This window comes from Vibrio sp. 10N.222.47.A9 (genome assembly GCF_963872585.1).
Classification (GTDB): domain Bacteria; phylum Pseudomonadota; class Gammaproteobacteria; order Enterobacterales; family Vibrionaceae; genus Vibrio; species Vibrio splendidus.
Genome location: NZ_CAWNBB010000022.1, coordinates 182,657 through 240,327, shown reverse-complemented (window position 1 = coordinate 240,327; position 57,671 = coordinate 182,657). Strand labels below are relative to the sequence as shown.

Annotated in this window: 46 protein-coding genes and 1 other annotated feature (2 of these 47 running past the window's edge); of the genes, 20 read left to right on the top strand and 26 right to left on the bottom strand. The window is 45.0% G+C overall.

The genetic code is table 11. The annotated features are described in order from the left end of the window. The 3 genes in view from AACT19_RS06125 to rppH are tightly spaced (at most 8 nt apart) and all read right to left on the bottom strand, a layout consistent with a single transcriptional unit that may run on beyond the window. Window positions 1-274, bottom strand: the beginning of a protein-coding gene (locus AACT19_RS06125; protein WP_076645719.1) for a sulfite exporter TauE/SafE family protein. Its footprint begins 518 nt before the window's first position; the window shows 274 of its 792 coding nt (coding positions 1-274); it begins with the start codon at window positions 272-274; its stop codon lies off the left edge, out of view. 8 nt (window positions 275-282) lie between these two features. Beyond that, complete coding sequence (ptsP, locus tag AACT19_RS06120; RefSeq protein ID WP_004735019.1) at window positions 283-2,532, bottom strand: phosphoenolpyruvate--protein phosphotransferase; 2,250 nt, start codon at window positions 2,530-2,532, stop codon at window positions 283-285. A 2-nt stretch (window positions 2,533-2,534) separates the two neighbouring features. Beyond that, window positions 2,535-3,053: an RNA pyrophosphohydrolase gene (gene rppH / locus AACT19_RS06115; RefSeq protein WP_004735018.1), complete on the bottom strand. Its 519-nt coding sequence runs from the start codon at window positions 3,051-3,053 to the stop codon at window positions 2,535-2,537. A gap of 616 nt (window positions 3,054-3,669) precedes the next feature. Between rppH and mutH the strand changes: the two genes are divergently transcribed. Beyond that, window positions 3,670-4,335, top strand: a complete 666-nt coding sequence (gene mutH / locus AACT19_RS06110; RefSeq protein WP_086027492.1) for a DNA mismatch repair endonuclease MutH — start codon at window positions 3,670-3,672, stop codon at window positions 4,333-4,335. An 86-nt stretch (window positions 4,336-4,421) separates the two neighbouring features. Here the strand turns inward: mutH and AACT19_RS06105 are convergent, their stop codons facing one another. From AACT19_RS06105 to xerD, 8 genes are all read right to left on the bottom strand, one after another. Next, a complete protein-coding gene (locus tag AACT19_RS06105; protein ID WP_004735016.1) occupies window positions 4,422-4,733 on the bottom strand; it encodes a DUF6482 family protein in 312 nt (103 codons plus the stop codon). Between the two features lie 214 nt (window positions 4,734-4,947). Beyond that, the gene (locus tag AACT19_RS06100) at window positions 4,948-5,199 is read right to left on the bottom strand and encodes a hypothetical protein (protein ID WP_004735015.1); all 252 of its coding nucleotides are present in this window, start codon (window positions 5,197-5,199) and stop codon (window positions 4,948-4,950) included. A 610-nt stretch (window positions 5,200-5,809) separates the two neighbouring features. Then, a complete protein-coding gene (vpsR, locus tag AACT19_RS06095) occupies window positions 5,810-7,144 on the bottom strand; it encodes a cyclic-di-GMP-binding transcriptional regulator VpsR (RefSeq protein ID WP_004735014.1) in 1,335 nt (444 codons plus the stop codon). Between the two features lie 271 nt (window positions 7,145-7,415). Next, window positions 7,416-8,948: a lysine--tRNA ligase gene (lysS, locus tag AACT19_RS06090; protein ID WP_004735013.1), complete on the bottom strand. Its 1,533-nt coding sequence runs from the start codon at window positions 8,946-8,948 to the stop codon at window positions 7,416-7,418. Between the two features lie 98 nt (window positions 8,949-9,046). Next, a protein-coding gene (prfB, locus tag AACT19_RS06085) for a peptide chain release factor 2 (protein WP_099426155.1) occupies window positions 9,047-10,145 on the bottom strand; the annotation gives its coding sequence in 2 pieces (ribosomal slippage) (window positions 9,047-10,069 and window positions 10,071-10,145; 1,098 coding nt in all). A gap of 251 nt (window positions 10,146-10,396) precedes the next feature. After that, window positions 10,397-12,133 carry a single-stranded-DNA-specific exonuclease RecJ gene (recJ, locus tag AACT19_RS06080; protein WP_017087527.1) on the bottom strand — a complete coding sequence of 579 codons (1,737 nt, stop codon included), beginning with the start codon at window positions 12,131-12,133 and terminating at the stop codon, window positions 10,397-10,399. Between the two features lie 79 nt (window positions 12,134-12,212). Next, window positions 12,213-12,992: a thioredoxin fold domain-containing protein gene (locus AACT19_RS06075; RefSeq protein WP_017077716.1), complete on the bottom strand. Its 780-nt coding sequence runs from the start codon at window positions 12,990-12,992 to the stop codon at window positions 12,213-12,215. 26 nt (window positions 12,993-13,018) lie between these two features. Further along, on the bottom strand, window positions 13,019-13,933 hold the full coding sequence (gene xerD / locus AACT19_RS06070) for a site-specific tyrosine recombinase XerD (protein ID WP_004735009.1): 915 nt from the start codon (window positions 13,931-13,933) through the stop codon (window positions 13,019-13,021). Between the two features lie 150 nt (window positions 13,934-14,083). Between xerD and fldB the strand changes: the two genes are divergently transcribed. Next, window positions 14,084-14,605, top strand: coding sequence for a flavodoxin FldB (fldB, locus tag AACT19_RS06065; RefSeq protein WP_076645715.1), 522 nt, complete (start codon window positions 14,084-14,086; stop codon window positions 14,603-14,605). A gap of 182 nt (window positions 14,606-14,787) precedes the next feature. Here the strand turns inward: fldB and brnQ are convergent, their stop codons facing one another. Further along, entirely contained in the window at window positions 14,788-16,101 is a 1,314-nt protein-coding gene (gene brnQ / locus AACT19_RS06060; protein WP_017077715.1) for a branched-chain amino acid transport system II carrier protein, read from the bottom strand. A gap of 314 nt (window positions 16,102-16,415) precedes the next feature. On the opposite strand from brnQ, the gene AACT19_RS06055 reads away from it, so the two are divergent. Beyond that, window positions 16,416-17,144, top strand: a complete 729-nt coding sequence (locus AACT19_RS06055; protein ID WP_017084791.1) for a tRNA1(Val) (adenine(37)-N6)-methyltransferase — start codon at window positions 16,416-16,418, stop codon at window positions 17,142-17,144. A gap of 107 nt (window positions 17,145-17,251) precedes the next feature. Then, a complete protein-coding gene (srmB, locus tag AACT19_RS06050; RefSeq protein WP_065605376.1) occupies window positions 17,252-18,517 on the top strand; it encodes an ATP-dependent RNA helicase SrmB in 1,266 nt (421 codons plus the stop codon). A gap of 181 nt (window positions 18,518-18,698) precedes the next feature. Here the strand turns inward: srmB and yaaA are convergent, their stop codons facing one another. Both yaaA and AACT19_RS06040 read right to left on the bottom strand, forming a co-directional pair. Further along, window positions 18,699-19,475 (bottom strand): peroxide stress protein YaaA, encoded by a 777-nt coding sequence (yaaA, locus tag AACT19_RS06045; RefSeq protein ID WP_017084789.1) that lies wholly within the window; start codon window positions 19,473-19,475, stop codon window positions 18,699-18,701. 313 nt (window positions 19,476-19,788) lie between these two features. Continuing rightward, entirely contained in the window at window positions 19,789-21,219 is a 1,431-nt protein-coding gene (locus tag AACT19_RS06040) for an alanine/glycine:cation symporter family protein (protein ID WP_017084788.1), read from the bottom strand. 712 nt (window positions 21,220-21,931) lie between these two features. Here AACT19_RS06040 and AACT19_RS06035 point away from each other — a divergent pair. Then, the gene (locus tag AACT19_RS06035; RefSeq protein ID WP_004735002.1) at window positions 21,932-22,120 is read left to right on the top strand and encodes a DUF3545 family protein; all 189 of its coding nucleotides are present in this window, start codon (window positions 21,932-21,934) and stop codon (window positions 22,118-22,120) included. Between the two features lie 150 nt (window positions 22,121-22,270). On the opposite strand, the gene AACT19_RS06030 is transcribed toward AACT19_RS06035, so the two are convergent. The 4 genes from AACT19_RS06030 to nfo all read right to left on the bottom strand — a co-directional run bounded on the left by AACT19_RS06030 (window position 22,271) and on the right by nfo (window position 24,913). Next, window positions 22,271-22,822 carry a hemerythrin domain-containing protein gene (locus AACT19_RS06030; protein WP_004735001.1) on the bottom strand — a complete coding sequence of 184 codons (552 nt, stop codon included), beginning with the start codon at window positions 22,820-22,822 and terminating at the stop codon, window positions 22,271-22,273. Between the two features lie 86 nt (window positions 22,823-22,908). Next, window positions 22,909-23,589 (bottom strand): uracil-DNA glycosylase, encoded by a 681-nt coding sequence (gene ung, locus AACT19_RS06025; protein ID WP_076645713.1) that lies wholly within the window; start codon window positions 23,587-23,589, stop codon window positions 22,909-22,911. A 180-nt stretch (window positions 23,590-23,769) separates the two neighbouring features. Next, on the bottom strand, window positions 23,770-23,898 hold the full coding sequence (locus AACT19_RS06020; RefSeq protein WP_258183705.1) for a hypothetical protein: 129 nt from the start codon (window positions 23,896-23,898) through the stop codon (window positions 23,770-23,772). A 106-nt stretch (window positions 23,899-24,004) separates the two neighbouring features. Then, window positions 24,005-24,913 (bottom strand): deoxyribonuclease IV, encoded by a 909-nt coding sequence (nfo, locus tag AACT19_RS06015; RefSeq protein WP_065605367.1) that lies wholly within the window; start codon window positions 24,911-24,913, stop codon window positions 24,005-24,007. A 326-nt stretch (window positions 24,914-25,239) separates the two neighbouring features. Here nfo and grcA point away from each other — a divergent pair, with 326 nt between their 5' ends. Continuing rightward, window positions 25,240-25,617 carry an autonomous glycyl radical cofactor GrcA gene (gene grcA / locus AACT19_RS06010; RefSeq protein ID WP_004734998.1) on the top strand — a complete coding sequence of 126 codons (378 nt, stop codon included), beginning with the start codon at window positions 25,240-25,242 and terminating at the stop codon, window positions 25,615-25,617. Between the two features lie 78 nt (window positions 25,618-25,695). On the opposite strand, the gene thrC is transcribed toward grcA, so the two are convergent. Genes thrC through thrA form a run of 3 tightly spaced genes read right to left on the bottom strand, consistent with a single transcriptional unit; the run spans window position 25,696 to window position 30,409 of the window. After that, complete coding sequence (thrC, locus tag AACT19_RS06005) at window positions 25,696-26,979, bottom strand: threonine synthase (RefSeq protein ID WP_004734997.1); 1,284 nt, start codon at window positions 26,977-26,979, stop codon at window positions 25,696-25,698. Continuing rightward, window positions 26,976-27,932, bottom strand: coding sequence for a homoserine kinase (thrB, locus tag AACT19_RS06000; RefSeq protein ID WP_004734996.1), 957 nt, complete (start codon window positions 27,930-27,932; stop codon window positions 26,976-26,978). Before thrB ends, thrC begins: the two co-directional genes overlap by 4 nt. Before the next feature lie 17 nt (window positions 27,933-27,949). Further along, on the bottom strand, window positions 27,950-30,409 hold the full coding sequence (gene thrA, locus AACT19_RS05995) for a bifunctional aspartate kinase/homoserine dehydrogenase I (RefSeq protein WP_017077707.1): 2,460 nt from the start codon (window positions 30,407-30,409) through the stop codon (window positions 27,950-27,952). Window positions 30,410-30,438: 29 nt separating this feature from the next. Next, window positions 30,439-30,557: a sequence feature (Thr leader region), on the bottom strand. 316 nt (window positions 30,558-30,873) lie between these two features. Here thrA and AACT19_RS05990 point away from each other — a divergent pair. Then, the gene (locus tag AACT19_RS05990) at window positions 30,874-31,350 is read left to right on the top strand and encodes a DUF7840 domain-containing protein (protein WP_017077706.1); all 477 of its coding nucleotides are present in this window, start codon (window positions 30,874-30,876) and stop codon (window positions 31,348-31,350) included. 29 nt (window positions 31,351-31,379) lie between these two features. Here AACT19_RS05990 and AACT19_RS05985 read toward each other — a convergent pair whose 3' ends face one another. Beyond that, a complete protein-coding gene (locus tag AACT19_RS05985; RefSeq protein ID WP_017080256.1) occupies window positions 31,380-31,865 on the bottom strand; it encodes a putative 4-hydroxy-4-methyl-2-oxoglutarate aldolase in 486 nt (161 codons plus the stop codon). Window positions 31,866-31,912: 47 nt separating this feature from the next. On the opposite strand from AACT19_RS05985, the gene AACT19_RS05980 reads away from it, so the two are divergent. Further along, on the top strand, window positions 31,913-32,071 hold the full coding sequence (locus tag AACT19_RS05980) for a hypothetical protein (protein WP_004734992.1): 159 nt from the start codon (window positions 31,913-31,915) through the stop codon (window positions 32,069-32,071). A gap of 372 nt (window positions 32,072-32,443) precedes the next feature. Then, window positions 32,444-33,160 carry a two-component system response regulator ArcA gene (arcA, locus tag AACT19_RS05975; protein ID WP_004741534.1) on the top strand — a complete coding sequence of 239 codons (717 nt, stop codon included), beginning with the start codon at window positions 32,444-32,446 and terminating at the stop codon, window positions 33,158-33,160. Window positions 33,161-33,364: 204 nt separating this feature from the next. Here the strand turns inward: arcA and AACT19_RS05970 are convergent, their stop codons facing one another. The 4 genes from AACT19_RS05970 to AACT19_RS05955 all read right to left on the bottom strand — a co-directional run bounded on the left by AACT19_RS05970 (window position 33,365) and on the right by AACT19_RS05955 (window position 39,205). Further along, on the bottom strand, window positions 33,365-33,808 hold the full coding sequence (locus AACT19_RS05970) for a hypothetical protein (protein ID WP_004734990.1): 444 nt from the start codon (window positions 33,806-33,808) through the stop codon (window positions 33,365-33,367). Window positions 33,809-33,815: 7 nt separating this feature from the next. Then, on the bottom strand, window positions 33,816-36,257 hold the full coding sequence (gene arcB / locus AACT19_RS05965) for an aerobic respiration two-component sensor histidine kinase ArcB (protein ID WP_076645711.1): 2,442 nt from the start codon (window positions 36,255-36,257) through the stop codon (window positions 33,816-33,818). Between the two features lie 151 nt (window positions 36,258-36,408). Beyond that, entirely contained in the window at window positions 36,409-38,160 is a 1,752-nt protein-coding gene (locus AACT19_RS05960; protein ID WP_017077703.1) for a sensor domain-containing diguanylate cyclase, read from the bottom strand. A gap of 91 nt (window positions 38,161-38,251) precedes the next feature. Further along, a complete protein-coding gene (locus AACT19_RS05955) occupies window positions 38,252-39,205 on the bottom strand; it encodes a TIGR01212 family radical SAM protein (RefSeq protein WP_017080253.1) in 954 nt (317 codons plus the stop codon). Window positions 39,206-39,735: 530 nt separating this feature from the next. Here AACT19_RS05955 and gltB (AACT19_RS05950) point away from each other — a divergent pair. The 11 genes from gltB (AACT19_RS05950) to AACT19_RS05900 form a co-directional block, all read left to right on the top strand. Then, entirely contained in the window at window positions 39,736-44,283 is a 4,548-nt protein-coding gene (gene gltB / locus AACT19_RS05950) for a glutamate synthase large subunit (protein WP_017087515.1), read from the top strand. Then, window positions 44,283-45,752, top strand: coding sequence for a glutamate synthase subunit beta (locus AACT19_RS05945; RefSeq protein WP_076645709.1), 1,470 nt, complete (start codon window positions 44,283-44,285; stop codon window positions 45,750-45,752). The genes gltB (AACT19_RS05950) and AACT19_RS05945 overlap by 1 nt, the downstream gene beginning before the upstream one ends. Window positions 45,753-46,182: 430 nt before the next feature. After that, the gene (gene gltB, locus AACT19_RS05940; protein WP_029406054.1) at window positions 46,183-50,646 is read left to right on the top strand and encodes a glutamate synthase large subunit; all 4,464 of its coding nucleotides are present in this window, start codon (window positions 46,183-46,185) and stop codon (window positions 50,644-50,646) included. Between the two features lie 16 nt (window positions 50,647-50,662). Then, window positions 50,663-52,075, top strand: a complete 1,413-nt coding sequence (locus AACT19_RS05935) for an FAD-dependent oxidoreductase (protein ID WP_004734983.1) — start codon at window positions 50,663-50,665, stop codon at window positions 52,073-52,075. 179 nt (window positions 52,076-52,254) lie between these two features. Continuing rightward, the gene (locus tag AACT19_RS05930) at window positions 52,255-52,683 is read left to right on the top strand and encodes a DUF1499 domain-containing protein (protein WP_065207238.1); all 429 of its coding nucleotides are present in this window, start codon (window positions 52,255-52,257) and stop codon (window positions 52,681-52,683) included. A gap of 127 nt (window positions 52,684-52,810) precedes the next feature. Then, a complete protein-coding gene (gene mtnN, locus AACT19_RS05925; protein WP_076645707.1) occupies window positions 52,811-53,506 on the top strand; it encodes a 5'-methylthioadenosine/S-adenosylhomocysteine nucleosidase in 696 nt (231 codons plus the stop codon). A gap of 10 nt (window positions 53,507-53,516) precedes the next feature. Further along, entirely contained in the window at window positions 53,517-54,470 is a 954-nt protein-coding gene (locus AACT19_RS05920) for a cobalamin biosynthesis family protein (protein WP_061024531.1), read from the top strand. A gap of 1 nt (window position 54,471) precedes the next feature. Next, a complete protein-coding gene (gene btuF / locus AACT19_RS05915; protein ID WP_017090518.1) occupies window positions 54,472-55,341 on the top strand; it encodes a vitamin B12 ABC transporter substrate-binding protein BtuF in 870 nt (289 codons plus the stop codon). 74 nt (window positions 55,342-55,415) lie between these two features. Next, window positions 55,416-56,033 carry a TRIC cation channel family protein gene (locus AACT19_RS05910; protein ID WP_004734978.1) on the top strand — a complete coding sequence of 206 codons (618 nt, stop codon included), beginning with the start codon at window positions 55,416-55,418 and terminating at the stop codon, window positions 56,031-56,033. A gap of 244 nt (window positions 56,034-56,277) precedes the next feature. Then, window positions 56,278-56,859 carry a flavodoxin family protein gene (locus tag AACT19_RS05905; protein WP_076645705.1) on the top strand — a complete coding sequence of 194 codons (582 nt, stop codon included), beginning with the start codon at window positions 56,278-56,280 and terminating at the stop codon, window positions 56,857-56,859. Between the two features lie 126 nt (window positions 56,860-56,985). Continuing rightward, window positions 56,986-57,671: the 5' portion of a LysR family transcriptional regulator gene (locus AACT19_RS05900; protein ID WP_017080246.1), read on the top strand. It continues 160 nt past the right edge of the window; the window shows 686 of its 846 coding nt (coding positions 1-686); its start codon is at window positions 56,986-56,988; its stop codon lies beyond the right edge, outside the window.

Sequence of the window (57,671 nt, the reverse complement as noted above, 5' to 3'; positions counted from 1 at the left end):
TCACCACACCAGGCATCAACCACTTAACGACAAAAAGTTCCACATTACCCAATTTTAAATGGTTAATTGCAGACGATCCCGAGGTAACAATAATGGTTGATAACGAGGTAGCCAATGCCATTTGCATCGCAAACTCTTGAGGAATACCCGCTTTAGGAAGCAAAAATAGCAAGGCAGGAACGACTAGCAAACCACCGCCAATGCCTAGCAAACCCGCTAAAACACCAACAATAGCACCAAGGCCTGCTAACAAGCCTATCAGTTCATATGACACGTTAAATCCTATTTTTTACCTGCTCGAATGAAGCCTGTAAATTCACGCTCTTCGAAATAGTTCAGCATCATACTATAGATGTCACTACCATATGGTTTTGAAAGCGCTCTATTTGCCAAATCCTGTAATTCACTCAAGTTAGATTGGCGAATCAAATATTTAGTCCTCGCGACATTCGAGGTATTCATACTTAACGTCTCATACCCCAACCCAATCAGTAACAACGCGCCCATAGGATCACCGGCTAGCTCGCCACAAATACACACAGGTAATTGATGTTGCTTACAAGTATCATGAATTTGTTTTAATGCCATGATCACCGCAGGGTGCATTGATTCATAGACATCGGATACTCGTGAATTGTTCCGATCAACTGCTAATAAATATTGAGTTAAGTCGTTGGTACCGACGGAAACAAAGTCGACCTTATCAGCAATCAGCGGCAGTATGTAAAGCATTGATGGCACTTCAATCATGATACCAACGCGAGGCATGCGCACTCGGTTATCAAGCTCATGCACTTCGTCATACGCTTGTTCAATAAGTTGTAGCGCGTCATCCAGTTCCTGCGCACCAGAGATCATCGGCAACAAAATACTCAAGTTATGGCTTTCACAGCTCGCACGTAGCATGGCACGTAACTGAATAATAAAGATGTCAGGATGATCGAGCGTAAAACGAATACCACGCCAGCCAAGGAATGGGTTGTCCTCTTCGATTGGAAAATAAGGTAAAGCCTTATCGCCACCGATATCGAGTGTACGCATCACCACTTGCTTCTCAGGGTAGCTCGCGAGTACAGAACGGTATTGCTTGAATTGTTCGTCCTCTGACGGAAACCTCTGCTGCAACAAGAAAGAAATTTCGGTTCGATACAGCCCTACCCCATCAACGCCTTGGTTGATAGCGATATTGGTGTCGGCACTCAAGCCCGCATTAAGCAGGATCTCGACTTGCTGATTGTCTTGCGTTTTTGCCGGTAAATATAGTTCTCGATTGACCATCGAAGAGAGCTCACTCTCTTCTAGAATCAGCCCTTGATATTCTTTGAGCAGGTTTTGAGTCGGCTCAATAAAGATCTCGCCACTATACCCGTCAACAATCGCTTGCTTACCATTAGCTTGAGCAAGATTTAGGTTAACCCCCATAACAGAAGGAATACCCAACGCTCGAGATAAAATCGCGGCATGTGAGTTCGCCGCCCCTTCCAAAGAAATAACAGCTAAAAGTTTTTCTTTGGGAATAGAGGCCAATACCGAAGCCGTTAACTCTCGAACCACCAAAATAATTGGCTTATCTAGCGTGCGAAGTTCATGTTCAGAATTGTGAAGGAAATAGAGCAATCTTTGACCAAGCTCTCGGATGTCTTGTGCCCTCTCACGAAGGTACACGTCTGACATACGAGCAAAGCGATTCGAGTAGCTCTCAACAACCTGCCTTAATGCCCAATCGGCCTTATCGCCTTTCTGGATTTGGCTCTTAAGATCCTTACGTAACATTGGATCGTTGAGTAAGTGAGTAAACAGGTCAAAGATCGCCAACGCGTCTTTATTGATTTCACTGTCTAGGCGCTTTCGCATTCGCTTAAAGTCATTGAGAGCATTTTCGACGGCGACCGCCAGCATTTCATGCTCTCTTTCAACATTAAGCGTCGATGCTGGATAAACATCGGTAAGTTCAGGCTGAGTGTTGTCCCACCATAAATCACCAATCGCAACGCCCGATGAAGCTGCAATACCTTTAATCTTAGGTAGCTTCTGTTGCTCTAAAAGCCAATGGCCTTGAGTTTGAGCGTGCGCCACAATAACCGCAAGTTGTGCTGAGAGTGTGACAAGGAAGGATTCTTCCATCTCACTGAATAAACGAGGAGACTTCTGTTGAATGACCAATACGCCAAGCACTTGCTTGCGATGGATAATCGGAGTGCCGAGAAAAGAGTGATAAACCTTTTCTCCAAGCTCTGGAAAAAACTTATAAGCAGGGTGAGCAGACGCTTGTGCAAGGTTGATAGGTTCAGCACTTCTTTTGACAAGGCCAACCAGACCTTCGTCAAAACCAATGTGAATACTATTACCTTTGAAGATCAGGCCTTGAGTTGCCATCAACTCAAGACGCTGCATATCATTATTTGCCAAATACACGGTGCAACATTCCGTCTGCATCGCACTGCATGTCTCTTTAACCAAAATATCAAGAGCCGTCGACACATCTTCAACTCTTGATACGTGTTCAACTATTTCCCTTAGTTGACTGAGCATGCTTAACCTCTACGCAATTTGCGTTTTCCTTTTGTTTTTCGCTCTTTAAACGGCATTGCTAAAGATGCGAATTCTTTCATCGCTCGACGGTAAACATCTCGCTTGAAAGAAACAACTTGTCGAACTGGGTACCAGTAACTCACCCAACGCCAACCATCAAACTCAGGTGTACTTCCACGCTGCATATTGATCTGCGATTCATCGCAATCTAAGCGTAAAAGGAACCACTTCTGTTTTTGTCCAATACAGACAGGTTTAGAATCCCACCGAACCAGTCGTTTGGGCAGCTTATAGCGTAACCAATGACGACTTGTCGCGACGATCTTTACATCCTTTTTAGTAAGGCCAACCTCTTCATACAACTCGCGGTACATCGCCTGTTCCGGAGTTTCACCTTCATCTATTCCCCCTTGAGGGAATTGCCATGAATGTTGCCCGTATCGTTTAGCCCAGAAGACCTGACCATGGTTGTTACAGATTACAATACCAACATTTAATCGGTAACCATCGCCATCTATCACTGGCCAACCTCTATCTAAATTTTTAATTACTCTGATTTTTCCACATATCCCCAATCGGAGCAAACTTAGTGACGTGACAAGCGCTATATTTATGAATATTAACTAAGAATATGGATAAGTTTTGCTCAAATTCTAGTTACCCACACAAAAGTGAGACATAGACCACATTTATTCACCTTTTCTGTGAATAACTATGTGAAGAATTACCCGCAATCGTTTTTTTTAATCCATAGATTCATCAACACCAAAAACACCAAGCCGAATGAATATAATTTATTTCATTAAAAATCAATTAATTAAGATTATATTTTCATTTTTAAAAACATTAGAAAAATAAAAGATCTTTCAAAAACAGAACATGGTTAAAGATCAACCACTCCGATGTTTATCCACACTAGTAAGCGAAAGATTCATTTTGAACCCCATTTGGCAAGCATTTAATCCACCATAAACCCCTGTTTATTTATCCACTAAATTAATATTTCAATTAATTACCTTTATGTCCTGTGGATAACCATGAGTTTGATCCCTTTCCTAACCAGGAGATCATTTCTTAACCAGTCGTCATATGGTGATAACTTCTGGTAAAATCATTTTTTTGATCATGCCTTTTATTATGAAACCAGAACCACAAACACAACAAGAGCTACTAGACAGAGCGTATGCTATCGCCGGAATGACCTTTAAAGAGCTCGCCGATGAAGCTGAGATGGTGATGCCAAACGACCTCAAGCGTGATAAAGGCTGGGTTGGACAGCTATTGGAATGGCACTTGGGTGCGCCCGCTGGCAGCAAACCAGAACAAGATTTTGCCAAACTCGGTATCGAGCTTAAAAGCATCCCGATTGGCTACTCTGGAAAGCCACTCGAAACCACCTTTGTTTGTGTCGCTCCATTGATGGGCGTGCAAGGCATAACTTGGGAAACCAGTCACGTTCGAAACAAACTGTCTAAAGTGTTGTGGATCCCTGTTGAGGGAGAAAGAGAGATTCCGCTGGCAGAAAGGCATGTTGGCTCCCCATTACTCTGGACACCAAGCCTAGCTGAAAACGAACTCCTGAAAAGAGATTGGGAAGAGCTGATGGAGTTGATCGTGTTGGGTAACGTTGAGCAGATAACAGCAAGACACGGTGAAGCACTGCATTTAAGACCAAAAGCGGCCAACAGTCGCGTGTTAACAGAAGCTTACGGTGCAAGTGGAAAACCTATCAAGACTAAGCCACGTGGTTTCTATCTACGGACTCAATTCACCCATAAATTGCTGACAACCCATTACGCATAGAGCTCTTATCTAGCATAGATGGACCAAACTATCAGTATGTTACAAACCGCCTGTAACTAGAATCAATCTCTAGCTACGAACGCTCTCTAATGAGGTTTGAGCGCCAGTTCAATATCGCAGTAGCTTTGGCTTGGCTCATTACCAAACTCGTCATAGGCGTTGTGTAAGCGAAGATACGCCTTTTCAAAACCGAGCCGGAGCAACTCTTCTTTCACTTGATCCAAGGATCCAAAGTGAAGCGGCTCACCGTCTTGCTTTACCGGTTCTAGCTTGTGTTTATATTCCACTGCTAATAGATATTCCGAGATATCGGAACAGCCAATAACGTATACCTTTGGTGTTTGATAAGAGTCTTTGTGCTCTCCATGTAACCACATGTCTAATTGATGCTTTTGCATAGCCAGCCTCCCTTGCTCTATAAAGAGTAGTAGAACTCTTTTTCTTTACTAGATAACGACTTAAAAAAGCACACATAACGGCTTAAAAAAGCAAAAAAGAGAAGCAAGTGCTTCTCTTTTTTGGCCAGTTCTAGTTCAAAAGCTTGCACTTCCGACGCCACAACTATCGCTGATATTTATCTTAAGGGGTGAAAGGCGCTATCACCCCACAAGATTACGTCGGTATTCGCGCGCTTAAGACTCGACGAAGGTGACGAACTCGACGTTCAATCGTAACGACTTCAGGTTCAGAAAAACCAATTGGTCGACCATCGGCTTCAAGGCCAATATCTCTCAATAAATGAGTATTGTTCCATGGTAGATCGTATGAACTACGACGAACTTTTCGTTGCCATTCACGTTCTTCACGACGAAGGTCTGCACGGATAAGGACTGTTGCTAGTTTTAAGTATACTGAGTGACGCATAATAACTCTCCAGTTGTAAAGTAAACTGAGGAAAAATAGCGTATTAGATAGTATGAGGGCTTCTCACTTAGCTGCTATTTTTCCGCAGCCAAATAAGGGTACGGATCTATTAGTTAGGTTTATCTTGGGTGTTTCGATCGGCCATGGCTGATGTTTGTGACATAACTGTCACCATGTCAGTACACGGATCAAACGACGCGCAAATATGCTGTATAAAATCGAAATGTTTCATTTGCGCCTCCAAACTAACTAAAAAATCCAAAAAGAAATGAGATAATAAAAGCAAATAAGTCTTTGTTAAACCATTGCTTTCACGGTTAAAGTCTAACCAAGTGAGTATATTATTCAACCGATAATTGATTAACAATTTCAAAACAAATGATTCACCCAAAATATCAGTTGCATATCACTTTATATATAACATATTCACTATGATTATATAAAATCACAGAACATCTCTCTTAAAGGCCGAGCCTCCAATAGCTCAATCTATCAATCTGTCAGCTGTCAGCAGCCAACAAAAAGTTGTAGCAATGGATATAAAAAAACCACGCATCATGCGTGGCTCTTAGATTTACATTAACTGGATAGAATCAATGAATAGAGAGCTCTAAACAACGCCTTCAGAAATCAGGCTATGTTTATTCAGCAATCGGTACATGGTTGCACGCGAAACTCCAAGCTCCTTAGCGGCCAACGATACTTGACCACCATAAGATTCCAGAACAATCAGCAACGCATCTCGCTCTGAACGCTCACGGATACTTTTGAGACTGCGGCGCTCATCATTCTGTTTTGGTAAATCCAGTTGTTGATCGTCAATGATCACCGCATCCGACATCAGCACGACACGCTTAATTTGATTCATCAGCTCACGCACATTACCCGGCCAGTGATAACGATTCATCGAGCGGATAGCATCGTCTGAAAAGCTCTTCGCTTGAGCATTGAACTCTTTTGAATACTCGCGTAGAAAATGATTAGCCAGTACTGAAATATCACTCACTCGCTCTTTCAAGCTCGGAACGTGAATACGCAGAACATTGATGTAATGATAAAGCTCTTCATTGAAGTCGCCCTCGATCAATGCCTTTTCGATATCAGAAGAGTTCGCGGCCAGAATGCGCACATCGACAGGCTTAGGACCATCCGCAGTTTCAATTTTACCTTCTTGCAAGAAACGCAGCAGGTTCAACTGCTGATTACGTGGCATCGCCAATACATCATTAAGTAAGATGGTTCCGCCGTCGGCTTCTTCCAACAGACAAGGTGCTGCAGCGGGCTGTGCTGAGATACCAAATACCTCGGCCTCTATTCTCATTTCAGACAAGGCACGACAATTGACCGTTAAAAATGGCTTTTGCGCTCGCGAAGAGTTTTGATGAATTGAGCGTGCAACCGTCTCTTTTCCTGCTCCACTCTCTCCGTAAATCAGGATACTGACATCTGTCGGCCCAATGCGCTTTACTTGGTCTCTCAAACGCTTCACAGCCACAGAGTCGCCAAGCAAACCCATATTGTTGTTGATGCCGTAGTTTGGCCATACTTTCTGCTCAAGCTTGAGCATACCCAATTGGTGACCAATGGTACTCAATAACTGGGCATCTGGGATTGGCGCCGTGAAAAAGTCGATACAGAAGTTCACGATAAATTGGCAAATGGTATCAGAGCTCAATTGCGATTCACGAATAAAGGCGAGCCATCTTACTTGCTTGTTGTTGCTCACGAGATTAGCGATACCGTTAAGGCTAAACTCATCATGACTAAGATCCACAATGCCAATGCATGGGCCAATGTCAGCAATCAAGGCATCGGCTTTTCGTAAATCTGCACACTGGGTACATTGCCAACCCACTTGCTCTAACACTGATAACCAGGGTTCGTACGCACCACCAACGACGATAAGAGAACCTGGTAAGGAATCCATCTTAAATTGAGTTCCCATCCTTCTTCCTTATTCTATTTTTATTTAAATCAAGCTAATACGAGTCACTGCTTCATCGTTCGACAAAATGCCACGAGATCGTATTCAGCGCAGGACGTATAGTAGTGAGACTATCTTAGATTTTATGTCTCAATAGTAAGACTATGTCAGAAATAATGGTTTTTCGAATCAAGAGTGCGGTACAGGCTAGGTTTTGCAGCCTAAAAACAGAAAAAGCCACCCGAAGGTGGCTTTTTTAATTAGATGGGCTGTTACATCCCATAAGCGAATATTACGCTTGTGGACGCATTGCCGGGAACAAGATCACGTCACGGATTGTGTGCGTATTTGTAAATAGCATCGCTAGACGATCAATACCAATACCTTGACCCGCAGTTGGCGGTAAGCCGTGCTCTAGTGCAGTAATGTAGTCTGCATCGTAGTACATCGCTTCGTCATCACCCGCGTCTTTTGCGTTAACTTGCGCTTTAAAACGCTCATCTTGGTCTTGTGCATCGTTAAGCTCAGAGAAACCATTCGCTACTTCACGGCCACCGATGAAGAACTCAAAGCGGTCTGTGAAGAATGGGTTGCTGTCGCTACGACGAGCCAATGGAGAGATGTCCGCTGGGTAACCCGTGATGAATGTTGGTTGAATTAGCTGAGGCTCAGCCGTTTCACCAAAGATCTCTTCAAGAAGCTGACCACAAGTCCAGAATTTCTCAACGTACAGACCCACTTCTTCTGCAATTTTAACCATCAGTTCTCTGTTCTGAAGATCATCTTCAGTCAGAGCTTGAATGTTTGCATTTTCAGGTGTGTAGTGTTTGATTGCATCGAACATGCTCATGCGAGCGTAAGTGCCACCGAACTCAACTGTTTCGTCACCGTAAGGCATAGAAGTAGAACCAAGAACGTCCATCGCTGCTGTGCTTAGCATCTCTTCCGTTAGATCCATTAGATCTTTGTAGTCAGAGTACGCTTGGTAGAATTCCATCATTGTGAATTCTGGGTTGTGACGTGGAGAAAGACCTTCGTTACGGAAGTTACGGTTGATCTCGAATACACGGTCAAAACCACCAACCACTAGACGCTTAAGGTAAAGCTCAGGTGCAACACGTAGGTACATGTCGATGTCTAATGCGTTGTGATGAGTGATGAATGGACGTGCTGTAGCACCGCCTGGGATCACGTGCATCATTGGCGTTTCAACTTCTAGGTAGCCTTTTGAGCTCATGAAGTTACGGATTGAAGACACAAGCTTAGAACGCACGATGAATGTGTTACGAGAGTCTTCGTTCACGATTAGGTCAACGTAACGCTGACGGTAACGCATCTCTTGGTCAGTTAGACCGTGGAACTTCTCTGGTAGAGGACGAAGTGCTTTAGTTAGCAGTTCAAACTCTTCCATATTCACGTAAAGGTCACCTTTACCAGATTTGTGAAGCGCACCTTTAACACCGATGATGTCACCGATATCTAGGCCTTGGTACTTCTCTTTCAGTACTTTTTGTACGTCTTTCGCTGCGTATGCTTGGATACGACCAGAAGTTTCTTGAATCGCAAGGAATGGACCACGCTTCGCCATAACACGACCAGCGATCGCAACGATGTGGTTAAGCTCTTCTAGCTCTTCCTTAGTCTTCTCACCGAATTCCGCTTGAAGATCGCCAGCTAGGTGCTCGCGACGGAAATCATTTGGGTGACCGTTCGCTTTGCAGTTCAAGCGGATGTGATCCAGCTTGCTACGGCGTTCAGCGATTAGTTTGTTCTCTTCAGGTGAAGAAGCTTCTTGTGCGTTTTCGTTTTGAACAGCATCAGTCATTAGAGATGTACCTTGCTTTTATAATTTGGACAGCTATATTTTTGAAAATATAGGCATTTTTACCAATATTATTGGTAAAGCTTAATAGTTGGTAAAGCTTACAGACCTGATTTCAGGCTAGCTTCAATAAACTTGTCTAAGTCACCGTCAAGAACCGCTTGAGTATTGCGATTTTCGATGCCGGTGCGCAAATCTTTGATACGAGAATCATCCAGTACGTAAGAGCGGATTTGACTGCCCCAACCGATGTCTGATTTCGTTTCTTCGCTCGCTTGTTTTTCAGCATTTTGTTTTTGAATCTCAAGTTCAAAAAGCTTAGCACGTAGCTGCTTCATCGCTTGGTCTTTGTTCTTATGCTGCGAACGGTCATTCTGACATTGAACCACGGTGTTGGTTGGAACGTGAGTAATACGTACCGCCGATTCCGTGGTGTTTACGTGTTGACCACCAGCACCAGAGGCACGGTATACGTCAATACGTAAGTCAGAAGGATTAATATCGATCGTAATGTTGTCATCAATCTCTGGGTAAATAAACGCAGATGCAAATGAAGTATGACGACGGCCACTTGAATCAAATGGTGACTTACGAACTAGACGGTGAACACCTGTCTCTGTACGTAACCAACCATAAGCGTATTCACCAGAAATACGTACCGTTGCGCCTTTAAGGCCAGCAACATCACCATCAGACACTTCGATCACTTCAGTCTTGAAGCCTTTCGAATCTGCCCAACGTAAGTACATACGCAACATCATTGAAGTCCAGTCTTGAGCTTCTGTGCCGCCCGAGCCTGACTGTAAATCGATGTAGCAATCTGATGCGTCATGATCGCCAGCAAACATACGACGGAATTCCAGTTTTTCTAGCTTAGCTTCTAGCTCTGCTAATTCTGGTTCGATTTCGTCAAACGTTTCTTGGTCTTCTTCTTCAACCGCAAGCTCTAATAGACCCTCAACATCCTCAACACCTTGGTCAAGTTGGTCGATCGTTTCTACTACTGCTTCCAATGCAGAACGTTCTTTACCTAGTGCTTGAGCACGCTCAGGTTCGTTCCATACATCCGGTTGTTCTAATTCTGCGTTTACTTCTTCTAGACGCTCTTTTCTAGCGTCATAGTCAAAGATACCCCCTCAGGATATTTGTGCGTTCAGACACATCCTGCAGACGGTTTTTAATAGGATTAATTTCAAACATTTTAGCTCATCATTTATGAGTAGAATTTAACCGAAGAATTGTACTCAAAAGTGTGACGGAGATACAGAATTTTTTAGAGCGGAAAGCCAAGATTCAACAACTTAATGGAATATAAAATTGACAGACAGAAAAAACACGTGAAATTTGTAAGGGAAAGAAAGAAAACAAGCCCTGCTTTTGAACAGAGCTTGTTGAATTTGGGGCTAAATGATGAACATCATTCAGTGAACGATAACGCTATTTGGCTTCAACTATTTGGCTTCAATATGGTCAACCATCAACTGCAACGATTGGTTGCCACGAAACTCGTTGATATCCAGCTTAAATGCAAGATGAACCGTTTTCACTGACGCATCAGGCCAACGACGTAAATCAACATTGAAAGCAATACCATCAATCATCACATTGGTTGGGTGGCCTTTGTATAGAGGTTCTAGCATCAATTTAAGGTGTTTTTCACCTACCAGTTTTTGATGCAGCACTTTAAATTCACCATCAAAGATCGGTTCTGGGAAAGCTTGGCCCCACGGACCACCTGAACGCAACGTCTCAGCGGTATGCATTGAGAACTCTTCAGGTAACAGTTCACCATCAGACAAGATAATGCCCTTAAGTGCCGTCTCACCGAGTTCTTTACGCACAACGTCATCAAACATCTTGCTGAATCGCTCGAAGTCTTTTTCCATAATGGTTAAGCCAGCCGCCATTGCGTGACCACCAAACTTCAAGATCAAGCCAGGGTTTTGAGTATCGATTCTGTCTAGCGCATCGCGCATGTGCAAACCTGGAATCGAACGACATGAACCCTTGATACTGCCTTCACCACCATCAGCAAATGCGATCACTGGGCGGTGATATTTGTCTTTGATACGCGAAGCGAGAATACCGATTACGCCTTGGTGCCAATCACGTTGAAACAGCGCCAAACCAGAAGGCAAATCGTCTTTACCAAATTCAAGGCGCTCACAAAAAGCCATCGCTTCTTGCTTCATGCCCTCTTCGATCTCTTTGCGTGTTTGGTTCAAACCATCGAGTTCACTCGCCATTCGACGCGCCGCATGGATGTTGTTACTCATTAGCAGCTCAACACCAAAAGACATGTCATCCAATCGGCCAGCCGCATTGATACGTGGACCAAGCGCAAAACCAAAATCGGAGGCAACTAATCGCTTAGCATCTCGCTTAGCAATTTCAATCAAGGCTTGAATACCCGGACGAGCTTTGCCCGCACGAATGCGTTGTAGCCCTTGGTGCACCAAGATTCGGTTATTTTCATCAAGTGGAACCACATCCGCAACAGTACCCAGTGCCACTAGGTCAATCAGTTCCATCAACTTGGGCTCTGTCATACCGTGTTGAGCAAACCAACCCAACTTACGCATGTGAACACACAACGCCATCATCAGATAAAACGCAACCCCAACACCCGCTAGCGCTTTTGAAGGAAATGCACAGCTTTCTAGGTTCGGATTGACCATCGCATCGGCGATTGGCAGTTCATTACCCGGCAAGTGATGATCAGTAACCAGAACGTCTAGCCCTTTCTCTTTAGCGAAACGGACACCGTCAATCGAAGAGACGCCATTGTCGACCGTCATGATCACTTCAGCGCCAAGTTCGATCGCCTGTTCAACAACCTCAGGGCTCAAGCCATAACCATCTTCAAAACGGTTTGGTACTAGATAATCAACGTTAGAGCTGCCCAACATACGCAGAGCAAGCACAGACAACGCCGAACTGGTTGCGCCATCGGCATCAAAGTCACCAACAATGATGATGCGTTTTTGCTGCTGAATGGCTTTGAACAACAATTCAACCGCAGCATCAATGCCGCCCAGTTTTTGATAAGAGTGCAAGCCTTTCGCTGCTGTCTCTAGTTGGTCAGCACTGTCGATTCCGCGACTCACATAAATGCGCTTTAACAAGTCAGGTAAGTGAGCAGGTAAGACTGAAGTGTCGACCTCAGGACGGCGTTGGATCTCTATCATATAAAAATGGGCCTGATATTAATCAGGCCACTCCTTAAATCAAAAACATGGGGGATAAATTGGCAATACAGAAACGATATTATTGCTCTAAACGTTGAAGAAGTTGTGCTGGCGGTAAGTAACCACTCACCAACTCACCGCTTGCTAGTACGATAGCAGGTGTGCCATTGATGCCAAGCTCACGACCCAATTGGTATTGTTTGGCGATGATCTGTTTCTGCTCTGCTAAGTCTTTACCAGACGCTGGCATTTGACGGTTTACTTTAGCATCGTGCATGGCTGTTTTTGGATCATCTGAAGCCCAGATTGCCGCCATTTGATCGGCAACTTGTCCTGTCGCACCTTGGCGTGGGTAAGCCATGTAACGAACAGTAATACCTAGATCGTTATAGCCTTGCATTTGGCTGTGCAGACGAACACAGTAGCCACAGGTAATGTCAGTAAATACCGTCACAACATACTTTTCGTTATCGGCTTTATATTCGATAACCGTATCCGACATCGCCGCGACCTTTTCAGCATTCAGCGGAGCTTGACGCTCAGCCAGAACGTCACTGAATTTGCCGTTATCATCCAGAGAGTAAAGAGTGCCGGCTAGAAAATGATCGCCCTCTGGAGAAGAAAAGATAATGCCACTGTTAGTTTGAATTTCTAATAGGCCATCGATGTCTGAAGGAACGATCTTCTCTACCTTGATACCGATTTTTTCAAAACGCTTAGTTAACGCTGCTGTATCAATAGCTTGAGCTGGAGCAACTTCTACGGCTGTTGATGTTTGTTCTACTTTCGCTTCTGATGCATTACATGCAGTAATCATGAGAGGAAGCACTAATAGAGGAAGACGGCGTAATACGCTCATTAAGTTCACCTTAAAAATAAATGGATTTAAGCACGTGGGTGATGCTGCGCGTGAATTTGCTTCAGCCTTTCGGTCGCCACGTGAGTATAAATTTGGGTTGTCGATAAGTCACTATGCCCAAGCAACATCTGTACGACCCTGAGATCTGCGCCATAGTTCAGTAAATGAGTCGCAAAAGCGTGTCTTAATACGTGTGGTGACAATAGCTCTGTATCTATACCAGCAACAACCGAGTAATGCTTAATACGATACCAGAACGTCTGACGGGTCATTTGCTTGGCGCGTTTACTCGGAAAAACCACATCAGAACTGTTTTCGCCGAGCAGTTGTGGCCGACCTTGCTCAATAAAAGTTTCAATCCAGTCCACGGCATTTTCGCCCATTGGCACCAAGCGCTCTTTACCGCCTTTACCAATAACACGCACCACGCCTTGTCTTAGGCTGATATTTTCCATCGTCAAACTGACTAACTCGGTAACACGAAGACCAGTTGCATATAATAACTCAAGCATCGCTTTATCGCGAAGTTCAATAGGGTCATTAGGATCAGGAGCCTCTAGCAGCGCATTAACTTGCTCTTCACTCAAATCTTTTGGCAAGCGCTGTGGCAGCTTAGGGCTGATCAACAATGCACTCGGGTCATCGCCTCTCACTTTCTCGCGGTGCAAGTATTGGAACAAGCGACGAATCGCCGACAACATGCGAGCACGGGAAGTCTGCTTAAAATCGGCGTCGGCTAACCAACCTTGATAATCCTGTAACCCTGAAAGGCTTATAAAGTCGAGGCGGTAATTGTTCTTTTCCATCCACGTTAGAAGCTTGGACAAGTCGGTACGGTATGAGACAAGCGTATTCTCCGATAACCCCCTCTCCATCCACATAGCATCTAAAAACTGCTCAACGAGACCGTGGTCTGCGCTCTGCCCTTGAGGCGACTGCATAGTGTTACTCACAATATTGGAAACTGTTTTGAGAGTATGTCAGAGCAAATATGAATGCCATAAAAATTACGACTTGAGCGGATAATCGCTGCAATCGAAGTCGATTTATGGTTAGAATTCGCCATCTAAAATTAAAATCGAACGTTTGCTATGAAAATTGGATTATTTTACGGCTCAACCACCTGCTATACCGAAATGGCAGCAGAGAAAATTCGCGGCATTATTGGTGAAGACCTAGTTGATATCCATAACGTGAAAGAAACCCCTCTTTCTTTTATGGCGGACTACGACCTTTTACTGCTTGGTATCTCAACGTGGGATTTCGGTGAAATTCAAGAAGACTGGAATGAGTTGTGGGAAGACATCGCAACAACGCCAATGAAAGGTAAGGTTGTGGCTCTGTTTGGTCTAGGTGACCAAGAGGGCTACGGTGAGTGGTTCTTGGATGCGATGGGTCTATTGCATGATGAATTGAAAACCGCAGGCGCTGAGTTTGTCGGCTTCTGGCCAAACGATGACAGCTACGAATTCGAAGCATCTAAAGCCTTAACAAAAGACAAGTCTCAGTTTGTTGGTTTGGCTCTGGATGAAGATTCACAGTACGAACTCAGCGACGAACGTATCGCAACTTGGGTTGAACAAGTCCTCGTCGAGTACAGCGAAAAGCTATAAGTTCTGCTTCCTTAGAGTTCAGAACTAAGAACTAAGAGCTAAGGGCTAAGAACTAAGAACTAAGAACTAAAAGCTTCAGGCAGAAAGAACATCATCGATTAGATACAAAAAGGCCTCATTACTGCGAAGTAATGAGGCCTTTTCTATCTCATCTCGAAGGACAATCTAATCTCAACGGAAGATTAAACGGTCTCTTCAGCCATCTCTTGTTCTGTTGCTTTACCAACAAAGAACATGCAGATGATTGCTGCAGCAGTTGGAAGTAACCAACCCATACCGATCTCAAATAGTGGCAGCATTTTAAGTGCAGATACATCTACACCCGCTACTTTAGCGCCATCAATAAGAGCGAACAGTAGAGACACTAATACAACCACACGGTAAGCGGCTTTTGGATTAGGGAAACGGCTACGCAAGAACGTCAGAGCAACCAACGCGATAGCGACTGGGTACAGTGCAAACAGTACTGGAACAGACAGAGAAATCAGTTGAGAAAGGCCAACATTCGCTACGGTTGCACAAGCTACACCGTTGATGATTACCCAAGTCTTGTAAGACAAAGGCGTTAGCGAGCTGAAGTAATCAGAACATGCTGACACAAGGCCAATCGCCGTTGTTAGACACGCCAGTAATACGATCACTGAAAGCACTAGCTGACCTGATGGGCCAAACAGTGATTGAACGTAAAGGCTTAAGATAGCACCGCCATTGTCCGCACCCGCAGCGACTGTTGCGCTTGTTGCGCCCAAGAAGAACAAAGAGATGTAAACAAACGCTAGACCAGCCGCGGCAATACAACCTGCGCTGATAAGGTACTTAGTCGTCGCTGCACGATCAGTAATGCCCTTGCTGCGAATCGCATCAACGATCAGCATACCAAACATCAACGAAGCAAACGTATCCATGGTGTTGTAGCCTTCAAGGAAACCTTTGGTCAGTGGCTGAGTAATGTACTCACCGTGAGCCGCAAGAATGTCGCCTTGTGGGTTAACGAACACAGCAACTGCCAGTACAACCAAACCAACAAATAGTGCAGGTGTCAGTACCTTGCCGATTACGTCGATAAGCTTACCTTGCGACCATGAGAAGAACATCGCTACCACAAAAAATGCAATCGAAAAAAGAGTGAGGTGAGCTTGAGAGGCATCGATGAAGAACGGTTTCACCGCCATCTCATAAGCAACAAGGCCGGTACGTGGCGCAGCAAATGCAGGACCGATGATGATAAAGATCAGCACAGCCATGATAGTTGCAGCTCGCTTTGGAAGATCTTTGGTTAGATGACCCCAAGAGCCACCAGCCACTGCAACTGCGACGATAGTGATTAACGGCAGACCAACGGCGGTCAGCAGGAAACCAGACATCGCTGGAAGAAAGTGGTCACCAGCTAATTGGCCAGCAAGAGGTGGGAAGATGATGTTACCCGCACCTAAGAAAAACGCAAAAAGCATAAAGCCCAATGCCATTATATCTGTTAGTTTTAGACTCTGTTTCACAGATAATCCTTAATTATATTTATGAATTTATGTTGTGCTTACGTGAATGTTACAGCTAGAAGCTGCCAATCAATCTATAAAATAGTCGCGCATAATGACGAAACACTTGGCTAGCTGCAAGTCACCACAAAAAAACACCATATAAATTTGCATTTGAGAACCAAAAGCAGTGGATTCCACTGGATATGGAAATATTGCCATAATTATAAACTAACCATAATTAACAACAATGAATTCTCAAATAGAACATTGAGCCATACAATTAATTAACATTAGAGCTAATCACTTAAAATATATCGATATCCAGAACATTCATGAAAGACAAAAAAACCGAAACCAAAAGCTTCAATTTCAAAAAATTCTCTATTTACGGAGGACAAAGTGGCATGCCCGTCAGTACCGATGGCGTGTTACTTGGCGCTTGGGTAAGCCTGCCACAAAGATCATGTGTACTCGATATTGGAACAGGAACAAGTCTGTTGGCCTTGATGGCTGCGCAGCGTTTTGAGGATGCTTCAATCTCTGCGATAGATATTGATCAGCACGCCATTGATGCTGCCACAGTCAATATTGAGCAGTCGCCTTGGCAAGATCGCATCTCCCTTCATCATGGCAGCGTGTTAACCACGGATTTCTCGCAACGATTTGATGCAATAATTTGTAATCCGCCCTACTTCAACTCTGGAGAGCAGGCACAGCAAAGCCAAAGAGCCACCGCGAGGCACACCAACAGCTTGGATCACCTTGAGCTTGCTCAGCGTTGTTTCGAGATAACGACTGATGTCGCCACCGCCAGTTTTATACTGCCGACGACCGAGGGAGAAGGCTTCATCAAGCTTGCCCAACAATGTGGTTGGTACCTAGCAAAGCGCCTTGATGTGAAAACAACAGACAGAAAGCCGGCAATTCGAGTCCTGTTTGAATTGTCTAAAGATCCTGTTTGTGAGCAAGATTTGCAGCGTGAATCGCTTACGATCCATCACGATGGCGGTTATAGCGAGGCATTTATTGCCCTTACTAAAGATTTTTATCTCAAGATGTAGCAAATACCATGTGATCCTAATCACTAATGCTTCTATAATGTCCGACTACTCTTTTTTATCGTCTGCTTTTTGAGGCAGAAACATTTATTGCTTGTGGAGAAACAACAGTGATCAGAACCTTTGCAGAACTCGATCTAAACCAAGAGCTGCTTAAAGCAATTGACGAAATGGGCTACGAACGCCCAACACAGGTACAAGCTGAAGCAATCCCACAAGCGTTAGATGGAAGAGACGTTTTGGCTTCTGCGCCAACAGGTACTGGTAAAACAGCATCATTTGTATTGCCAGCACTGCAATACCTACTGGATTTCCCACGTAAGAAATCTGGCCCTGCACGTATGCTTATCCTAACGCCAACGCGTGAACTAGCAATGCAGATCACCGAACAAGCACGTGAGCTTGCTAAATACACCAGCCTGAACATCTTTACGATCACGGGCGGTGTGATGTACCAAGAGCACGCTGACATCTTAAGTACAACCCAAGATATCGTGGTGGCAACACCCGGTCGTCTGATGGAATACATTGAAGGCGAGCGTTTTGACTGCCGTGCAATTGAATGGTTAGTTCTGGATGAAGCAGACCGTATGCTAGACATGGGCTTTGGTCCTGTTGTTGACCGTCTGTCTGCAGAGTGTCGCTGGCGTAAACAAACTTTACTGTTCTCAGCAACGCTAGAAGGTAAAGGTATTGAAGGTTTCACTGAAGATCTTCTGAAAAACCCAGCAGAGATCGATGCTAAATCATCACTGCGTGAACGTAAGAAGATCACTCAATGGTATCACCGCGCCGATTCAGCTAAGCACAAGCTTAATATCCTAAAACATATCATCACAGAGCAAGCTGAACGCAGCATCATCTTCTTGAAGACGCGTGATCGCCTAGGTGAGCTACGAGCTCAACTAGAAAGTGCACAGATTCCATGTGTGTGGATTCAAGGTGAAATGCCTCAAGATCGTCGTAACAACGCGATTTCTCGTTTCCGCGATGGTTCTATCAACGTACTGCTGGCAACTGACGTCGCAGCTCGTGGTATCGATCTTCCTGATGTGAGCCACGTTATTAACTACGACATGCCGCGTACAGCAGATGTCTACCTTCACCGTATCGGCCGTACGGCTCGTGCAGGTAAGAAAGGTAACGCGGTTTCTATCATTGAAGCGCACGATCAGCTAATGATTGAACGTGTGGCTCGTTACACTGAAGATGCGATCAAAGAACGCTTCATCGAAGGCATGCGCCCTACGCATAAGAAAGCCGCGGTAACGAAGAAGAAGAAACCGAAGAAAGAAGACAAGAAAGCGGTCGCGAAGCAAAAAATTGCTAAGAAAAAGAAAATCGCTAAGAAAAAGAAAGCCGTTAAGAACAAGTAATCTAACCGCCTTTCAATGATTCAATAAAAAGCCCCATGCAGTTCTCTGCATGGGGCTTTTCTTTGTCTGGTTTATTATTGTCTGGCTTGTTATCAGGCTAAATGACTAGGCCTCTAATTTTAATTACCGACTCAAACCGAGAGTAACTAATTAACAAGAGTGACAAATTAACCCAGAGCTACTAGTTTTGCTCTTCACGCTTGAAGACGAGCTCTTTCGCGTTCGACTCTTCTTCAACGAAGTAGTAACCCGCCGTATCAAATTTGGTCAGCGCTTCAACGGAATCAATTTTGTTCTCAATTATGTAGCGAGCCATCATGCCACGCGCTTTTTTCGCGTAAAAACTGATCACCTTGTATTGGCCATTCTTACAGTCTTTAAAAACTGGCGTGATGATTTGACCATCAAGGCTCTTCGGCTTCACCGCTTTAAAATATTCGTTCGATGCAAGGTTGATCAATACATTATCGCCTTGAGCATTCAACGCCTCATTCAGTTTATCAGTGATGATATTGCCCCAGAACTGGTACAAGTTAGTGCCACGCTCATTAGCTAAGCGTGTGCCCATCTCTAGGCGGTAAGGCTGCATCAGATCTAACGGCTTAAGCAAGCCATATAACCCAGAAAGCATACGCAGGTGATTCTGTGCGTAGTCAAAATCATCGTCCGACAGTGTTTCAGCATCTAGGCCAGTGTACACATCGCCCTTAAAGGCTAGGATTGCTTGGCGTGCGTTGTCTTGGGTAAAGGTCTCGCTCCATTGCTCAAAGCGCGCTACGTTCAGCCCAGCAATCTTATCGCTTACTTTCATCAGAGCTGAAACATCAGCAGGTGTCAGCTTGCGGCACTCTTCAATAAGCTCTGCAGAGTGTTCAACAAACTCTGGCTGGCTGAAGCGCTCAGTCGCTAATGGTGATTCGTAATCTAATGTCTTGGCTGGAGAAACGACAACTAACATAACTTTACCCTAATCGGTTATCTAACTGGATGCAGCTAGAGTATAGAAAAAACATCAACTTGTCTTTATGACTCTTCCTATTACTTTGATAGACAGATCTAGCTGTAAGTCGCTGACAAAGAAGAATCGCTTACAAAGAAAAGGTCGCTTGCAAAGAAAAGATCGCAGACAAAGCAAAAATCACTCACCAAGAAAAACTGCAGGCAGATAGAAATTGTAAACAGATAGAAATCGCAGGCAAAGAAAAAGGCTAAGGTCGAAACCTTAGCCTTTCTAATGATTTTAGGATGAGTGATGAATCACTCCAACAAGATTACTTCTTCTTGTTGTTAACCCAAATACCATCTTCCAATTGAGCTTTAAGCTCTGGGAAATCATCCGCATCGAACGTTGGTACTTTACCCGCGTCTAATTGACGGTTGTAGTCTTTCGCTAGCTTAATCACGATACCCGATAGCAAGATAATCGCTACCAAGTTCACAATCGCCATTAGGCCCATCGATACGTCAGCCAATGCCCATACCGTTGGCAGTGTCGCGAGAGAACCGAACATAACCATACCCAGTACAACGATACGGAACAGCACTAGGCCCTTCTTGTTGTTGTGCTCTAGGAAGATAAGGTTCGTTTCAGCGTACGAGTAGTTTGCAATGATTGAAGTGAAAGCGAAGAAGAAAATCGCTACCGCTACAAAGATGCCACCCCATTCGCCTACTTGTGCCGTTAGTGCACGTTGCGTTAGTTCGATACCCGTTACTTCACCGTGCGGTACATACTCACCAGACATCAGGATGATTGCTACTGTTGCAGAACAGATAACAATTGTGTCCATGAACACGCCTAGCATTTGCACATAACCTTGTGATGCTGGGTGTGGTGGGTAAGGCGTAGCAGAAGCTGCTGCGTTTGGCGCAGAACCCATACCCGCTTCGTTCGAGAACAAACCACGTTTGATGCCGTTAATCATCGCTTGTGCGATCGCGTAACCTAGGCCGCCCGCTGCTGCTTCTTGCAGACCGAATGCACTCTTGAAGATAAGAGCCAGAACTTCAGGCACTTTCTCAATGTTCATTAGCATTACGTAGATAGCGATAGCTAAGTAAGCCAGTGCCATGATTGGAACAATGATTTCTGCAGTGCGGGCAATCTTACGGATACCACCGAAGATAACGAATGCAGAGATAATTACGATACCAACACCAACGTAGCCACGCTCAAAGTCGAATGCCGTGTTCATTGCACTTGCAATCGCGTTCGCTTGAACCGCATTGAATACTAGACCAAATGCGATGATTAGGAAGATAGAGAATAGAACCCCCATCCAACGCATACCTAGGCCTTTCTCCATGTAGTATGCAGGGCCGCCACGGTAGTTACCGTCGTTATCACGCGTTTTGTATAGCTGTGCTAGTGTGCTTTCAGCAAATGATGTTGCCATACCTAGCATGGCGATTAGCCACATCCAGAAGATAGCACCAGGGCCACCGGCGGTTAGTGCCACAGCAACACCTGCCATGTTACCTGTACCTACACGAGCAGCAAGACTAGTACAAAGAGCTTGGAAAGAAGAGATACCAGCACTGTCTGCTTTACGGCTGTTTCTAAGAACAGAGAACATGTGGCCGAAATGGCGGAATTGAATGAAGCCTAGTCGTACAGTGAAGTAGATACCCACACCAACGAGTAAGTAAACTAAGATAGATCCCCAAAGGAGATCGTTCATCAAATTGATTAAGTCTGTCACGTGAACCTCGTAATTGAGTTTAAGCACCGATCTTGCTTCCGAGCCTTCCTCTAGATCACCTATGCCAGTGTCAATAGTTGTGTCGGCATTAGATTTATATTTATTTGTTGCGATCTAGATTGTAAATGTCGCTTCATGCATCCATTTTACGTATCAGTGTATTTTTTGACGGGCGGATAATGCAGCGAGACGGCCTAAAAATCAATATGCAAATACACTTATATTAAAATGACATTTCACTAATAACACACCTTTTGTTAACACAATTTTCAACAATACAGCCCAATAAAAGTCACATTATCGGGACATAATATCAACAACAACCAAGGCACCACCAAAACAAGAACGACATCCTATAAAGATGACGTCAGCCTAGGTTTTACAAGGTATAGTGAAGATCTGTATTTTTTTCTAGGGCAATGAGAACCCGCTACCGCACGGCGCAATACGCACTTAAATGCAGTGTAGTAAAAATACCATTCCATTCGCACAATGAATTAACATTCCCTAACCCCTAATTTAATCGTTTACTTAGGTTTGTTTGCTTGTTTTTTGTACATAAAAATCCCCACAATGTGTGAGCATGCATAAGAAAACAGAACAAAACCTTCATAGATTTGAAACAAATGAGAAACAAATCAAGGTTATTGTGAACCTAAATATGATATTTAATGGTTCGTAAGAACGATTCCCACGGAAGGAGATATGGCTTATGGATAGCTTTCAATTCGATGAACTATCAGAACTAGAAATGCCTCGTGCAACTCAAAAAACTCGCTCGAAACCACTCAAGCGTAAATGGCGTGAAATCGAGGCAATCAACGATCGTAGACAGCTTGAGAAAGAGCTCAGAGAGATGAATCTCGGTCTCGATTTTAGCCTTGATGATATAAAGCTTTAATCTGCACGACAAGAAATTAGATAGCAAAAGGCACCTATGTAGGTGCCTTTTTTATTGTATGAAACCACTCTTCGATTTAGAGCACAATTTGAAAGCGAGCGTCTTAATAGAGAGCGCCTAATAATAGCAGCGTTTCAATACGACAACGGGCTAAACGCACTCTTGCTCATTCTGTCGAACACGAGCCGCGAGTTGGCGGTACTGATCGGCAATTGTCTCTCCAAAGACAGGGTCGTCTTCCGGTTGAAGCCATTGAGACTCTACTTCTTGCCAATCTTTGACCGTGAATGCCTTCACAATCATCGGTAACACATGCTTCTCTTCATACTCCATGTGCTTTCGTTGAGCTTTAACAAAGGCTTCAAGTTGCTCAATAAAGACTTGCTGAGGAACAACCGCATCTTGGAGGATCATATCGACCACACCTAAAAAGTCCGCTGTTTTCTCAGAAAGCAATTGATGTTCCAGCTCCAAGTCTTCAATCATTTGATCGCTGCCATATTGCTTGAGGTAGTAACGATAAATAACGTCTTCTTTCGGGTGATGCACCTTATCTGAATGGTTCATGAGATAATGAACCACCTCTGCGATCAAGCTATAGTTTATTTCTCGCTCTTGTTTTAAATGCTCTAACTTATTGTTGAGTATCGCGAGCAAGCGAGCCATATAGCCATGCTCTCGTCTTATCCTTTCAATCATCATAGTATTGCACTCCATTACACCTACTATTTATAAGTGTATACGAAGATGCTCATTTATGATTTGACCCTGCTCAGAAAACCACCAACCTACAACTCTGTTGATAATCGCCAATCTATAGGTTGTTGATCCATAGAAGAAAGCAGCTTATTAGTTGTTGAGAAATGCTGACAACCAAAGAAGCCACGATGGGCGGATAATGGCGATGGATGAGGTGCAGTCAACACATGGTGCTTGTCTGCATCAATGGCTTGGCCTTTCTTCTGGGCATGCGCGCCCCACAGTAAGAAGATGATCGGCTCAGAACGCTGATTCAGCTCAGCAATGATGGTATCGGTAAAGGTTTCCCAACCACACTTGGCATGTGAGTGTGCTTTTGCCTCTTCTACGGTTAGTACCGTATTCAACATTAATACCCCTTGAGATGCCCAGGTGTCGAGGTAGCCATGACTCGGGATCTCAAAGCCGTCTATATCTTGTGCGAGTTCTTTGTACATATTACGTAGAGACGGTGGAATTTTAACGCCAGGCAGCACAGAGAATGCTAAGCCGTGAGCTTGGTTGGCACCGTGATAAGGGTCTTGCCCAAGGATAACCACGCGTACAGACTCAAAAGGCGTCATATCGAAAGCACTGAACACTTGCTCTTGAGGAGGGTAGATGGTTTTCCCACTATTACGTTGCTGTTCGACAAAAGCGAGAACATTCTGAAAGTACTCTTTGTCACGTTCATCATTAATAATGGATTCCCAACTCTTTGGTGCGCTCATCGTTTTACTTCCCAATCATCAAGGTTTCTAGGGTCTTTCACCAGACAAAAAAATAGCTGTATCGGCTAACTGTCCTGAATAAGGCTCTAGTTATACCTCATACAGCTATCAATAAACATGATGTGTAGGGTTCACTTGTTGATGAATCATAATAATCAGTTCAAGTTGTGTTTATCTCGATTAACCACTTTTTTGCTGTGTACGATGGTGGCCATGACTATGCACGTGACGGTTTGGTGTTGGTAAACGGCTGGCGACAGCAACAGTTGAAATTGAAATTGAAGTTGAAGTTTGGGTGATAGAATACATAAAGGCACCTCCTGTAAGACATCGTGAACTACATATTCACTTTAGTACTATGAAAGAAAGGTGCCAATTTTTAGAAATAGACGGAAATAAATTTCCCCCTCTATTATTACGCTTCTTCGCTCACTGCCGTTACTGAGCGATGGAACATTCTAAGTTGTTGAATTTCCTCTTTCCAGATCGTCGAATCAATGGTTTCCAAGATAAGAGGAATACCATTAAAGCGAGAATCCGAGGCAATATACTCAAAACAATCCCAGCCAATCTCACCTTTTCCTAAAGAATGGTGTCGATCAACTCGGCTTGCGAACTCAGCTTTTGAATCATTGATGTGCATTGCTCTTAGATAGTGCATACCCACAATGCGCTCGAACTCAGCAAAAGTATGCTCACACGCTTCTTTTGTTCGTAAGTCATAACCGGCCGTAAACGTATGGCAAGTATCTAAACACACACCGACACGCGACTTATCTTCTACTTGGTCGATGATCTCTGCTAGGTGCTCAAATCTCCAACCCAGATTAGTCCCCTGCCCTGAGGTATTCTCAATCACTGCAATTACATCAGGCACCGCTTGGTGAGCCAAGTTAATCGACTCAGCGATCTTAGCCAAACATTCGCTTTCTGAGATTTTCTTTAAATGACTCCCAGGATGAAAATTCAAAAGCGTGAGTCCAAGTTGATTACAACGCTCCATTTCATCAATAAAAGCCGCACGTGATTTCTCTAGCTTCTCTTCTTCTGGTGCTCCTAGGTTAATAAGGTAGGAGTCATGAGGAAGAATATTCTCAGCACTAAAACCCAACATCTTACAGTTGGCTTTAAACGCACTAATGGTTTTCGCTTCCAGCGGCTTTGCTGCCCACTGTCTTTGGTTTTTGGTAAACAGCGCAAAAGCATTGGCACCGATCTCTCTTGCGCGCATTGGCGCCTGATCAACACCTCCAGCAGCCGACACATGAGCGCCAATAAACTTAATATTGGTTTGAGGTTTTGAGGATGAATTATTGTTTGTCATTAAATCACTTTACACTTTCAGGATGCTTAATAAATAAAGGGTCGTATCGTTTGTAGTTCAATAAAAACACAACAAATGTAGTAAACTTACAACAAATAGGACTGTTAAATATTTTTTATACTTTAAAATATTTTGTAATTACTTTGTTTTCAAAGGTTTTATTGATTTACCTCAATATAATCACCTTTGTAAAAATATGGTTTTTGGTTGTTTTTTGACTTAAATCAATGTTAACCTTACAGATATTAGGTATATATTACCCAGCTCAACAAAAATCGAAAGTTAACACCATAATCAAACCACATTCAGTGGACTAGGAGATAGTTATGATCCAAGGTATTCAAATTACTAAAGCAGCAAACGATGACCTACTAAACTCAATCTGGCTACTAGACAACGAAAAGAATGAAGCTCGTTGTGTTGTTGCTACTGCAGGTTTCGAAGCTGACCAAGTTATCTCAGCTGCAGACCTAGGCGACTACGAAAGCCGTGAAGTTGCAATCGAAGCAGCACCACGCATCGAAGGCGGTCAACACCTAAACGTTAACGTTCTTAAGCGTGAAACGTTAGAAGATGCAGTTGCTAACCCAGAGAACTACCCACAGCTAACTATCCGTGTATCGGGTTACGCTGTACGTTTCAACTCTCTAACGACTGAACAACAACGTGACGTTATCGCACGTACGTTCACTGAGTCTCTATAATTTTTAGAGCTTGAACTAGAATACAAAAACGGCGCTCATTGAGCGCCGTTTTTATTTGTTCAACAATACAGATGTACGTTACGGTTGAACTCGACGAAGCACTACTTTTAGCGCTTCAAAATCATTATCAAGATCTTCAGATAACAACTCCATCGCCGCGTGTTTTGCTAGCGGGCCTGGCAGTTCAATATCCGTACCTAAAATATCATCAACCACTTCTTTGAATTTCGCTGGGTGTGCAGTACACAAGAACAGACCAGTTTCGTTCTCTTGCAGTTGCTCTTCCAGTAGACGGTAAGCAATCGCACCATGTGGTTCACATAGGTAACCCTGTGCTTTTAGGTCACGTACTGACTCAGCACTCTGCTCATCAGATACCTTACCTTTGCCTAGTGTATCTAAGCCCCAACCTTTCAGTTGGCAAAGCTCTTCGATACGAGGCCAGTTGTTTGGTTGGCTCACGTCCATCGCGTTTGATGTTGTTGCTACCGTTGGCTTTGGATCCCATTGGCCTGTTTCTAGGTAACGAGGAACCGTGTCATTTTCGTTGGTTGCAGCAATGAAACGCTTCACAGGTAAGCCTAGTGCTTTAGCAAGTAGACCTGCTGTAAGGTTACCAAAGTTACCACTTGGTACTGAGATAACAAGGTTTTCACGTTGCTCTTTAGTCAGCTGAGAAGCCGCTTCAAAGTAGTAACAGATCTGAGCCATCAAACGGCTGATGTTGATAGAGTTTGCCGAGTTAAGACCGATCTCTTTACGCAGCTCAGCATCGTCAAATGCATCTTTCACTAGCGCCTGACACGCATCAAAGTCGCCATCGATCGCCACAGTATGGATGTTCTTACCTAGCGTACAAAACAGCTTCTCTTGCAGTGGGCTGATCTTGCCTTTCGGGTAAAGGATCACAACATTAATGTCTTCCATACCGTAGAAAGCGTGCGCAACCGCCGCACCAGTATCACCTGATGTTGCCGTTAAAATAGTGATTTGACCACCATCTGAAACAGCCGCTAAAGATTGAGCCATAAAGCGGCCACCAAAATCTTTAAACGCGAGTGTTGGGCCGTGGAAAAGCTCAAGTGCGTAAACTCCATCTTTTACTTGCTTGATCGGTGCAGGGAACTGGAACGCCGCATCCACCAATTGAGCAACCTGTTCTTTTGGTAACTCATCGCCGATTAAAGCCGAGAGAATCTTTGAACTACGAGGGACAAAGTCCTCTGCTAGTAGCGCATCGATGTCATCAAACTTTGGCAGTTCAGATGGGAAAAATAGACCTTGATTGCGGCCTAGACCTTGACGAACGGCTTGGCCAAAAGAGACTTGCTCGTCATTTTCTTTGATGTTGTACAGCTTCATAACTCACTTCCTGTAACGATCGAACCTTGCTTATCTAAGCGACAAACGTGGACGAATCCTTCTTCGTTTTGTACGTAATTTTGTTCTAACCAGCGTGCAACACGCTCGGCGACATCTTGTTCTTTGCAAATGCTAAATAGAGTTGGGCCACTACCGGAGATCCCAGTAGCAAGGGCTCCAGCTGAGGTTGCGTATTTACGCGCATCAGCAAACCCTGGAAGCAGTTTCTCACGATATGGTTCAGCAATCACGTCTTTGATCATCTTAGCCGCTAGCTCCGGCTGACCAGAGTGGCAAGCATGGATGAAACCCGCTAAATGGCGACCATGAGCAATGACATCCTGGCGACGATATTGAGAAGGTAGAATCTCGCGAGCTTCTGCCGTTGAAACCTTAATGCCCGGATACGCCATTACCCAGTACCAGTCATCAAAACACGGTACTTCTTGACTAATAATACCTAGCTCTTCCAGCATTAATTGCACACCACCAAGGTAACAGGGTGCAACGTTATCGTAGTGGATACCGCCTGAAATTTTACCTTCCATTTCGCCCATCAGAGCAAGCAGTTCAGTTTCATTCAGGGGCTGACCATGAAAACGGTTTAAAGCATCCAGTGCCGCGACAATTGAACAGGCACTTGAACCTAAACCAGAACCAATAGGCATGTTCTTTTCTAGTGTCATTTCCAAAGGCTTAACCGCAACGCCTTTTTTATCAAGCTCTCTAGAGAACACAACCCAGCAGTCGTAGACAATGTTTTCTTTGGTTTCAGTTGGCAGCTTAGAAACAAAACTGCCTGCTGTTTTTAGTGAGAATGATTCATCACCTGCTTTAACCATTACTCGGTCACCGAGCAGCGTGCCATCCACTGGAGACACAGCGGCCCCCAGCACATCAAACCCTACACTGACATTGCCGATTGATGCAGGCGCATAAACAACAACATCCATATCACTTGAACTCATTCCTAAACTCCTAATTTCCAACCAAGAGTGCGCATCACATCAGAGAATACGCCTGCTGCTGTAACTTCAGTACCCGCACCGTAACCACGCAATACTAGAGGGATCGGTTGGTAGTAACGGCTGTAGAATGCTAATGCGTTCTCGCCATCTTTAATCTTGAACATTGGGTCGTCGCCATCAACAGCTGCGATACGAACTTTACACTTACCATCGGCGATTTCACCAACATAACGAAGTACTTTGCCTTCTTTTGCTGCGATCGCTGACTGTTCTTGGAAGTAAGCATCCGCTTCTGGCAAGCGAGCCATAAACTCTTCAACCGTGCCTGAATCATCAAAACCCGGTGGCAATGCTTGGTCAACTTCAACATCTTCAAGCTCAAGTGCCATACCCGCTTCACGAGCAAGAATAAGCAGCTTACGCGCCACGTCCATACCAGACAGATCATCACGAGGATCCGGCTCAGTGAAGCCGTTATCTTTAGCAATATTAGTTGCTTGACTGAGTGTCATACCTTCATCAAGCTTACCGAAGATGTAAGACAGTGAACCAGAAAGAATGCCGTTGAATTTCTCAAGTTCATCACCCGCAGAGATTAGGTTCTGTAGGTTTTCGATGACCGGTAGACCTGCGCCTACTGTTGTCTCGTACATCAACTTACGACGTGAGTTACGTGCAACTTCACGAAGTTGATGGTAGTAAGCCATGCTCGCTGTATTTGCTTTCTTATTTGGTGTTACCACGTGAAAACCAGCCGCTAGGAAATCAGCGTATTGCGCCGCAATGCCTTCGCTAGACGTACAATCAACCAAGACTGGATTGATAATGTGGTTACGTTGAACAAGTGCATTTAAGCGCGCTAAGCTAAACTCTTCTGTCGCGCTCGACATGCGATCACGCCACTGCTCTAGCGGTAGACCATCGCTATCTAGCAACAAGCCTTTGCTGTTTGCTAAACCACATACGCGAATCACGATGCCTTTTTCAGCCAGTTTGCCTTGTTGACGTTGGATCTGGTCAACAAGCTCACCACCAACACCACCAACACCAACAACGAATACGTCAAGGAAGTGCTTAGAGTTAAATAGGTTCTCGTGACACGCCTTGATCGCTTCAGAGATTTTGTCTTCAGGAATAACCGCAGAGATCGCACGCTCAGAAGAACCTTGCGCAATAGCAACGATGTTGACGTTCACTTCAGCTAAAGAAGAGAAGAATTGAGACGCCACGCCACGTGAAGTGCGCATACCGTCACCCACTAGCGTAACAATCGCGACATCGTCCATGAACTCAACAGGCTCTAATAGGCCATCTTTCAGCTCAAGTTCAAACGCATCTGATAGCACTTGCTTCGCTTTCACTTTATCAGCAGATTCAATACAGAAGCTGATGCTGTACTCTGAAGAAGATTGAGTAATAAGGACGATAGAAACGCCGGCAGAAGACATCGCGCCGAATACACGACTCGCCATACCAACCATGCCCTTCATACCTGGGCCTGATACGTTAACCATCGTTAGGTCACTTAGCGTAGTGATGCCTTTGATTGCTAGGTTATCTTCGCCAGTGTCTTGGCCGATCAAAGTACCTGCACCCTGTGGGTTGAAGCTGTTTTTGATTAGGCAAGGAATATGGAATTGCGCGATCGGAGCGATAGTTTTCGGATGTAAAACCGAAGCGCCGAAGTAAGAAAGCTCCATCGCTTCTTGATAGCTTAGCGATTTAAGAAGACGAGCATCATCCACTAAACGCGGGTCACAGTTGTAAACACCATCGACATCTGTCCAGATCTCACAACAATCAGCGCGTAGACATGCCGCGAGTACCGCTGCTGAATAATCAGAGCCATTGCGACCAAGCGTTACTAGCTCACCTTTTTCATTACCAGCCGTAAAGCCCGGCATGATGTTCACGTGACCTTGTGGAAGCGGTGATTGACGGAAGTTCTGAGTTGAAACATCCACATCGACCATAGCTTCAAGGTGGTCACCTTTAGCGTATAGGTATTGAACTGGGTCAATCAGGCTTGCTGGTTGGCCTTTCGCTTCAAGTACCGCTTTCATCAACTGGATTGAAATTCGCTCACCTTTACTGATGATGCGAGCATTTACGTGATTTGGGCACATACCCAGTAGGTTAATACCATTCACGAACTGCTTAAGTTGAGCAAGAGAGGTATCGACCTGCTCTTGAAATGCAGAGCCATCGACTGACGGCAATACAGCTTGAATCTCTGCAAACAATGCTGCGAATGATGATTCGATCTCGGTGATCTGTACGTCTGCTTCACCATTTTTTAGTGCTGCTTCAATAACAGCAACCAGCTTATTGGTTGTTTTTCCTGGAGCCGATAGTACAACGGCTAGCTCTTCTTGCTGGGCATTATTAGCGATGATATCTGCTGCTCGTAAAAAACGATCTGCATCAGCTAATGATGAACCTCCAAACTTTAAAACGCGCATCCCTTTCTCCATAAGTCATAAAAATGGTACAAAAAAAGGCCTGTATCTTGTTGGATACAGGCCTTTTTTTTAAAATCCGTTACTTAGCAGCCTGCCCCAACAATGTGAATGTCGGTAATAATAATGGTGGTGGTCATTACTAGGTGGCTTACGTGCTGCATATCAAATTCTCTGCTTGTGCTTTACTCTACGTGTATCAATTTTTAGCACTACACGTCAATGAAAAGTTGATTTTTTTTTACATTCACACCATTTTTCAGAGCAAACCGCCATTTCAGGGATAAAACAGCGGCTATAAGCCTACAATTCAAAGGTTGGGTTTGATATCAGAACAACAAAGTTAACCCATTGCATATATAGCCATAACAAAATGCTATATCGATTGTGCAGCGAACGTACAGATCTTGTGCTTTAATTGAACGATAACGTTCGAAGAACAATAATAATGACATCAGGAGTGGGAAGTGAAGAGATTACTTATTCTTTTAGCCTTTGCTATGCCTGTTGTTTGTTCAGCGAACAGCCTACCTCTGTTAAACAATTTGCCTTTGCTACCCAGTCAAATCGATCGTTCTGCCCATAAGTTTTTTATCTCCACACAAAATGCATCAAGTGAAAGCTTTGACACTTGGAAAGTCGATAGTGGCTATTCTTACAGTCTGTTTGCCGATGTAGATCTTTATGTCGGTACACGTATTAATAGTGATTCACTAAAATATGAGAGTGGATTCTTGAGTGGTGTCAGCTATCAATTCTCAGAGAGAGTCTCTTTCAACAGTTCTCTGCACACTTATAAAGATGAAACCGAGGACAGTGAAAAGTCAGTCGCCGCTGAGGTTTCAAGCCGAGTACAACTGACCGACAATCTAGATTTGCATGCCACCCTTGATTATGAAGAGTGGCAGCAAGGTGTTGAAGTGGGATTAGGATTTCGTTTCTAATCTATCTTACTTCTTGATTGATAAGCCCGTTAAGATTCAATCAACAATTCCGTTGAAATTAACACACCATTCCAATCAGCATATATATAGTCACCAGGCTGAATCAGTTGATTGTGTATCGTGAGCGTGACATTAACTTGCCCAACACCGTGCTTCTCAGTTTTAAATGGAGATGCCCCAAGCGCTTGAATACCAAGATCCATTTGCGCCATCATCGCCACATCTCGAACCGCACCATTCACAATGACGCCTTCCCAACCGTTTTCTATAGCTAGAATCGCCAATTGATCACCAAGCAGTGCTTTCTGACACGAGCCATTACCGTCTACAACGAGTACTTTACCGCAGCCATCGGTCTCTAAAACCTCACGAACCTTGGAATTATCGTGATAACAACGAACTGTTACAATTTTTCCCCAGAACGCACCACGTTGGCCGAAGTTCTGCAATGGCATGTTCAGTAAGGTGACTTTGCTTTCAAACTCGTCACACAAATCAGGTGTTATATCGTGCATATATCCTCCGTGAGTAAGGCGTTGCCGTCTAATGCGGGTGTGCCTCTATGCTTTTATATGTTGTTAGAATTAATCCTTTGTTTTCATTGTTCTATGCTCAATTTAATATTGAATTAGAGTTGATTGCGCATATTTATCTACTAGACTCTAAGGACAGCTTTCAGCTTCCTTGGTTCAAAATCTGGTCTTTAGCAAGCGAGATGTGAGAACTATCTCGAATAATCATTCTAGTTTTGCTGCTAAATAATCACCATAACATTGGTTGAGTTGTAGCCATACTATTAAAGTTTGTTGCGATACGGCAATTGATGTAAATCAACAAAGTGAATGGAATTAACATTCTCGCGTTGTTAGCATGCTGTTAACATTATAGAATCCACTGCAATCACTAACAGAATGATTGAAAGGCGTACTGGATCTACGTTATTGGGCAATACTTCAAGGAAGGCAGATAGCTGGAAGTAAGTGTTTTTTTGAAAACTTTAAGTTATCATCAAAAATACATTACCTGTATGTTATGTTTTTGCCTAGAATTTATTCTATTAGCACAGTTTCGTCACAAATTTAGGTACCGCCAAATGCAAACCCCGCAGATTCTTATCGTTGAAGATGAGCAAGTAACTCGTAACACTCTAAAGAGTATTTTTGAAGCAGAGGGATATGCTGTTTTTGAGGCTAGCGACGGTGAAGAGATGCACCAAGTGCTATCTGACAACCAAGTTAACCTTGTAATTATGGACATCAACCTTCCTGGTAAGAATGGCCTACTACTTGCGCGTGAACTACGTGAGCAAGCAAATGTAGCGCTTATGTTCTTAACGGGTCGTGATAATGAAGTTGATAAGATCCTTGGCCTAGAGATCGGCGCTGATGACTACATCACTAAGCCTTTCAACCCTCGTGAACTGACTATCCGTGCACGCAACCTTCTTAACCGTTCAATGAGCACAAGCTCTGTTCAAGAAGAAAAGCGTAGCGTTGAGAAGTACGAGTTCAATGGTTGGGTACTAGACATCAACAGTCGCTCTCTGGTTAGCCCAGATGGCGAAGGCTACAAGCTACCTCGTTCAGAGTTCCGTGCTCTACTTCACTTCTGTGAGAACCCAGGTAAGATCCAAACACGTGCAGACCTTCTTAAGAAGATGACTGGCCGTGAGCTTAAGCCACACGATCGTACTGTAGACGTAACAATCCGTCGTATTCGTAAACACTTTGAGTCTGTTTCTGGTACGCCAGAAATCATCGCAACGATTCACGGTGAAGGCTACCGCTTTTGTGGTGACCTAGAAGACTAATTCGATTCGCGCTTCGGGCCGTTTAGTTCTTGTCGTCGGTTAGCTGTTCTAAACCGATAGCACTTCTAAACCGTTAGTACTTATAAACCAATAGTACTTATAAACCAATAGTACTCCGAACAGTCGAAGCGTAATCAATAGTGATTAAAAAGGGAGAATGCCAACGCATTCTCCCTTTTTTATTGTTCATTGATCGCTAAGGTTTTAGTAAACCGTATCAACCTTAACGTCTTTCTCGACGAGCCACTTCACGGTTTCGCCGTCTTTGAGTTCAATCGCAACATCAACAGGCTTGTCACTGTCGATCTCTAGCTGCCATACAAAAGCGACTTCCCACTGAGTTTCACTGTGTGTTCTTAAATCAAGATCGTCAGCTGTTACCAACAAGGTATCCGCACCCTGTTTAACCGTCACACTCTCAACCGCAAGCGTTGCTGGTAGTTGTGAGTCAGACTCTAGGTAGATAGAACCGTGCAGAGTCTTATCTTGAGCCTCTCCAATCGTAGGCATCTTGTTGTGCCACAGGTTGCTTTTCATTGTGACTGTCGCTGCAGATATTTCTACTTGGTTATCCTGCTGCCATTCTACTTGTGGTGCAGAACAACCCGCTAATGCCACGACACATGCGGCGAATGCTAATTTTTTCATTATTCTTCTACCTTTGATTTAACCAACTCTTTAAGACTTCAATGTCATTCTGGTATTCGTTATTTATTTCATCAACCCAATCTGAAATGTTCTCCCACCACGCAGGCATATCTGGAGATTGAGCTTTCTGAGCAACTTGCTGTATGCGCTTCAGGCCAATTGAACCTGCCGCACCTTTAATCTTATGCGCTTCAGAAACGATGCTGTCTTGATCTTTCGCCACCATGTTGGAATTCAATATTTCCATATATTCCGGCATCATATCTTCAAACATCACGATGCTGTCCAAAACCGGTTTCGACCCGACAATGTCAACATAAGACTCTAGCATATCAATATCAAGCAAAGTGGTATCAATCGTTGAAAGAGCAGGCTTACTCGCTGTTACTTTTTTAACACCTACTACTTTCTCAGCACCGGTTACTTTCTTAACACCTGTTACTTTCTCAATACCGGTTACTTTTTCAACATCCTTTGCAGTATCAATACCCTTAGCTTTCTCAATAACCTCTGGCGCATCCTCGATAAGATCGCTGATGACATCCTGGATTGCACGAACCGACAGTGGTTTACTGATCGCTTCGTCCATGCCTTTCTGGAAGTACTCTTGCTTGTTGTTTAATACGTTCGCGGTTAATGCCACCAAAGGCGGCAGCTTGCTGTATTTCTCTCGATAGTATTGAGCAATATCGAAGCCCGTCATATCTGGTAACTGGATATCCAGTAATACCAAGTCATAATCTTTCGGGTTGAAAACGATTTGCGCCTCTTTACCCGTCATTACGACTGAAACTTCATGACCAAGGCTTTCAAGTAGAGAGCGAGCTACTGTGATATTAAGTTCAATATCTTCGACCATGAAGATCTTGAGGTTGGACTGCTTTCTTGGCGTTTTGATCAGAGCCTGAGTATCGTGATTAACAGGCACTCGAATCGAAACCGTAAAGGTACTACCAAAGCCCTCTTCACTGGTGACTTCAATGTGACCATCCATCATATTGATCAACTGTTGAGACACGGCAAGACCAATACCAGTACCGACAGCGTGTAGATTATCTGTTCCCGACTTCACCTGGTAGTACATCGCGAAGATCTTCTCGATTTCACTTTCAGGAATACCAATCCCGGTGTCTTCTACTTCCATGGTGATGTTGGCAAAGTCGCCATCAATTTCAGCGCTGACTGTCATCACCACACCACCATCTTTGGTGAACTTCATGGCATTACTAACAAGGTTCCACAACACCTGTCTAAGACGAGTACCATCCACTTCGACCGCAGCAGGAAGATCCGATAACCTTTCAAGATCAAACCTTAACCCTTTTTGCTCTGCCATTAACGCAGAAATACTCTCGATTTCGACAACGAAATCTTCAAAGTTGAGCGGAGTTGGGAATAACTCGAGTTTACGACGATCAAATTTGTCCATATCGATAATATCGTTAAAGATATTACCCAATGTCACCGCGCTCACCTTGATGGTTTGCATCTGCTTGCGCTGCTCGGTCGTCAGTTGGCTATCCAACAACATACGACTCAAGCCGATGATGCCATTGAGCGGCGTTCTTAACTCGTGGCTAATGGTTGAGATAAAGGTGGTCTTATCACGACTGGCTTTCTCCAGTGACTCTTGGTGCTCTTTACGCTCAGTAATATCACGGCCAAAACCGACCAAGCCCAAGTGACGACCTTCTTTACTGTAGAAAGGCACTTTACGCAGTTCGAAGTAGCTCTTACGACCATCAGGGTATTCCAACCATTGGTCATAAGTCAGTGCTTGGTTGTCAGCAAATACCTTCTTATCGGTTTCAACAACTTGTTGAGCGATCTCTTTGCTATAAACATCCCAAGGCGTTAAGCCAACAAGATCTTTTTCTGTCTTGCCAGTAAGCTCTTCAACTGCACGGTTACAACCAGAGAACACACCATCTTCATTGCGATAGTAAATAAGATCAGGAGAGGCATCGATAAACGAGCGTAGCAATGCCGTACGCTCTGCGAGTTCAAGCTGAGTTCGCTCACGCTGGAACACCTCATTTTCGAGATCGTGCATTGCTTCTGCACGCGCTTCTTCCGCTTTTTCACGCTCTTCAATTTCTTGATTAAGCTTCTCGATATTGAGTTGCAGTTTATTGTTGAGCTCTTGATCTCGCTCTCGCATGTCACCAAGCTTAGAGACCAATTTCGCCAACCTTTGACGAGACTCTTCCAGCTGGTCTACGACCACTGATAGGAAATAAACCGCCCAAGGCGTGATCACTAAACCGAAGAAAACCGAACGGACAATGTCGATATCATCAACATTACCTTTGAGTGCGAGGGTAATACCCACTTGCACAACAACTGCGAGGGCTACAAGCGCTAAGGCGAGTAAGATAGAAAAGCGGACAATCCCCAGTTTTACGAGTAGATCCACGTAATACTGAGCGAGATTTTTCATGGGTTTCATTTAACGCTCCATGCGATAAGACTAGCAATATTCTACCCTGTTTAAAGAGAGGAGGTAAGCTAGCTACATCACACGCAGCAAGAGAGCTACAGTTATATTGTTTAAAACAGATAGGTGGGATAAATAGAGGGGCAGCAAGAGATAAATGTGCTTATCGAATTGAGGAAGGATGCACCATCGAACGGTTTCGACCGTCGGATTTAGCTTGATACAACGCACTGTCAGCCAAGGCAACCGCCGAATCCATTTCATCATCAGGTGTCGGAATGTAAGAGATAATACCAATACTCACCGTGATGAATTCAGAGACATTCGATTTCTCATGCGCCAGTTCCAATTTAAGGATCCCATCATGGATACGCTGTGCCACCAGCTGAGCACCCTCAGCCGTGGTATTCGGTAGAATAAAGCCGAACTCTTCACCACCGTAACGAGCCACACAATCCGATGAACGGTTCAGCACCTGCTTAAATGCCTGAGAGACTTGGATCAGAGCATCATCACCTTGTTGATGTCCGTAAAAATCGTTGTAACCTTTAAAGAAATCGATGTCACACAGCATAATCGTCAGTGGTAATTTCTCACGCACATGATAATGCCACAGCGTCGAAAGCTGTTCATCAAAACGACGGCGGTTGGAAACCTGAGTCAGGCTGTCCATAAAGCTAAGACGCTCAAGCTCAAGGTTGGCTTCTTCAAGTTTCTGCTCCGCAAGGTAACGTTCTGTAATATCACGCGCCATGATCAACACACCATTAGTGCTTGATGCCAGATCCCTAAACGGTGATTTCACCACATCATACCAAGTGTATTCGCCATCACTAGAGACGACCTTGTCGATATAGCGTAATGACTTACCTTGATGAAGCACTTGGTGATCGGTGTCTGAAATACGCATATACATACTATTAGGCACCACATCTTGCAGGCGCTTGCCGACTAAATCACTCACTTCAGAGATACCCAGCGCAGCCACAAATGGCTTATTACATGCTTGGTAAACCATATTTTCGTTGAAGATACCAATCGAGTCAGGGCTCGCTTCCAAGATGTTTTGGAGGATGGTGTCACGTTGGGCAAGCGCGACTTCAGTATCTTTTCGCTTTTCCATTTCGCCGCGCAGCTTTTGCTGCATGTCGTGCCAATCGGTCACATCATGGCTAATTGAGAGCGTACCTATGGTTGATCCATCTTGCGAGAGCAAGACACTTTGGTAAGTTTCAAGCAAACAACCCTTACCGTCTTGATCCGTTGTCCACGAACGTTCACTGACTCGACCTTTTAAAGCCCCGCCAGAAACACTCAAAGTGCCCTCTTCTGAGCGACCATGCCAAAACTTTTTAAACGAGCGATTACTCGTCACCAACTCGCCCTTTTGATCTTTTACATAGATCAGCTCAGATAAAGAATCCAAAGCGGTACGCGCGACATTAAGCTCACGAACTTCTTGGGACACCTCTTCATCTGTATTTTTATACGGTGATGCGTGAATCATCCACGCTTTCTTGCTTCTAAAACGGATCCTGCGGCCAACCAAATTGATCTTAAAGGACTCAAATTCAGACAGCGCCCACAGGGAGACCTGCTCAAATGATCGAGAGTTAATGTGATTGGTTAAGTAATGACGAAAGCTATTCTCGCTTTCAACGGTAGGGAAACGAAAGTTAACGCCAATTTGGCGAATACCAAGCAGCTGCATAGCTTGGCGATTGGCATATAAGATCTCTCCACTTCGAACATCAACAAAGTAGAGTGGCGATGGAGTAGCGAGTAGAAGTTTTTCAAGATGCGACTGATAACGTGAATAAAGATGCCAGCAGATGAGAGCAATCAGCAATACAACAACGATATAAATACCGTAGCCATACGCCCTGTCCCACAACCAAGTCATTACCAGTTCCATTTACTCTCAATCTATACCATAAAATCTGTGAGGGAAATGTTACCACTATTTGTTGGTTTTATCTGCTGTTACCGACAGTCACCATTTTCTATCAATTGACCGCGTTTAAAACGGGCAGTGTGTACTCGAATGCAGAGCCAGTTTTGATGCCTTGTGCGCCAGTTCTATCAAGCGAACGGCCAATCTCAGTCATCGCCAACCAACGGTTCTCACACCACAAAGGAGAGAGTAACGTTGGGCGTCTCGCCGCAGAAGATACTCGGTGATAAACCACGTTTGCTGGAGTACGTTGAATCACCTCAGTCGCGATATCAATGTACTCCTCAAGGCTTGGTGCTTCTAGCTTTCCGGCCTTCCACGCCTTAGCCATGGTACTGCCCTCTACTATATGGAGCCCGTGCAGCTTAATACCGTCGGTGCCAACGGCTAATACCTTATCTAAAGTTTCAAGGTTATCCGCTTTGGTTTCTTTGGGCAGGCCAACAATAAGGTGAGTACATATCTTGATCCCCAAAGCACGAGCACGCCGAGTGATCGTTTCATACACCGCGAAATCGTGGCCACGGTTAATTCGCTTGAGGGTTTTATCATTGGCCGTTTGTAGCCCGAGCTCTAGCCAAATCTCATAGCCTTGTTTCACGTAACCCGACAGCAGTTCCAATACAGAATCAGGCACGCAATCGGGTCTTGTACCAACGCAAAGGCCAACAATATTGGCACCCGGAGCTTTAAGGGCTTCTTCGTACATGTTCTTGAGCACCTGCACTTCAGCATAAGTGCTGGTGTATGCCTGAAAGTAAGCAAGATACTTCTTAGCACGGGCAATCTCACCCGCACGGTCTTTTAATTGATCGGCAATACTTTGAATCTGAGTTTGTTCGTCGGAAAAAGACGCCACATTGCAAAAAGTGCAACCACCGCGACCGATTGTGCCGTCTCGATTTGGGCAGCTAAAACCACCATGAAGTGTCAGCTTGTGAACCTTTTCGCCATAACGACGTTGAAGGTCTTGGCCGATAGTATTAACCAACTCATGTAATTGCATATTTTCAAAGTGCTCAAGTAAATAAAAATGAATCTCAGTCTTTTTCTGAAAAAAAATTACATCCCTGCAAAATTCGACCAATTAGTTTACGCAAGGCTTTTTGCGAGCAACCTATCAAATATCAATAAACATGCAAAAAATCGGCTCTATTTGCCTAATGTTGCACATTTGTTAGACATTAAATTCAAAATAAAACGAAAAAAATGGTCTACATGGACCAACTTTCATTGCAATTCGCCTAGACAAAATTGTAGGATACTTACACATATTGGCTATTTTTGAGTATTTACTTACATCTAAAACTTGCCAATAAGTCGGTGATACCCATATCCCACCTATATAAACCACTAGTTTGTGGCTAAAAATAAACGGATATCACTAAGGATTGTTTTTCTCGCAATACTTTTCCTGCGAGATACGGAAAGGATTCAAACCGCCAGCATAGGCAGGTTTAGACCCATAAATATAAAAGGACAAGGCTAACTTAATACAAATAAGTTGCGCCTAGATTTAACTGGAAGGATGTATCTATGGTAGATCAAGAGCAGAACTCACAGGGTCTGTATACTCCTGAATTGGAGCATGACGCTTGTGGTATCGGTTTTGTTGCGCATCTAAAGAATCGCAAATCTCATGATGTAGTAACTCAAGCACTCGATATGCTTGCACGTATGGAACACCGTGGCGGCCAAGGCTGCGATCCGTGTTCTGGTGATGGTGCAGGTATCCTGCTACAGAAGCCGCACGAATTCTTACTAGAAGAAGCCGTAAAGCTTGGAATTAAACTGCCATCTTTTGAAAAATATGGTGTTGGTGTTGTACTTTTCCCTAAAGATGAATACAAACGTGCACAGTGTCGTGACATTCTAGAACGCAATGCACAGCGCCTTGAGTTAGAAGTTATCGGCTACCGTGAACTTCCAACTGACAATTCAATGATTGGTGCTGACCCATTAAGCACTGAACCTCAATTTGAACACGTATTTATTTCTGGCGGCCCTGGTATCACACCAGAAGAGCTTGAGCGTAAACTGTATGTTCTACGTAACTACACGGTTCGTGTATGCCTAGAAAGCGTTTCAAATATCGGTGATGACTTCTACATCAACTCTATGTCTTACAAGACATTGGTGTACAAAGGTCAGCTAACAACGGAACAAGTTCCTCAGTACTTCCTAGACCTGCAAAACCCAACTATGGTGACAGCTCTAGCACTTGTACACTCTCGCTTCTCTACCAATACATTCCCTCGTTGGCGTCTAGCTCAGCCTTTCCGTTACATCGCGCATAATGGCGAAATCAATACGGTTCGCGGCAACCTGAACTGGATGAAAGCACGTGAAGCAATCCTAGAATCGGATCTGTTTACACAAGCTGAAATCGACATGCTGCTTCCTATCTGTCAAGAAGGTAGCTCAGACTCATCAAACTTCGATATGGCGCTTGAGCTACTTGTTCTTTCAGGTCGTACTCTGCCACATGCGTTGATGATGATGATCCCGGAAGCATGGCAAGAAAACAAAAACATGGATCCAACTCGTCGTGCGTTCTACCAGTACCACGCGAACGTAATGGAACCATGGGATGGCCCAGCGTCAGTATGTTTCACCGATGGTGTTCAAGTTGGTGCAACTCTTGACCGTAACGGTCTGCGTCCTTCTCGCTACACAGTAACTAAAGACGACTTCCTAGTGATGGCGTCTGAGTCTGGTGTTGTTGAGATCGCACCTGAAAACGTTGAATATCGTGGTCGTCTACAGCCTGGTCGTATCTTCGTTGCTGACCTTGAGCAAGGCCGCATCATTTCTGACGAAGAAGTGAAAGACGGTATCGCTAAGTCGCAACCCTACGAAAAATGGGTTGAAGAGAACCTTCTGAGCTTGAAAAAGCTACCCGATGCGAGCAACGAATTTAACCAACCTTCTCCAGAGAAACTGCTACACAAACAACAATCGTTTGGTGTGAGCTCTGAAGAAGTAAACGAAATCATTCTCCCTCTTGCAAAAACAGGCTACGAGCCACTTTCTGCAATGGGTGCTGACTGGCCGCTAGCGATTCTTTCTCATCAATCGCAGCACCTTTCAAACTACTTTAAGCAGTTGTTTGCACAAGTAACTAACCCGCCAATCGACCCGATTCGTGAGCGTATGGTTATGTCTCTGAACACTTACTTAGGTAAAGATCAGAACCTACTTGCTGAAACACCTGAGCACTGTCAAAAAGTGGAACTTGAGTCTCCAGTTCTTTCTAACTCAGAGTTAGAGAAACTGCGTGCAATCGATAATGAGCACCTTCAATCGAAGACGCTGGATATCGTATTCCAAGCAAACGGAGACCAAGGTAAGTTAGAGCGCGCACTTAAGCGTATCTGCCAATATGCAGAAGATGCAGTTATTGATGGCTACTCTATCATCCTACTGACTGACCGTGCGGTTAACTCAAACCACGCAGCTATCCCAGCAATGCTGGCGGTTGGCGCGGTTCACCACCACCTAATCCGTAAAGGGCTACGTGCTAAGTGTGACATCGTTGTTGAAACGGGCGATGCTCGTGAGACACACCACTTTGCAACCTTAATCGGTTACGGTGCAAACGCAGTTAACCCATACCTAGTTATCGAAACGATTGTTGAACTGCAACGTACTAAGAAGCTAGATCCAAACGTTCATCCACGTGAGTTATTCGATAACTACCGTAAGGGTGTTAACGGCGGTCTATTGAAGATCTTCTCGAAGATGGGTATCTCTACGCTGCAGTCTTACCACGGCGCTCAAATCTTTGAAGCACTTGGTGTTAGCAAATCAGTGGTTGAAAAATACTTCACTGGTACTGTTTCTCGTATCCAAGGTCTAACGATCGACGATATCGCACGAGAAGTATTAGTTCGTCACCGTGTTGGTTACCCAGCTCGTGAAATCCCAGCTCAAGTTCTTGATGTTGGCGGTGTTTACCAGTGGAAACAACGTGGTGAGAAGCACTTATTCAACCCAGAAACCATTTCTCTACTTCAAGAATCGACGCGTAACAAAGATTACGGTCAATTCAAGAAGTACGCGAACGCCGTTGATGCTCAAGGCGACAACGCAGCAACACTACGTAGCCAACTTGATTTCATCAAGAACCCAGCAGGCTCTATTCCTCTAGCGGAAGTAGAACCTATTGAGAAAATCCTTAAGCGTTTCGCAACAGGCGCAATGAGCTTCGGTTCAATCTCGCATGAGGCTCACTCAACACTGGCTGTCGCGATGAACCGCATTGGCGCGAAATCAAACTCAGGCGAAGGTGGTGAAGATCCAGCACGTTTCGAGCGTAAAGAAAATGGCGACTGGGAACGTTCAGCAATCAAACAGGTGGCTTCTGGTCGCTTTGGTGTAACGTCTTACTACCTATCTAACGCTGATGAGCTGCAAATCAAGATGGCTCAAGGTGCGAAACCTGGCGAAGGTGGTCAACTACCTGGTGATAAGGTTGATGACTGGATCGGCGCAACGCGTCACTCGACTCCGGGCGTAGGTCTTATCTCTCCACCGCCACACCACGATATCTACTCAATCGAAGATTTGGCTCAGCTGATCTACGATCTGAAAAACGCGAACCGTAATGGCCGTGTCAACGTGAAGCTAGTATCAGAAGCAGGCGTAGGTACGATTGCATCTGGTGTAGCGAAAGCGAAAGCTGACGTGGTACTTATCGCAGGTTTTGATGGTGGTACGGGTGCATCTCCGATGTCTTCTATCCGTCACACAGGTCTGCCTTGGGAGCTGGGTCTAGCGGAAACCCACCAAACACTGCTGAAAAACGGCCTACGTAACCGTATCGTTGTTCAGTCTGATGGTCAGATGAAAACACCACGTGACCTTGCAGTCGCAACCTTACTTGGCGCTGAAGAATGGGGCGTAGCAACAGCTGCTCTAGTTGTTGAAGGCTGTATCATGATGCGTAAGTGTCACAAGAATACATGCCCTGTTGGTATCGCAACACAGAACAAAACTCTTCGTGAGCGTTTCGACGGCCGCGTAGAAGACGTAGTCACTTTCTTCCAATACATGGCTGAAGGTCTACGTGAAGTAATGGCTGAACTTGGCTTCCGTTCTATCGATGAGATGGTTGGTCAATCGCACAAACTTAAAGTTCGTGATGACATCGGTCACTGGAAGTACAAGAACCTAGATCTAACACCAGTACTGCACATTGAGCAGGCTCGTGCAGAAGATGGTATCTACAACCAGACAACACAGAATCATAATCTTGAAGACGTTCTAGACCGTAAGTTGATTCAGGCTGCAATCCCAGCGCTTGAGAACGGTGAAGCGGTTACCGCTCAGTTCCCTATCATCAACACGGACCGTTCAGCAGGCACGATGCTGTCGAACGAAATCTCGAAGGTTTACAAAGACCAAGGTTTACCACAGCCAATGAACGTTAAGTTCCACGGTAGTGCAGGTCAATCTTTCGGTGCGTTCCTTGCGAAAGGCGTTAAGTTCGAAGTAGAAGGCGACGCGAACGATTACTGGGGTAAAGGTCTGTCTGGCGGTACGTTGGTACTGTACCCAGATGCAAGATCTACTATCGTTGCTGAAGATAACATCGTGGTTGGTAACGTATGTTTCTACGGTGCAACCTCTGGTGAATCTTTCATTCGCGGTATGGCTGGCGAACGTTTCTGTGTTCGTAACTCTGGTGCGAAGGTTGTTGTTGAGGGTGTTGGTGACCACGGTTGTGAATACATGACTGGCGGCGCGGCAATTATCCTTGGTTCAACGGGTCGTAACTTTGCTGCAGGTATGAGTGGCGGTGTCGCTTATGTTTGGGATAAAGCAGGTGACTTCGAGACTAAGCTCAACGCAGAACTTGTAGACCTAGATCCAATTGAACAAGAAGATAAAGATCTTCTACTGGATATGCTAACTAAGCATGTTGAATTCACAGGAAGTGAAGTTGCTCAGTCTTTCCTAGACAACTTTGAAGCAAGTGTTGCATCGCTAGTTAAAGTAATGCCTCGCGACTACAAAGCGGTTCTTCAAAAGCGTAAAGCTGAAGCACAACAGGCACAAACGGAAGAAGTGGAGGCAGTATAATGGGTAAGCCTACTGGATTTTTAGAACACGGTCGTGAGCTTCCAAAGAAGCTCGACCCGTCAGTTCGAATTGAAGACAACAAAGAGTTCGTACTTAACGAAGAGTTTGGTGAAAAGATCAATACTCAAGCATCTCGTTGTATGGACTGTGGCGTACCTTTCTGTCACAACGGCTGTCCGATTGGTAACATCATCCCAGAATTCAATGACGCTGTTTATCGCGACAGCTGGGAAGAGGCTTGGAACATTCTTAGCTCTACCAATAACTTCCCTGAGTTTACAGGTCGTGTTTGTCCTGCTCCTTGTGAGAGTGCCTGTGTTCTTGGCATCAACCAAGACCCAATCACTATCTGTAATATCGAGAAAACGATTGTAGAAACTGCGTACCGTGAAGGGTACGCAAAGCCTAAAACACCACGCTCTCGCACAGGTAAAACTGTCGCAGTTATCGGTTCAGGCCCTGCAGGCTTAGCCGCAGCTGAGCAGCTAAACAGTGCCGGTCACTCGGTAACGGTATTTGAACGTGACGAGAAAGTGGGTGGTCTACTTCGCTTCGGTATCCCAGATTTCAAACTGGGTATGGACGTAATTGATCGTAAGATCAACCTAATGACTGAAGCTGGCGTTGAATTTAAAGTTAACCAACACATCGGTGTTGATGTTAATGCTCAACAGTTACGCCAAGAGTTTGATGTGGTATTGCTAACGGGTGGTTCTACGGTTCCACGCGACTTACCAATCCCAGGTCGTGAGCTTAAAGGCGTTCATTTTGCCATGGAATTCCTTGGTCAAAATAATCGCCGTGCCAACGACTTAGATCTTAAGACAGAAGAGCTTCACGCTAAAGATAAACACATTGTGGTTATCGGTGGTGGTGATACAGGCTCTGACTGTGTAGGCACATCAAACCGTCATAAAGCAGCAAGCATTACTCAGGTTGAGATCATGCCGATCCCACCAGAGAAACGCCCTGCAAATATGCCTTGGCCTCAATACCCAATGATCATGAAAACCACCACTTCTCACGAAGAAGGTTGTGAACGTCATTGGAACATCTTAACCAAAGAGTTCATTAGCGACGATCAAGGTCAAGTAACGGGTCTACGTATCGCTGACATCGTTTGGCAAGACGCAAAACCAGGCGAACGTCCAGGTTTTGATGAAGTAGCGAACTCTGAACGTGTTATTCCATGTGACATGGCATTCCTTGCAATGGGCTTCTTACACCCAGAGCCTACAGGCGTGCTTGCTCAACTAGACATTAAACTGGACGAGCGCGGTAACGTCGCTTCTGAAGGTTTTGCGACGAACCAGAAAGGCGTTTTCGCTGCTGGTGATATGCGTACTGGTCAGTCTCTGGTTGTACGTTGTATTAATGAAGGTCGTGAATGTGCAATTGCCATTGATGACTTCTTAATGGGTAACTCAAACTTAGAAGCGAAAGCTGATTCACTCATGCTTTCCGCATAATATTTCTCGGGCTAACGTCGATGACGTTAGCCTAGAGGAAAAGCAACACCCTTCCTAACTTTTATGTTTGGCTAGCACTCGATGCTAGCCTTTTTTCTATCTACCTTACGGCTCCTGGGACATTCCCTTCGTTGCACATGTTAAATCCCATTAACATCTACCCTTTATATCCCTTTGATATCATTCTACTATTTTAGATTATTACGTGGTTAATCGCGTTTACGCATGATAATTAACCATGAACTTGACCTTAAACACAATTAGCTATACGTTGTAAAGCTGGTGAAAATAAAACCAATCGGTTTTGTTAACACAACCAATAACGTTTTAACTAGTTAAAGACAAACTATAAGCTTATAAAAAATAACAAGTATATGAATAGTTAGTCATTTACTGTCTGGATGACAGAGAAGCAAAAGGGAGAATTGCAATGGCTCTATATGATCCTAGTCTTGAAAAAGACAACTGTGGATTTGGTTTAATAGCGCAAATGGAAGGCCAACCGAGTCATAAGTTGGTACGAACTGCTATTTCAGCCCTCGATCGCATGACACACCGTGGTGGTATTGCTGCGGATGGTAAAACAGGAGATGGCTGTGGCTTATTGCTACAGAAGCCAGACTCTTATCTCAGAATTATTGCAGAAGAGAATAACTTCAAGCTCGGCAAGCAATACGCTGTCGGCATGATTTTCTTCAGCCAAGACCCAATCAAAGCGCAATCCGCGCAAGACATCGTCAATAAAGAACTCGCTCAAGAAACGTTAACCGTTGCAGGTTGGCGTGTCGTGCCGACCAACACCGACGTATTAGGTCCAATCGCAAAAGATTCCGTTCCTAATATTCAGCAAGTGTTTATCTCAGCACCTGCGGGGTGGCGTGAACGCGATATTGAACGACGCCTTTATATCGCTCGTCGTCGAATTGAAAAACAGATCACCGAAGACAAAGATTTCTATATTTGTAGCCTTTCGACACAAGTCATGGTTTACAAAGGCCTGTGTATGCCGGCCGATCTTCCGCGATTTTACCTCGATCTTGCTGACTTACGTATGGAATCGGCGATATGCCTGTTCCACCAGCGCTTCTCAACCAATACTCAGCCGCGTTGGCCACTGGCTCAGCCATTCCGCTATTTGGCGCACAATGGTGAGATCAATACCATCGAAGGTAACCGTCAGTGGGCTAAAGCTCGTGCCTATAAATTCTCTTCACCACTGCTGCCCGATTTACAAACGGCCGCACCCTTTGTGAATGAGACAGGCTCAGATTCATCAAGCCTAGATAACATGCTCGACCTGTTCCTTGCCGGTGGTATGGATGTATTCCGAGCGATGCGTATGCTCGTGCCGCCCGCTTGGCAAAACCACCCAGACATGGATCCCGATCTGCGTGCATTCTACGACTTCAACTCCAAGCACATGGAACCGTGGGATGGCCCTGCAGGTATCGTCCTTTCTGACGGTCGTTACGCTGCGTGTAACCTAGATAGAAACGGCTTACGCCCTGCGCGTTATGTGATTACCAAAGACAACCTGATCACGCTGGCATCTGAAGTGGGCATCTGGAATTACGCGCCAGACGAGGTGGCAGAGAAAGGGCGTGTCGGCCCGGGTGAACTACTCGTCATAGATACGCGCCGCGGTAAACTGTGGCAATCTAACGAGATCGATAATGACCTTAAAGGTCGCCATCCCTATAAAGAGTGGATGGAAAAGAACGTTCACAAACTCACACCGTTTTCCGATCTGCCCGATGAGCAAGTCGGTAAGCGCAGCTTTGACGATGACACGCTCAAGACCTACCAAAAACAGTTTGCGATGAGCAACGAAGAGTCGGACCAAGTACTACGTGTGCTTGGAGATATGGGACAAGAGGCAGTAGGCTCGATGGGCGATGATACGCCGATGGCTGTGCTCTCTTCGAAAGAACGTCTCGTCACTGACTATTTCCGTCAAATGTTTGCACAAGTCACCAACCCACCGATTGATCCATTGCGTGAAAAGCATGTTATGTCTTTAGCCACCAGTATCGGCCAAGAGATGAACGTGTTCTGCGAAACAGACGGTCACGCCTACCGTGTGACATTTAATTCGCCAGTTCTGGTCTACTCTGACATGCAGCAACTTCTGCAGTTAAATCAAAAACACTACGGCCACGCGATTCTTAGCATGCACTATGATCCTGCTGATAAAGATCTCGAACAAGCCATTAATGACTTGTGTGATCGTGCGGTGCAAGAGGTCCGTGATGGTGCTGTTTTGATTGTACTTTCAGACAAGCACTTAGAGAAAGGCAAGCTCCCGGTTCCAGCAGCGATGGCCGTCGGTGCGGTGCAAACCAGACTTGCTGACAACAACCTACGTTGTGATGCCAACATCGTGGTTGAGACAGCAACCGCACGTGACCCGCACCAATTTGCAGTTCTGCTTGGCTTCGGTGCAACCGCAGTTTATCCATATCTCGCTTATGAAGCATTGGGCAAAATGTTGGACGATGGTTCTTTAAATAAAGACTATCGCACTGCATTGCAAAATTACCAAAACGGCATCAACAAAGGTCTGTATAAGATCATGTCGAAGATGGGTATCTCGACGATTGCTTCTTATCGCTGCTCGCAATTATTTGAGGCGGTCGGTTTGCATACCGATGTCGTTGACTTGTGTTTCCGAGGCGTAACGACTCGTATCCAAGGCGCCAGCTTTAGCGACTTCCAACAAGATATCTATAACCTATCTCGTAAAGCATGGACTAAACGTAAACCACTAGAACATGGTGGCTTACTCAAATACGTACATGGCGGCGAATACCACGCCTACAACCCAGACGTAGTCAGTACCTTACAAACCGCCGTAAAGACAGGCGAAACATCAGATTATCAATCTTTTGCGAAGCAAGTTAATGCTCGTCCTGCTGCCATGCTGCGTGACTTAATGAGCCTTAAAAAAGCAGCTCAACCTCTAGCATTAGAAAAAGTCGAACCGAGCAGTGATCTCTTTAAACGCTTCGACTCTGCAGCGATGTCGATTGGTGCCTTGAGCCCTGAAGCTCATGAAGCATTGGCCATGGCGATGAACCGATTAGGAGGCTACTCCAACTCTGGTGAAGGTGGTGAAGATCCACGACGCTTTGGTACTGATCGTAATTCTCGTATCAAGCAGATAGCTTCCGGTCGCTTTGGTGTGACGCCACATTACTTAACCAATGCGGATGTTCTGCAAATCAAAGTTGCACAAGGTGCGAAGCCGGGTGAAGGTGGCCAACTGCCAGGGCATAAAGTCACCGCAGAAATCGCCAAACTGAGATACTCAGTTCAAGGGGTAACACTGATCTCCCCTCCTCCGCACCACGATATTTATTCTATCGAAGATCTAGCGCAGCTTATTTTCGACCTTAAGCAAGTGAACCCTAAAGCCTTGGTTTCAGTGAAGTTAGTATCGGAACCGGGTGTGGGCACCATTGCTACTGGTGTGGCGAAAGCCTATGCCGACTTGATTACGATCTCCGGTTACGACGGTGGTACCGCGGCAAGCCCGCTGACCTCGGTAAAATACGCAGGTTGCCCTTGGGAGCTTGGCTTAGCGGAAACTCAACAAGCACTGGTGGCCAATGGCCTACGCCATAAGATCCGCTTGCAAGTCGATGGTGGTTTAAAAACCGGACTCGATGTTATCAAGGGCGCGATTTTAGGTGCAGAGAGTTTTGGTTTTGGTACTGCGCCAATGGTCGCGATGGGTTGTAAGTTCTTACGAATTTGTCACCTAAACAACTGTGCAACGGGCGTTGCGACTCAAGATGAAACACTACGCCGTGAATACTTCAAAGGCCTGCCAGACATGGTAGTGAACTACTTTACCGGCCTAGCCGACGAAGTTCGCCAGTACCTTGCAGAACTTGGAGTCGAAAAACTGACAGACCTGATTGGTCGCACGGATCTACTTGAAGCCGTTCAAGGCCTGACTGCGAAACAGAGTAAACTCGATCTCTCTTCAATACTCGAAGCTCCGGTATCTCCAGAAGGTCACCCACTGTTTTGGACCGAGCCAAACGCACCATTTGATAAAGCGCAACTCAACCAACAGATCCTTGATGATGCCATTGATGCGATTGAGAAACGTCAATCCACCAGCCTTTACTACAACGTAATCAACACCGATCGCTCGATTGGCGCTCGTATCTCTGGCGAAATTGCCAAACGTTACGGGAACCAAGGTATGGCGGGGTCACCAATTAAGTTGTATCTCGATGGCACAGCAGGCCAATCCTTTGCGGTTTGGAACGCTGGCGGCGTTGAGCTATATCTGACAGGCGATGCCAATGACTATGTCGGCAAAGGCATGGCAGGCGGTAAGGTGGTTATCAAACCTCACCAAGGCACTGCATTTGTTTGTAACGAAGCGACCATCATAGGTAACACTTGTTTGTATGGTGCGACCGGAGGCAAGCTATTTGCAGCTGGTACTGCAGGCGAACGATTTGGCGTGCGTAACTCAGGCACCGTTGCCGTGATTGAAGGTGCAGGTGACAATGCCTGTGAATACATGACCGGTGGTATTGTTGCCATTCTTGGCGCAACCGGAGTGAACTTCGGCGCCGGTATGACAGGTGGGTTTGCTTATGTGATGGATAAGAATGAAGACTTCCAAGGCCGTGTAAACAACGAATCGGTCGAAGCACTTTCTCTGTCGGACCTATTTATCCACCAAGAACACCTGCGCGGCTTGATTGCGGAGCACTTAGAAGAGACTGGCTCAGTACACGCTGAAGCTATTCTGGCGAACTTTGATGAATGGATTCCAAAGTTCTACCTAGTGAAGCCGAAGACGGCGGATCTCAACACCTTGCTCGGTCACCAAAGCCGCAGCTCTGCTGAACTTCGTGTTCAAGCGCAATAATTGGAAGGAGCCAATCATGAGCCAGAATGTATACCAATTTATTGATGTGAATCGCGTAGACCCAGCGAAGAAACCAATCAAGATACGTAAGATTGAGTTTGTAGAGATCTACGAACCTTTCACGAAGCAACAAGCTAAGGCACAAGCCGACCGCTGTTTAGACTGTGGTAACCCCTACTGTGAATGGAAGTGCCCAGTCCATAACTACATCCCTCAATGGCTCAAACTTGCCAATGAGGGGCGCATTATCGAAGCGGCTGAACTGTCCCATCAAACCAACAGCTTGCCTGAGGTTTGCGGACGAGTTTGTCCTCAAGATCGTCTATGTGAAGGCTCTTGTACCCTCAACGACGATTTCGGCGCAGTAACCATCGGCAACATTGAAAAATACATCAATGACAAAGCGTTTGAGATGGGCTGGAAACCAGACATGTCTCACGTTGAATGGACCGACAAAAAGGTCGCGATCATTGGCGCTGGCCCCGCAGGTCTTGCTGCAGCTGATATCTTAGTTCGAAACGGTGTGAAGGCCGTGGTATTTGACCGCTACCCGGAGATCGGTGGCCTGCTAACGTTTGGTATCCCATCGTTCAAACTCGAGAAAGGCATCATGGAAAACCGTCGCCGTATCTTTAGTGGGATGGGCGTTGAATTTAAGATGAATACCGAAGTCGGTAAAGACGTTCAGCTTCAACAACTTGTTGATGATTATGATGCCGTTTTCTTAGGTGTCGGTACTTATAAAAACATGCGCGCTGGGTTAGACAACGAAGAAGCACCGGGCGTTTATGATGCCCTACCATTTCTTGTTTCCAACACCTACAAGGTCATGGAACTGGATAACCCAACGCCATTCATCGACATGAAGGGCAAAAAAGTGGTTGTGCTTGGTGGTGGTGATACCGCGATGGACTGTGTACGAACGTCTATTCGCCAGCATGCTGCTAACGTCGTCTGTGCTTATCGTCGTGATGAGGCCAACATGCCAGGCTCTCGCCGTGAGGTGAAGAATGCAAAAGAAGAAGGCGTGAAGTTCATGTTCAACCTTCAGCCATTAGCATTGGAAACCGATTCATCTGGTCATGTTACTGGCGTCAAAGTGGTGAAAACGGCGCTAGGTGAACCCGATGACGCAGGTCGTCGTCGCCCAGAACCCGTAGAAGGCAGTGAGCATGTTCTTGAAGCAGACGCCGTTATCATGGCATTTGGTTTCCAACCTCATGCAATGGAGTGGCTAGAACCATTCGGTGTAGAGCTCGACCAATGGGGTCGCATCAAGGCTCCCGGTAAACAAGAATTTCAATACCAAACCACCAACAGTAAGATCTTTGCCGGTGGTGATGCAGTTCGAGGATCTGACTTAGTGGTGACCGCTATCGATGAAGGCCGTAAAGCCGCGGAAGGAATATTGGATTACCTAGAAGTGTGACTAATATAAGGTTTCCTTTATTACTCAGGTCGTTACTATAAAAAAAGGATCCAATGATGGATCCTTTTTTGAATTCGATACGTTTGCTCACAAGCATAACGACAAATAAATAGAACAATCGCAAAAGAACCAATACCGATAACTAGAATTAAAACTAAAACAACGCCATAGGAAACACTATGAAAAAAGCCGCTCTCCTTTCTCTATCTCTTTTGACTTTAACCGCTTGTAGCCAAGGAATCACGGACATGAAAGACAGAACTTCATCACCTTGTGGAGACAAACCAAACTGCGTATCAACTCAAGATGACCGTGAACAGCATACATTGGCCGCGTTTGAGTTGTCAGATTCAGCAAACTTAGATGCGATTGAGCAGGTTGCGCTAACCTTACCGGGATCGAAAACCGCAAGTAAAACAGAAGATTACCTGCGTGTTGAATGTACTTCTCGCATCATGCGCTTTGTCGATGACTTAGAACTTAAGATCACTGATGGCAAACTGATCGTGCGTTCAGAATCTCGTACTGGTCACTCTGATTTTGGCGTAAACCGAAAGCGTGCTGAACAACTTCGCGCTAGCTTAAAAAGCGAAGGCCTGATCAAATAGATAAAAGAATACGCAGATAAATCGCTGCTATTCGGATGAGAAGTGCTTCTGGGCAGTCGCTCGACACTTCTTATCCATGCTACAATTTCGCTCTACTGTTTAAATATTATTTATTAAGAGACTACACATGAAAATCGGCATCATTGGCGCAATGGAGCAAGAAGTTGCGATCCTAAAGGCAGCAATTTCAGACATTACTGAAGTTAATAAAGGCGGTTGTACCTTTTTCTCTGGTCAGATAAATGGTGTTGACGTTGTTTTGCTTCAATCAGGCATTGGTAAAGTAGCCGCTGCAGTGGGTACTTCAATCTTACTAAGCGAATACCAGTCAGACGTAGTACTGAACACGGGCTCTGCTGGCGGTTTTGATTCAACACTGAACCTTGGCGATGTGGTTATCTCAACTGAAGTTCGTCACCACGATGCAGATGTTACAGCTTTCGGTTACGAAATCGGCCAAATGGCAGGCCAACCTGCAGCGTTCAAAGCGGACGACAAACTGATGGCTGTTGCTGAACAAGCACTAGCACAAATGGAAGATAAGCACGCCGTTCGCGGTCTTATCTGTACTGGCGACGCATTTGTTTGCACAGCAGAACGCCAAGCGTTCATCCGCAAGCACTTCCCATCTGTCGTTGCTGTAGAGATGGAAGCATCTGCTATCGCTCAAGCTTGTCACCAATTCCAAGTACCATTCGTGGTTGTTCGTGCAATCTCTGACGTTGCAGACAAAGAATCACCAATGAGCTTCGAAGAGTTCCTGCCACTAGCAGCTCAAAGCTCTTCAGAAATGGTTATCAAGATGGTTGCCCTACTAAAGTAAGCGACTAGACATGCAAACACTGTTTGATCAGGTATTTGCAAATGGCGTGCTCCTTGTAATGTGGGGAGCACTGCTTTTTCATTTGATTTTACCTATCCCCCATGCCGCACACCCTACGACCTTATGGCATAAGTTTGCTGAGCTTTTAGCAAGCAAGGTTAATAACAACCAAAACTATTCCCAAAGCTTAATCTCGGGCACATTAGCCTGGGGCGTAATGGTACTGCCGACTCTGATAATTCTATTGGCACTGCAACCATTGGTTTGGCAATCTCAATTGTTTGAATTAGCGCTGTTATTGCTGGCGATTGATTGGCGCAATAATGAAAAGCTAGCAAATCAGCTGATCAAAGCGCTTGGTCGAGAAGATAAAGCCACGGCTCGTCAGTTACTGGCTCCGGTTGTAAATCGTCAAACCGAATCACTGTCATCACTTGGGCTGGGCAAAGCCGCTGCTGAAACCATCATCATGGGTTACGCACGCAATGTGGTATGTGTTTTATTCTGGTACGCCATTGGTGGTGGAATTGCGGCTTTAATGTATCGCCTTGTTGTTGAGTTAGCTCGAGCTTGGTCGCCGAGTCGTAAGCAATTTTCTCCGTTCGGCTCAACGGCTATCAAGATAGTCGCTATCCTCGAATTCATACCGATGCGTCTGTTTGCTTTGATGATCGTATGTGGTGATAAAGCAACGCACACATTTAAAATGATGCTTACCCAGAGCCGTTCTTGGCCATTGCCCGGGCCTGCATGGTTGATCACGGCCGTTGGCAACAAGCTGGAATTATCATTGGGTGGCCCTGCTATTTACAACAACACCAAAGCCATTCGCGCAAAATTGGGGGGCAGAATCGCCCCATCAGCTCTGCATCTATCTCAGGTTCAGAAGCTGCTGTTTGGTCGTATTGCTATCTGGATATTTTTACAAAGCCTAATCTTACTATTTGTTCACCAAGGGATTTAGAGTGAAACCTTCAGCACTTGTTACAAGCCTTACTCTTTTGTCTTCCAGCTTATGGCTGCCTTTATCATTTGCGGAAGAAACATCGCTGACTCCAGAAAAAGTACAGCCAGCTCAACGCGTAGTAAGCCTTGCTCCTCACGCCACTGAACTCGCATACAGTGCTGGCTTAGGTGATAACCTTGTTGCGGTAAGTGAGCGGAGTGATTACCCACCACAAGCAGACCAGCTTGAAAAAGTGGCAAACTATCAAGGCATCAAGGTTGAGAAGATCATCGCACTGCAACCTGATTTGATTCTTGCGTGGCCAGCGGGAAACCCGCCCAGAGAGCTCGCGAAACTAGAGCAATTTGGGTTTAATATTTACTACTCGAAAACCAAAAGCCTAGACAGCATTGCGACCAATATTGAACAACTCAGCCAATACTCCAGTGATCCGAGTATTGGGGAAAACAATGCCAAGCAATACAAAGAACAACTCAACGCATTGAGACTAAAATATAAAGATGCCGAACCCGTAAACTACTTTTATCAGCTAAGTGAGAAGCCGATCATCACCGTCGCTCAAGGGCACTGGCCAAGTGAGGTGTTTGAGTTTTGTGGCGGCCAGAATATTTTCGAAGACAGCGCTTCCCCTTATCCACAAGTTGGTATTGAACAAGTTGTATTAAGGAAACCGCAAGTGATCTTCACTTCTCAGCACGCAATTGAGAATGGAACCATGTGGCAAACTTGGGAGGACGAGATCCCAGCAGTCGCTCAAAATCAGATTTGGTCACTCAATTCTGACTGGATTAATCGCCCGACAACGAGAACTTTGAAAGCGATCCAACAAGTATGCGATTTCTTCGATAGAGCTAGGCAAAATCACTAACTATTTGCTGCGTTTTTTCGTACAATTCGCCACCGACCTGTCCCTACAATTTTAACTATAAGAGCACCAGTATCATGGACTCCATGCTGCTTTATATTATCGATTTATTTGGCACTGCCATTTTTGCTGTCTCAGGCGTATTTGTCGCTGGCCGTCTTAAGATGGACCCCTTTGGCGTAGCCGTTCTAGGCAGCGTGACCGCGATTGGCGGCGGCACTATCCGTGACATGGCATTGGGTGCGACTCCCGTGTTTTGGATCACCGATACCACCTACCTTTGGGTCATTATCACTACCTGTTTGCTGACCATGATTATTGTAAGGCGTCCTAAACGTCTGGCTTGGTGGATATTGCCGGTATGTGATGCGATAGGCTTAGCCGTATTTGTTGGCATTGGTGTTGAGAAAGCGCTGAATTATCAAGACTCGGCATTAGTGGCTATTATCATGGGTGTTATCACAGGCTGTGGTGGCGGTATTATCCGTGACGTGCTTGCCCGTGAAGTGCCGATGATCTTAAGAAGTGAAGTCTACGCCACGGCTTGTATCATTGGTGGTGCTTTCCATACCATGGCGATTCTCATGGGGCACGATTCAGAAACCGCATTTTTAGCCGGTGTGTTCACAACACTATTGATTAGGCTTGGCGCTATTCGCTGGCACTTGTCATTGCCTACCTTTGCTATCAAATAGATAGAACGATGACTAAGAGGCTCCGCAAAGGAGCCTTTTTTAATTCGCTTTCAAAGTACTTATCCCCTCTATTTCCATTATTCAAAGATCCCCTCCTTTCCTAACACTCTAGTTAGCTCATTAACTCATTCATCACTAGGTTAGTAATATTTTTTGTTTACTTATCAAATTCACAGGCTATATTAATAAACAAATAACTTTATAAATCAATTAATTTACTAACATTGGCAAAAGGGAGTTCAAGATGAGTATCAATAAAGTGGGCATTGTTTTCTTCTCTAAGAATGGAGCGACTAAGCAAGTCGCAGAGACAATCGCTGAAGGCATTAACACTCAACAATCTAACTCAGCACAGCTCATCGAGGTGCTCTCTTCTGAAATAATCGAAGGAAGATATGACAATGACGATAAGCTCAGCGCATTAGACAGCTGTGACGCCATTATCTTTGGCTCCCCGACTTATATGGGTTCACCAGCGGCTCAGTTTAAGAGTTTTATGGATGCAAGCAGTGATACCTACTGTAAGAAAGCATGGCGAAATAAGCTCGCTGCAGGTTTCACCACTGGTGGTAGCCTTAACGGTGAACAACAGCAAACCCTACTGAGCTTTTTCACTCTGTCTTGTCAGCATGGCATGATTTGGGCAGGGCTTGATATCTCAAAGCATATTGATGATTTAGGTTTGAATCGCACAGGTTCAAGTATTGGTTTGGTCGCCAGTGATGATCAGACGGCTGAGAGCACCAATAATCACATCAATAGTAATGATCTTAAAACCGCTTTCTATTTTGGCCAACGCATCGCGAGTCTAGTTAAGAAAACCTAACTAGCTAATTAACGAGCTAACGTCAAAACCCCTAGCTTGTCTGATATCTATGTGCTCAGACTAGAGAATGAATGGCGTTTGAGGTAACTTGGTTTAATCATTCCCAACTTTCATGAATATAACCCAATGCTACTCGAAGGAATCGAAACTCTATTGGTTTTAAGTAAAGCAAAAACCATGAGCCGCACCGGCAGTTTGCTTTATATCAGCCAATCAGCGGTCAGCAAACGGATTGCGAATTTAGAAAAGAAGTTAGGCAAGAAACTCATAGAACCGAGTGGTCGACAGATCAAACTGACGCCAGATGCGATTGCATTAATCGAGAGTATCGGCCCTGCATTCAATGAGCTTCGTGGTCTTATTTATGAGCAGCAAGAGTTGGAAGATACCACTCTCATCACCTTAGATAGCTCTAAGTCGCTGATCGCAGGTTATCTAGGTGAGATGATGGGCCAATTTATCCAGCAAGATAAATACATCACCATTACCACTAACCATACCCCAAGAATCATAGAGCGAGTACAATCTGGCAAAGCGACCTTAGGGTTGTGTGCTGGTTTACTGCCACCGCATCATGGGTTAATGACATTCCATCTGTTTGATGAGCCGTTTTACATAGTGAGTAAGTCGCCATTAACGGAGCTTCCTCCAATGGTTATCACTAACGACATGACCAATCCGGCAAACTCGTATCAGTTATCTGTGCTTGAAAAGTTCGGCATCAAACCCTTGATGGAGATGGATGCCTACACCGCAGCAGCCCAGTTAGCGTTGGGTGGGACAGGGCCAGCGTTGATCCCGCTCTCTATCGT

Excerpts from the sequence above, each read along its gene's own strand:
- mtnN (WP_076645707.1), top strand. The coding sequence starts at position 52,811 with ATGAAAATCGGCATCATTGGCGCAATGGAGCAAGAAGTTGCGATCCTA.
- nfo (WP_065605367.1), bottom strand. The coding sequence starts at position 24,913 with ATGACAAACAATAATTCATCCTCAAAACCTCAAACCAATATTAAGTTT.
- lysS (WP_004735013.1), bottom strand. The coding sequence starts at position 8,948 with ATGACTGATGCTGTTCAAAACGAAAACGCACAAGAAGCTTCTTCACCT.
- AACT19_RS06105 (WP_004735016.1), bottom strand. The coding sequence starts at position 4,733 with ATGCAAAAGCATCAATTAGACATGTGGTTACATGGAGAGCACAAAGAC.
- vpsR (WP_004735014.1), bottom strand. The coding sequence starts at position 7,144 with ATGGGAACTCAATTTAAGATGGATTCCTTACCAGGTTCTCTTATCGTC.
- AACT19_RS06035 (WP_004735002.1), top strand. The coding sequence starts at position 21,932 with ATGGATAGCTTTCAATTCGATGAACTATCAGAACTAGAAATGCCTCGT.
- thrA (WP_017077707.1), bottom strand. The coding sequence starts at position 30,409 with ATGCGCGTTTTAAAGTTTGGAGGTTCATCATTAGCTGATGCAGATCGT.
- AACT19_RS05945 (WP_076645709.1), top strand. The coding sequence starts at position 44,283 with ATGGGTAAGCCTACTGGATTTTTAGAACACGGTCGTGAGCTTCCAAAG.
- thrC (WP_004734997.1), bottom strand. The coding sequence starts at position 26,979 with ATGAAGCTGTACAACATCAAAGAAAATGACGAGCAAGTCTCTTTTGGC.
- xerD (WP_004735009.1), bottom strand. The coding sequence starts at position 13,933 with ATGCAGTCGCCTCAAGGGCAGAGCGCAGACCACGGTCTCGTTGAGCAG.
- AACT19_RS06100 (WP_004735015.1), bottom strand. The coding sequence starts at position 5,199 with ATGCGTCACTCAGTATACTTAAAACTAGCAACAGTCCTTATCCGTGCA.
- yaaA (WP_017084789.1), bottom strand. The coding sequence starts at position 19,475 with ATGTTAGTTGTCGTTTCTCCAGCCAAGACATTAGATTACGAATCACCA.
- AACT19_RS05930 (WP_065207238.1), top strand. The coding sequence starts at position 52,255 with ATGAAAAAAGCCGCTCTCCTTTCTCTATCTCTTTTGACTTTAACCGCT.
- AACT19_RS05920 (WP_061024531.1), top strand. The coding sequence starts at position 53,517 with ATGCAAACACTGTTTGATCAGGTATTTGCAAATGGCGTGCTCCTTGTA.
- AACT19_RS05905 (WP_076645705.1), top strand. The coding sequence starts at position 56,278 with ATGAGTATCAATAAAGTGGGCATTGTTTTCTTCTCTAAGAATGGAGCG.
- AACT19_RS06055 (WP_017084791.1), top strand. The coding sequence starts at position 16,416 with ATGAAAGACAAAAAAACCGAAACCAAAAGCTTCAATTTCAAAAAATTC.
- AACT19_RS05985 (WP_017080256.1), bottom strand. The coding sequence starts at position 31,865 with ATGCACGATATAACACCTGATTTGTGTGACGAGTTTGAAAGCAAAGTC.
- arcB (WP_076645711.1), bottom strand. The coding sequence starts at position 36,257 with ATGAAACCCATGAAAAATCTCGCTCAGTATTACGTGGATCTACTCGTA.
- AACT19_RS05960 (WP_017077703.1), bottom strand. The coding sequence starts at position 38,160 with ATGGAACTGGTAATGACTTGGTTGTGGGACAGGGCGTATGGCTACGGT.
- recJ (WP_017087527.1), bottom strand. The coding sequence starts at position 12,133 with ATGATAGAGATCCAACGCCGTCCTGAGGTCGACACTTCAGTCTTACCT.
- AACT19_RS05980 (WP_004734992.1), top strand. The coding sequence starts at position 31,913 with ATGCTTTTATATGTTGTTAGAATTAATCCTTTGTTTTCATTGTTCTAT.
- AACT19_RS05970 (WP_004734990.1), bottom strand. The coding sequence starts at position 33,808 with ATGAAAAAATTAGCATTCGCCGCATGTGTCGTGGCATTAGCGGGTTGT.
- gltB (WP_029406054.1), top strand. The coding sequence starts at position 46,183 with ATGGCTCTATATGATCCTAGTCTTGAAAAAGACAACTGTGGATTTGGT.
- AACT19_RS06075 (WP_017077716.1), bottom strand. The coding sequence starts at position 12,992 with ATGAGCGTATTACGCCGTCTTCCTCTATTAGTGCTTCCTCTCATGATT.
- AACT19_RS06020 (WP_258183705.1), bottom strand. The coding sequence starts at position 23,898 with ATGTATTCTATCACCCAAACTTCAACTTCAATTTCAATTTCAACTGTT.
- fldB (WP_076645715.1), top strand. The coding sequence starts at position 14,084 with ATGAAAATTGGATTATTTTACGGCTCAACCACCTGCTATACCGAAATG.
- grcA (WP_004734998.1), top strand. The coding sequence starts at position 25,240 with ATGATCCAAGGTATTCAAATTACTAAAGCAGCAAACGATGACCTACTA.
- mutH (WP_086027492.1), top strand. The coding sequence starts at position 3,670 with ATGAAACCAGAACCACAAACACAACAAGAGCTACTAGACAGAGCGTAT.
- ptsP (WP_004735019.1), bottom strand. The coding sequence starts at position 2,532 with ATGCTCAGTCAACTAAGGGAAATAGTTGAACACGTATCAAGAGTTGAA.
- AACT19_RS05910 (WP_004734978.1), top strand. The coding sequence starts at position 55,416 with ATGGACTCCATGCTGCTTTATATTATCGATTTATTTGGCACTGCCATT.
- thrB (WP_004734996.1), bottom strand. The coding sequence starts at position 27,932 with ATGGATGTTGTTGTTTATGCGCCTGCATCAATCGGCAATGTCAGTGTA.
- arcA (WP_004741534.1), top strand. The coding sequence starts at position 32,444 with ATGCAAACCCCGCAGATTCTTATCGTTGAAGATGAGCAAGTAACTCGT.
- AACT19_RS05935 (WP_004734983.1), top strand. The coding sequence starts at position 50,663 with ATGAGCCAGAATGTATACCAATTTATTGATGTGAATCGCGTAGACCCA.
- ung (WP_076645713.1), bottom strand. The coding sequence starts at position 23,589 with ATGAGCGCACCAAAGAGTTGGGAATCCATTATTAATGATGAACGTGAC.
- AACT19_RS06030 (WP_004735001.1), bottom strand. The coding sequence starts at position 22,822 with ATGATGATTGAAAGGATAAGACGAGAGCATGGCTATATGGCTCGCTTG.
- AACT19_RS05955 (WP_017080253.1), bottom strand. The coding sequence starts at position 39,205 with ATGCAATTACATGAGTTGGTTAATACTATCGGCCAAGACCTTCAACGT.
- gltB (WP_017087515.1), top strand. The coding sequence starts at position 39,736 with ATGGTAGATCAAGAGCAGAACTCACAGGGTCTGTATACTCCTGAATTG.